Raw genomic sequence first — 47433 nt, 5'->3', positions numbered from 1 at the left:
GGGGTGGGGGCGGAGGACATCAGGGGATCAGATCCGGTATCCGGAGCCGGGCACGGTGACGATCACCGGGGGCTCGCCGAGCTTGCGGCGCAGGGTCATGACCGTGACCCGGACGACGTTGGTGAAGGGGTCGGTGTTCTCGTCCCAGGCCTTCTCCAGCAGCTGCTCGGCCGAGACGACCGCGCCCTCGCTGCGCATGAGGACCTCCAGGACGGCGAACTCCTTGGGCGCCAGCTGCACCTCGCGGCCGTCGCGGAAGACCTCGCGGCGGTTGGGGTCGAGCTTGATGCCGGCGCGCTCCAGGACGGGCGGCAGGGCCACGGTCGTGCGGCGGCCGAGGGCCCGCACGCGGGCGGTGAGCTCGGTGAAGGCGAAGGGCTTGGGGAGGTAGTCGTCGGCGCCGATCTCCAGGCCCTCCACGCGGTCGCTGACGTCGCCGGAGGCGGTGAGCATCAGGACGCGGGTGGGGATGCCGAGCTCGACGACCTTGCGGCAGACGTCGTCGCCGTGGACGAGCGGGAGGTCGCGGTCGAGGACGATCACGTCGTAGTCGTTGACGGCGATGCGCTCGAGGGCCGCGGCACCGTCGTACACGACGTCGACGGCCATGGCCTCCCGGCGCAGTCCGGTGGCGACGGCATCGGCGAGCAGCTGCTCGTCCTCGACGACGAGTACGCGCACGGCGTTGATCCTTCCCTTTGGGCCCGGGCGGGCAGGCTGGAGATACCCCTGTGGGTGTCTCCATCCTGCCTCGAACGTCGGTAAACCGGCTGTAAGGGGCGCCGGGGCCGACCGGCCGGCAGGCCGTTCCGCATCCGCCCCGGGGCCGGCCCCCGAGCGGTTTCCGGTCGGGTGGGGGGATTGGTTCCGGACGGGAGGTTTCCCCGCGGACGGCGTGGGGGAAGACGTCTGCACACCCGCGATCACGCCCAGTGGCGGCACGCCACCACGGCCGTCCGCCCGCGCCGGGGCAGGGGCGTGATCGATTCGCCGTCGGCACACCCCCGTGCCATCGACCCACGACGAGGGGGCGCAGCACCATGGACGCGTTCACCGCTGGCATTCTGCAGCGCATAGAGAGCACCCGCAGCGAACGGGACCAGGCCCGCAGGCTGGGCGACGAGTACACGGCCGAGGTGGAGCAGTCCGCCTTGGACGACCTGCACCGTCTCGCCGCCGAACACGGAGTCAAGGTCTCCGCGGCCTGAGCCGGAGGATCCGACGGCAGTGCCCCGGCGCCGAGCGGCGCCGGGGCACTGTCGTGTCCGGACGGGGGCCGGGGGGCGGGCTCAGCCCTGCCAGGCCCCCAGCTCCTCCAGGCGTCCCTGCAGCGTCTCGAAGAGCACCGGCGGGGCCGCCACGGTCAGCTCCGTGGAGGCGGGCTCGCCCGGCCGGCCTCCGGTCAGCGCGCCGGCCTCGCGGGCGATGAGCGCGCCGGCCGCGTAGTCCCAGGGGTTGAGTCCGCGCTCGTAGTAGCCGTTGAGCCGGCCGCAGGCCACGTCGCACAGGTCGATCGCCGCGGACCCACCGCGCCGGATGTCGCGCACCTGCGGCAGCAGGGAGCGCAGGACCTCCGCCTGGGCGGCGCGGCGCGAGGCGAGGTAGCCGAAGCCGGTGCCGATCAGGGCCTGGTCGAGGCCGGGCGCGGGCCGCACGGACAGCCGCCGCTCGCCCGCGTACGCGCCCTCGCCGAGCACGGCCCGGTAGGTCTCGCCGCGCATCGGCGCCGCCACGACGCCGACGACGGCCTCGCCGTCGAGCTCGGCCGCTATCGACACGCACCACGACGGCAGGCCGTAGAGGTAGTTCACGGTGCCGTCGATCGGGTCGATGACCCAGCGCACGCCGCTGCTGCCCTCGCTGCTCGCGCCTTCCTCGCCCAGGAGCCCGTCCTCGGGGCGGCGCTCGGCGAGGAAGCCGGTGATCAGCTTCTCGGCGGCGATGTCCATCTCGGTGACGACGTCGATCGAGCTGGTCTTGGTCGCGGCGACGCCGAGGTCGGCCGGGCGCCCGTCGCGGAGCAGTGCTCCGGCGCGCTCGGCGGCTTCGAGGGCCACGGCCAGGAGTTCTGCCTTCAGGGTGTCGCTCACGGTGCTGGTGCTCCTTACGCGTACGGGCTGTCGGCTCCGGCGGCGGCCGGGCGCGGGGCCCTGGCCGGGCAGCAGCCGACGGGACACAGGTCGTGCGAGGGTCCGAGGGCACCCAGGGCGCACCGCTCGGGGCGCTCGCCGCGCTCGCTCGCGGCCCGCTCCAGGACCAGCTCGCGGACGGCGGCGGCGAAGCGGGGGTCGGCGCCGACGGTCGCGGCGCGGGCGACCGGCAGACCGAGCTCCGCGGCCTTGGCGGCGGCCTCGGTGTCGAGGTCGTACTTGACCTCCATGTGGTCCGAGACGAAGCCGATGGGGACCATGACGACGGCCGGGACGCCGTCGGCGTGCGCGGCCTCCAGGTGGTCGCAGATGTCGGGCTCGAGCCAGGGGATGTGCGGGGCGCCGCTGCGCGACTGGTAGACGAGCCGCCAGGGGTGCTCCGTGCCGGTCTCCTCGCGGACGATCCCGGCGATGGTCCGGGCGACGTCGAGGTGCTGGGCGACGTAGGCGCCGCCGTCGCCGTGGCCGTCCGCGGGGCCGGAGGTGTCCGCGGCGGCGGTGGGGATGGAGTGGGTGGTGAAGGCCAGGTGCGCGCCCTCGCGGACGTCCTCGGGCAGCTCGGCGAGGGCCGCGAGGACGGCGTCGGCCATGGGGCGGACGAAGCCGGGGTGGTTGAAGTAGTGCCGCAGCTTGTCGACGCGGGGCGCCGCGACGCCCTCGGCCTCCAGGGCCGCGAGCGCGCCGGCCAGGTTCTCGCGGTACTGCCGGCAGCCGGAGTACGAGGCGTAGGCGCTGGTGGCGAGGGTGAGCACGCGGCGCCGGCCGTCGGCGGCGATCTCACGCAGGGTGTCGGTCAGGTACGGCGCCCAGTTGCGGTTACCCCAGTACACCGGGAGGTCGAGGCCGTGCTCGGCGAACTCCTTGCGCAGGGCGCCGAGCAGCGCACGGTTTTGGTCATTGATCGGGCTGACGCCGCCGAAGAGGAAGTAGTGCTGCCCGACCTCCTTGAGGCGCTCGCGGGGGATGCCCCGCCCGCGCGTGACGTTCTCCAGGAAGGGGACGACGTCGTCCGGGCCCTCGGGGCCGCCGAAGGAGAGCAACAGCAGGGCGTCGTAGGGGGCGTGCGCTGGCTGATCCGACATGCGTCCGATCCTGCCACCCTGCACGGACTGCCGGGAAACGGCGGTGTGCCGAACGCGTACCCACGTAAGCTGTATCGGCCAGCTACATCCCTTACGGCACCCTCGTCCCGTCCCCCTCACGACCCTCCCCGGGAGCCGTCTTGCCCAGTCCCTACCGCGAGATCTTCGCCGTTCCCGGCACCAAGGGGTTCTCGGCGGCCGGCCTCATCGGCCGGATGCCGCTGTCGATGCTGAGCATCGGCATCGTCACGATGATCTCCCAGATCACCGGCCGCTACGGGCTCGCGGGCGCCGTCTCCGCGGCCGGGGCCGTCTCCGCCGCCGTCCTCGGCCCGCAGATATCCCGGCTGGTCGACCAGTACGGGCAGCGCCGGGTGCTGCGCCCGGCGACGCTGGTGGCCCTGGCCGCCGTGGCGGGGCTGCTGGTGAGCGCGCAGCAGCGCTGGCCCGACTGGACGCTGTTCGTCTTCGCGGCGGTCGGCGGCTGCGTGCCGAGCGTGGGATCCATGGTGCGGGCCCGCTGGGCGGCGATCTACCGCGGCAGCGGGCAGCTGCACACGGCCTACGCCTTCGAGTCCGTCCTGGACGAGGTGTGCTTCATCGTCGGCCCGATCCTGTCGATCGGGCTGTCCACCAGCTGGTTCCCCGAAGCGGGCCCGCTGCTGGCCGCCGGCTTCCTCGCGATCGGCGTCCTGTGGCTGACCGCCCAGCGCGCCACCGAGCCGGAGCCGCACCCGCGCGGGGAGCACGGGGGCGGCCACGCGCTGCGCTCCCCCGGCCTGCAGGTGCTGGTGGCGACGTTCGTCGCCACGGGCATGATCTTCGGCACGTGCGATGTGGTGACCGTCGCCTACGCCGAGGCCGAGGGCCACAAGAGCATGGCGAGCCTCGTCCTCGCGGCCTACGCGCTGGGCTCCTGCCTGGCGGGCGTGGTTTTCGGACTGCTGCGCCTGAAGGGCGACATCGCCCGCCGCTGGCTCGTGGGCGTGTGTGCGATGGCCGTGAGTATGATCCCCCTCCAACTGGTCGGGAGCCTGCCGTTCCTGGCCGTGGCGCTCTTCGTCTCGGGGCTCTCGATCGCGCCGACCATGGTGACGACGATGGCCCTCGTCGAACAGCACGTACCGCGCGCGCAGCTGACCGAGGGCATGACCTGGACGAGCACGGGTCTCGCGGTCGGCGTGGCGCTGGGGTCGTCGGCCGCCGGCTGGGTGGTGGACGCCCGCGGCGCCGCCGCGGGGTACGCGGTGTCCGGGGTGGCGGGGGTGCTCGCGGCGGCGGTCGCGTTCCTGGGGTACCGCCGGCTCCGCAAGCCGGCGCCGCAGCGGCCGGGGGCACCTGTGCCGCAGGCAAGGGGAGGGTCTGACGCACATGACGGAGACGACCGGAACGACGACCTCAGCAAGGGCATCGTCGCCTAGGGCGGCCGGACCCGCCCGGTGGCGCAACTGGGCGGGGAACGTCACCGCGCACCCCGCGCGGACGGTGACCCCCGCGTCCGCCGGCGAGGTCGCGGAGGCGGTCGTACGGGCCGCGGCGGACGGCCTGCGGGTCAAGGCGGCCGGCACGGGCCACTCCTTCACCGCCGCTGCCGCCACCGACGGCCTGCTGATCCGCCCGGAGCACCTCGGGGGCCTCCACGCGATCGACCGTGCGGCGGGCACGGTGACCGTCGGGGCCGGCACCACCCTCCGGCACCTGAACGCGACGCTGTCCGCACACGGCCTGTCGCTGGCCAACATGGGCGACATCATGGAGCAGACCGTCTCGGGGGCGGTCAGCACCGGCACCCACGGCACGGGCCGCGACTCGGCGTCGCTCTCCGCCCAGGTCCGCGCCCTGGAGCTGGTCACCGCCGACGGCTCGGTGCTGACCTGTTCCGCCGACGAGAACCCGGAGGTCTTCGCCGCCGCCCGGCTGGGGCTGGGCGCGCTCGGCGTGATCACCTCCGTGACCTTCGCGGTGGAGCCCGAGTTCCTGCTCCGGGCGCGCGAGGAGCCGATGCCCCTCGACCGGGTCACCGGCGAGTTCGAGCAGCTCGTCGCCGAGAACGAGCACGTCGAGTTCTACTGGTTCCCGCACACGAGCCACTGCATAACCAAGCGCAACAACCGCAGCGCGGGCCCGCTGGACCCGCCCGGCCGGGTCGCCGCCTGGATCGACGACGAGCTCGTCTCGAACGGCCTCTTCGGCGCCCTGTGCGCCGTCGGCCGCGCCGTGCCCCCCGCCGTCCCCGGCATCGCCCGGCTCGCCGGCCGCGCCCTGTCGGCCCGCAGCTACACGGACGTGCCGTACCGCGTCTTCACCAGCCCCCGCCGCGTCCGCTTCCTGGAGATGGAGTACGCGCTGCCGCGGGAGGCCGCGATACCGGCGCTGCGCGAGCTGCGGGCCGCGATCGAGCGGTCGCGGCTGCGCGTGGCCTTCCCTGTCGAAGTCCGCACCGCCCCGGCGGACGGCATACCCCTGTCCACGGCCCAGGGCCGGGACACCGCCTACATCGCCGTGCACATGTACCGGGGCGCCCCCTACCGCGCCTATTTCCGGGCCGCCGAACAGATCATGACCGCCCACGGCGGCCGCCCGCACTGGGGCAAACTCCACAGCCGCGACGCGGGCCACCTGGCGGCGCTGTACCCCCGCTTCGCCGACTTCACCGCCCTGCGCGACCGCCTGGACCCGCAGCGCGTATTCGGCAACGACTACCTGCGGCGGGTACTGGGCGCATAAGACAGCGTTCCCCCGTGCCCCGGAAGGGGCACGGGGGAACCGCGCGACCGGCCACGACGGACCGGCACCCGGCCGACGACGGGGCGCGCCGCTACGAAACGGAGCCCGCCGCAGGCGCTCCGGCGGCGTTCTGCCCCTGGGCCGGCGGCTTGGGCGTCGTCTGTCCACCCGAGCCGCCCTGCCCGCTCGTGCCGCTCCCGCTACCGCCCTTGCCGTCCCCGCCCGTACCCCCACCCGGCGAGGTGGAAGGATCGGGCGTCGGGCCCGGCTTGGTGCTGGGCGTCGAGCCCCCGGACGACGGCGACGTCGACGGGTCCGGCGACTGCTTGCCCGCGTCACCGCCCCCGCGGGACGCGCCGGGATCGGGCGAGGAGCCGGAGCCGCCACCGGCGCCGCGCTCGGGCTCGTGCTCCGCGCCGCCGTCGTGCGAGCGCCCCGGATCCGCGGACCGCTCGGGCGCCGGGTCCTGCTGCTTCCGGCCCTTCCCGCCGTCGAAGATCTGGCTGACCGTGGTCCCCTTACCACCGTCCGCGCTGGACCCCTTGACCAGCTCGACCGCGGTGACCGTGCCCATCGCGAGGACGAAGACCGCGCCGGCGGCGATGAGGGGGCGCTTCCACCCGCGCGTCCGGGTCCCGTGGGTGGTGGCCGGGGAGTACGCGTCCGTGTACGCAAAGGAGTGTTCATCGGCGCGCGCACCGGAATGCGCGCCCGCGTACGCGCCGCCGCGCTCCGGCGACGGGGACGCCGCGTGCAACAGCCGTGTCGCGTCGTCCTGCGCGCCCCGGGTGGCCTGCGGGCTCTGCGCGTCCCGCGCCGCACGGCTGACCGCCCGCCCCGCGTCCCGCACCGGCACCTGCCGCAGTTTCGGCCGCGCCGCCTGCACGGTCGCCTCGCGAAGTTGTTCGCCGGTCCGTTTGAACACGTGCTGGAAGATCGTGCCGCCCGACGTGGCCACGACACTGACGACGCCGGCACCGATGACCGTGCCGTACACCCCGAGCTTGCCCGCGAGCAGTGCGGCGACGACCGCCGCGAGGGCGCTGCCGGCGACCTGCGCGAGGCTCAGCTCCAGGCGCTTGCCCTTCTGTTTTGCCTCGCTTTCACCTTTGTCATCCATCTCCTGCCTCTGTGTAGCTCTTGGGTCCGTCTTGCAGGGAGAAGAGACATTCGAGCGTAACGAACAGTTCCGATTCCGGCGATTGTGTGAACCTCGACACCCGTGCGACCGCCATCGCGCGCGATAGGTAGGATCAACTCCCTTCTCCCGCGTGAACTTCAATGGCGCGCCATTCCACCCCCAGTGGCCCGAATGGAGTACTGTGACGAGCCCTGGCCCCGGTGTCCCGTCCGGCTGCCTGGACCCAACGGGCGGGGCCCCACCGGCTCTCACCCCCGTCAACTCGGCAATGTTGTGGCAGGCTGCACCCGGGCAGGCCACACTCGACTAGCGGAAGCAGCGACGCACGTGACGTCGGCAGGCACCACCCGGGAGGTCCCCATGCCCGAACTGCGTGTCGTGGCCGTCTCCAACGACGGCACACGGCTGGTGCTCAAGGCTGCGGACAGCACGGAGTACACCCTCCCCATCGACGAGCGGCTGCGCGCCGCCGTGCGCAACGACCGTGCGCGTCTGGGGCAGATCGAGATCGAGGTGGAGAGCCATCTCCGCCCCCGCGACATCCAGGCCCGTATACGTGCGGGAGCCTCCGCCGAGGAGGTGGCGCAGCTCGCGGGCATCCCCGTGGAGCGGGTGCGCCGGTTCGAGGGTCCGGTCCTGGCCGAGCGCGCGTTCATGGCCGAGCGCGCCCGCAAGACGGCGGTGCGCCGCCCCGGTGAGAACACCGGTCCGCTCCTGGGCGAGGCGGTCGCCGAGCGGCTCATACTGCGCGGAGCCGAGAAGGACACCGCGCAGTGGGACTCCTGGCGCCGGGACGACGGCACCTGGGAGGTCCTGCTCGTCTACCGGGCGGCAGGTGAGCCCCGCGCGGCGAGCTGGTCGTACGACCCGCCGAGGCGGATCGTTCAAGCGATGGACGACGAGGCCCGCGCGCTCATCGGCGAGACCGACGACACGCCCGAGCCGAGCTTCCCCTTCGTGCCCCGCATCGCCCGGCTGCCGCGGGACAGGCCCCTCGACCGGTCGCTGGACCGGCAGGGCGCGTCCTCCGGTCCGTCGTCCCCTCCCGAGGCGGACGCCGAGTCCTCCGAGGAGCCGCCCGGCAAGGAGCGGGATTCGCTGACGAGCCTGCTCGAAGCGGTCCCCAGCTTCCGCGGCGACATGGTCGTCCCGGAAACGCCGTCCATGGCGCAGGCGGGTGACGAACCGTCCGACGAGCCCGAGGCGGTCGAGCCCCCGGCGCCGGCCGCGAGTGCGGGCGCCGCCTACGCGGACGTCCTGATGCCGCGGTCCGTGGCCGGCCACCGTGACCGTCTGGTCGGCACCACGGACCGTCAGGCCGAGGCCGACGGCGTCCGCCCCGGCCGCCGCGCGGCGGTCCCCAGCTGGGACGAGATCGTCTTCGGCACCCGCCGCAAGAAACAGGAGTAACCACCACGCCCGTGACTCCCCGTCAGGCCCCCGGCTCCGTCCGGGGGCGCCGACGGCAGCGCGCGCCGGCCACAGGCCGGCCACCGGACCCGACGCCGGGCCGCCCGCGAGCGGCCCGGCAAGCCCATGTGCCGGGCCACGCACGCGTGCCGGGGCAACGCCCCTGCGGCCGGCTCCGCGCCGGCGGTCCGTACGGCCCGGGCCACGCACGCGTGCCGGGGCAACGCCCCTGCGGCCGGTTCCGGGCCGCCGGTCCGTACGGCGGGGGTTCTTCTTCTCCGTGGCGGGAGGGGCCGATGGCGCCGGGCAACGCCTCTCCCCCGCACCGGCGCCCGGCCGCACGGGCCCTGTCCTGCGGTGGGGTGGCACTTCCGGCGCGGGATCGCGCGCCGGGCCGCCCGGCCGCGGGGTCAGCCCGGCTGGGGCCCCGTGGCGACGGGCCGCGAGGGGTCGGAGGACCACTCGCTCCACGAACCGACGTACAGGGCTGCCGGGACGCCCGCGACGGCCAGGGCGAGGAGCTGGTGCGCGGCGGAGACGCCGGAGCCGCAGTAGACGCCCACCTCCGTGCCGTCCACCGCGCCCAGGGCGCCGAAGCGGGCGGCCAGTTCGGCCGCGGGGCGCAGCCGCCCGTCCGCGGCCACGTTCTCCGTCGTCGGCGCCGAGACCGCGCCCGGGATGTGGCCGGCCACCGCGTCGATCGGCTCGATCTCGCCCCGGTAGCGCTCCCCCGCCCGGGCGTCCAGCAGCAGTCCGCGGCGGGCCAGCGCCGCCGCACCGTCCGCGTCGAGCAGCGGCAGCGCCCCCGGCGCCGGCACGAAGTCCCCCTCGCGCACGGGCGTCCGCTCGTCCGTGACCTCCCCGCCCTGCGCCCTCCAGGCCGCCAGGCCCCCGTCCAGGACGCGCACGGACGGATGCCCGGCCCAGCGCAGCATCCACCAGGCGCGCGCGGCCGCCCAGCCCTGTCCCCCGTCGTAGACGACGACGTCCCCGCGGGAGCCGACCCCCGCCCTGCGCATCGCCGCGCCGAACGCGTCGATGCCGGGCAGCGGATGCCTGCCCTGCTTGCCCGCGGGCCCGGCGAGTTCGCCCTCCAGGTCCACGTAGACCGCGCCGGGGATGTGCCCCGCTTCGTACTCCGGCCGGCCGGGCGGGCCGCCGAGCTGATAGCGGACGTCCAGCAGGACGGGCGGCTGTCCGCCGGCGGACGCGTCCATGAGTTCGACTGCGGAGATGATGGCATTCATGGGCCCCATCCTGACGTAGTCGGGCGGGCGGTCAACGGGCCTCTGGCGAGGTGGCGTACGGCTGATCGATACTGGGCGCCGCCGTTCACCGGGGCGCGCCCGGGCGCCGGAACGGTACCGCCCCCGCGAATCCGGGCATTCTCCTGCGGGAACCCGGGGATCCCGGCGCGGCCGGGGGGCGCGCGAGCGCAGGTGGTGCAACCATCTGGTCGTGCCCCGTCCCGTACCACCCCCGCGCGCCGCGGCCCGGCGCGGGTCGCGCGGCCACCACGATGGTCCGAGGAGAGAGTGACATGACCGAGGTTTGGGGCTCCCCCCGGCCAGGAGCGGGGGAGGCCCGGCAGGCGCCGGGCAGCCCGTGCTGGACGAGTCTCCTGGCGCACGACCTGGAGTCGATCCAGGACTTCTACGGCGGTCTGTTCGGCTGGGGCTTCTACAGCCCCGGGCCCCGCCAGCTGGGCCCCTACGTGCGCGCCACGGTCGACGGCCGCGACGTGGCGGGCCTCGGGGAGCTCGCGCCCGGCCGCCGGCTGCCGACCGCCTGGACCACCTACCTCGCGAGCGACGACGCCGACGAGGCCGCGGAGTGGATCCGCTGCTCCGGCGGCACGGTGGGGGTGGGCCCGCTGTCCGCGGAGGACGCGGGGCGGCTGGTGCTCGCCAGCGACCCGGCCGGGGCGCCCTTCGGGGTGTGGCAGGGCCAGAAGCTGACCGGCGCCCAGCTGACGGGCGTGCCCGGCACGCCCGCGTGGCACGAGCTGGTGACCCGCAGGACATCGGCGGTCGCCGGCTTCTACCGGGCCCTGTTCGGCTACGACGTCAAACCGGCCGACGCCGCGCGCTCGGCGCGCGCCACGGAGGATTCCCCGGCCGCTCCCCCGGCGGACCCGGACCCCGCCGACTACCTCACGCTGCAGCTCGACGGGCGTCCGGTCGCCGCGATCCGCGGCCTCGGCGCGGCGCTGCCGCGCGAGCGGGGCCCGCACTGGATGACGTACTTCGAGGTCGCGGACACCGATGCCGCCGCCCTGCGCGTGGCGGAGCTGGGCGGCCGGGTACTGCGGCCGCCGCACGAGGCGCCGGCCGGCCGGGTGGCGACCGTCACCGACCCCGAGGGTGCCCTCTTCACCCTTGTGCGGACGTCCCGTTGACGGGTGCGGGGTCGAGGGGCAGCACGTCGGGAGAGAGCGCCGCGGCGCGGGCCGCGGCGGCCGTCAGCCGGCGACGGTGGTGGCGCCGGCACAGCACCTCGTAACCGACCACGGTCTCCGGCTGGTTGACGTCGCCGACGACCACCTGGGCGCCCTCGACGACCATCTGCCCGCCCACCGTACGGGCGTTGTGCGTGGCCCGCGCCCCGCACCAGCACAGCGCTTCGACCTGCAGCACCTCTATGCGGTCGGCGAGTTCGACCAGGCGCTGCGAGCCGGGGAAGAGCCTGGTGCGGAAGTCGGTGGTGATGCCGAACGCGAAGACGTCGAGTTCGAGGTCGTCCACGATCCGGGCGAGCTGGTCGATCTGCTCGGCGGTCAGGAACTGCGCCTCGTCGGCGATCACGTAGTCGGCGCGGCCGCCCGCGGAGAGGTGGGCGACGATGTGCGCGTAGAAGTCGAACCCCTCGCCCGCCTCGACGGAGTCGGTGACCAGCCCGAGCCGGGAGGAGAGCTTGCCCTCGCCGGCGCGGTCGTTCCGGGTGTAGATCATCCCTTGCAGGCCGCGGGTCGAGCGGTTGTGCTCGATCTGCAGAGCGAGGGTGCTCTTTCCGCAGTCCATGGTTCCGGAGAAGAACACCAGCTCGGGCATGGGGAAGCCAATGCCTTTCATAGGTCGGGGCGTTGAGGGGCGCGGTCGTGCGGGGGCTGCGGGCTTACGGGTTCAGGCACGCACTTCGAGGAGCGGCACCAGCTGCTCCACGGGCGTCATGGAGCCGTGCAGCCCCACCATCGCGGATTCGTTCGGCTCGGTCTCGGTGGCGACGATCGCGATGTCGTCGCGGGCGGCGGCGACCACGTCGCCGATCCGGCCGTGGACGCGGTCGTCCACACCGTCGCCGGGGCGGCCGAACCAGCCCGCCTCGATCGCCTCGTCGCGGCTCGCGATCCACATCTGCTCGCCGAGCACCTCCCGCCACACCGCGAGGACGTCGGCGGCGGCGCCGGGCACCGCGTAGACGTGCCGGGCGCGGGCCTCCCCGCCGAGCAGGGCGACGCCCGCGCGCAGCTCCCAGTCCTCGTCGAAGTCGATGCGCGACTCGGGGTCGAAGGGGATGTCGATCATGCCGTGGTCGGCGGTGACGTACAGCGCCGAGCGGGGCGGCAGCTGCTCGGCGAGGCGCTGGGCGAGCCGGTCGACGTACATCAACTGGCCGCGCCACTCGTCGGAGTCGACGCCGAAGCGGTGCCCCTTGCCGTCGACGTCGCTGTAGTAGGTGTAGACGAGCGAGCGGTCCGCGGCGCCGAGCCGGTCGGCGGCGAGATCCATCCGGTCCTCGCCGGAGAGCCGGCCGTGGAAGGTGCCGCCGCTCAGCGCGATCTTCGTCAGCGGGGTGTGCTGGAAGTCCGGGGCGGAGACCTGGCAGGTGTGCACCCCGGCCGCGTCCGCGAGCTGGAAGACGGTCGGGTACGGCTGCCAGACGTGCGGTTCGGTCCAGGGCCGCCAGCGCAGCTGGTTCATCAGCTGCCCCGTGGCCGGGTCGGCGACGGTGTAGCCGGGCAGGCCGTGGGCGCCCGGCGGCAGGCCGGTGCCGACCGAGGCCAGCGACGTCGCCGTGGTCGAGGGGAAGCCGGCCGTCAGGGGCGAGCCGGTGCCGTTGTTCGAGCTCGCCATCAGCGAGTGCAGGAACGGCGCCTCGGCGGGGTGCGCGCGCAGCAGCTCCCAGCCGAGACCGTCGATCAGGAAGACGCACACGCGGTCGGCGGGAGCGAGCTCCAGGCCCGCGGAGAACCCGGGGACCCCCATGCCGGCGACGGCCGCGGGCAGCAGATCGGCCAGCGAGCCCGTGCCGTAGCGGGGCAGCGGGGCCGAGCGCGGGTCGAGCGGGGCGGGCTCGTGCCAGGCGGAGCCCGCCGTCAGGGGAGAGGACATCAGCGGGCGGTCGCCGTGCCGGCCGGGGTGGCTGCGGTGGCCTCGGAGAGGGCCTGGGCGAAGGCCAGCGTCTGGCGGACCGTGTCCGGGCCGTCGCCCGCCTCGGACACGCGCAGGCTCAGGTCGTCGGCCGTGGACGAGCCGGTGTAGCCGTGGTCCGCGTCGCAGTTGGGGTCGCCGCAGGCGGCGGGCTCCAGGTCGATCCGGGACACCGCGCCCCAGCCGATGTTCAGCACGACCTCGCGGGGCAGGGTGCCGGGCGTGTACGACTCCGGGTTGGCGACGACGCGGCTCAGCACGACCGAGGAGATCCGCTCCAGCTTCACGGATTCCGTGGAGGTGGTGGCGTACGGGGACGGCGAGGTGCCGTCGGCGGCCTGCTCGTCGGTGTGGCTGACGATGAACCGGGTGCCGGTGAGGACCAGGACCGTGACGTGGCGGCGCACCTCGTTGGAGTCGAACGTCGTCTCCTGGTGCACCAGGTACGACACGACCGGCTCCCCGCCCACTGCGGCCTCCACCGCCTCGGCCACGAGGGCCGGGTAGTAGCCGCTGCGCTCGATCGCCGCGCGCAGCCCTTGGGTCGTCGTACCGGTCTTCGCCATAAGCCCATCCTAAGGGGCCCACGGGCCCCAACCGCCCGATGCGCCCACGCCGGCCTCTCCGAGGCCGGCCCGGTGGGACGGGACTCACACCCCGGGCACCCGACGCCCCCGTCGGCCCGGGAGCTCCCCTCCCCACGAGGGCACCCGGCGGCGCCGAACCCACCGCAGCTCGTGGCGGGCTCGGGGGCGAGGGCACGGGGCGTGGTCGGGTGCAACCCCGTGGTCTGTTGCTGTCAGACCACCGGCAGGCTGCGCGGGCCCAGGTCCGTGCGGGCCGGGGCCGGGGCCAGGCGGATGGTGGCGCCCAGGACGTGGACCCCCTGGGGGGCGACGATCACCGGTTCCAGGTCGGCGCCGACGACCTCGGGGTGGTCGTCGACCAGCCGCGAGACGCGCAGCAGCAGCTCTTCCAGGGCCTTGGTGTCGACGGGCGTCGTGCCGCGCCAGCCGAAGAGCAGCGGGGCGGTGCGGATGGAGCGGATCTGCTCGGCGGCGTCGCGGTCGGTGACGGGAACGAGCCGGTGGGCCGTGTCGCCGAGCAGCAGGGAGGGCGCCCCGGCCAGCCCGAAGGACAGGACGGCCCCCGCCGCCGGGTCGATCGCGGCCCGTACGACGGTGTCGACCCCGCGCGGCGCCATGGACTGGACGACGAGCCGGGTCTCCTCGGGCTTGCCGAGGAGCTCGGTCAACTCGGCGTATGCCCGGCGCAGTTCCGCTTCGCCGCCCAGGTCGAGCCGGACGCCCCCGAGGTCGGCGCGGTGGCGCAGGTGCGGGGCGGTGGGCTTGAGAGCGACGGGGAAGCCGAGCCGCTGCGCGGCGCGCACCGCGCGGTCGGGGTCGGGCGCCGGGAGCGCGGGCAGCACGGCGATCCCGTACCGGGCGAGGAGCCGCTGGGTGTCGGGGGCGGAGAGGGTGACCGCCCGCGGCCCCTCGGGCGGCGGCGCCAGCCCGGCCCCGTGCGCCTCCAGCAGCACGCCGATGTCGGCCGCGGCCCCGGCCTCGTCGATGTCGTCGTACTCGGGCACGCGCCCCGGCTCGGCCGCGTGCCGCCGCCAGCGGGCGTACCGCGCGGCTTCGGCGAGCGCCCGGACGGCCCGCTCGGCGGCGGGGTAGGCGGGTATCCGTACGGCCGGCGCGGCGCCCTCCGCCGCCCCGGCGCCTTCGTCCGCCGGCTCGGCGAGGGCCTCGGCGAGCCCCGGGATCTCCAGGTGCACGACGGTCACCGGCTTGGCCGCGGGCGAGGCCGCGACGGCCTCGCGCAGTGCCCGCGCGAGGTCGGCCGCGGAGGCGTCCCCGACCCACGGGATGGCGGTGACGACGACGGCGTCGCACTCCTCGTCGGCCAGGACCCCGGCCAGCGCCCTGCGGAAGTCGGCGGGCCGGGCGCCGGTGGTGAGGTCGTACGGGGGCTGCGGGCGCAGGCCGTCCGTGAGGCAGGCGTCGTAGGTGAGCAGGGCGAGGGACTCGGAGTTGCCGAGGATGGCGACGCGCGGCCCGGCGGGCAGCGGCTGGGAGGCGAGGAGCAGCCCGGTGTCGGCGAGCTCGGTGACCGTGTCGACGCGGATGACGCCGGCCTGCCGGAGCAGGTCGGAGACGGTGGCGTCGGGGATCCGGGTGGTGGGCACGGCGTGCCCGGTGGGCGCGGCTCCGCCGTGGCGGGCGCCCTTGACGACGACGACCGGCTTGCGGGCGGCGGTGCGCCGGGCGAGGCGGGTGAACTTGCGGGGGTTGCCGATGGACTCCAGGTACATGAGCACGAGGTCGGTGTCGGGGTCGTCGTGCCAGTACTGCAGGAAGTCGTTGCCGGAGACGTCCGCGCGGTTGCCGGCGGAGACGAAGGTGGAGATACCGACGAGACCGGCGGCGCGCCGGTGGAGCCCGGAGAGCAGGGCGATGCCGATGGCCCCGGACTGACTGAAGAGGCCTATGCGCCCGGCGGCGGGCAGCTCGGGCGACAGGGAGGCGTTGAGGCGGACGCCGTCGGCGGTGTTGATGAGGCCGAAGGCGTTGGGCCCGATGATGCGCATCCCGTAGGAGCGGGCCTGGCGCACCAGCTCGCGCTGGCGCTCGCGCCCGTCGGCGCCGCTCTCGCCGTATCCGGCGGAGAGGACGACGAGGCCCTGGACGCCGTGCTCGCCGCATTCGGCGACGACGGAGGGCACCTGTGCGGCGGGCACGGCCACGACGGCGAGGTCGACGGGCCCGTCGATGCCGAGGACGGAGCGGTGGGCGGGCACGCCCTCGGGGTCGAGCCGGGTGAGGTCCTCGGGGAAGGCGTGGTTGACGGCGTGGACCTGCCCGGTGAAGCCGCCGGCCAGCAGGTCGCGCAGGACGGCCCGCCCCATGCCGCCGGGCGCGCGGCCGGTGCCGACGACGGCCACGGAGCCGGGGGCGAGGAGCCGCTGGACCGAGCGGGCCTCGGCGCGCTGCTCGCGGGCCCGCTGGACGGCGAGGGAGCGGTCGGTGGGCTCCAGGTCCAGTTCGAGGCGGACGACGCCGTCCTCGAAGCTGCGCTTCTGGGTGTAGCCCGCGTCCGTGAACACCTTGATCATCTTGGTGTTGGCGGGCAGCACCTCGGCGGCGAAGCGCCGGATCGCCCGCTCGCGGGCCACGGCCGCGATGTGCTCCAGGAGGGCGGAGGCGACCCCGCGGCCCTGGTGGGCGTCCTGCACGAGGAAGGCGACCTCGGCCTCGTCCGCGGGCTCGGAGGCGGGCATGCCGCGGCCGTCGATGCGGTCGTAGCGCACGGTGGCGATGAACTCGCCGCCGACGGTGGCGGCGAGGCCGACCCTGTCGACGTAGTCGTGATGGGTGAAGCGGTGCACGTCCCGGTCGGAGAGGCGGGGGTAGGGGGCGAAGAAGCGGTAGTACTTCGACTCGTCGGAGACCTGCTCGTAGAAGCTCACCAGGCGCTGGGCGTCGTCGGGGGTGATGGGGCGCAGGTGCGCGGTGCCGCCGTCGCGCAGCACGACGTCGGCTTCCCAGTGGGTGGGGTACGCGTACTCGGGCCCGGACCGCTCCGGCGTCGTCTGCATGGGGCCAGCGTAAGGCCGGGTACGGACATCCGGAGCGCTGCCCGGAGCACTCCGGGCACCGTGAGACACTGGTCTAGACAACCCCTACGACTTGAAGGGCAACACCATGGCTGAGCGCCGCGTCAACGTCGGCTGGGCCGAGGGCCTGCACGCCCGTCCCGCGTCGATCTTCGTCCGTGCGGCGACCGCCGCCGGCGTCCCCGTGACGATCGCCAAGGCCGACGGCAACCCCGTCAACGCCGGTTCCATGCTGGCCGTGCTGGGCCTGGGCGCCCAGGGTGGCGAGGAGATCGTCCTGTCCAGCGACGCCGAGGGCGCCGAGGCCGCTCTGGAGCGCCTGGCGAAGCTGGTCGCCGAGGGTCTCGAGGAGCTCCCGGAGACCGTCTGACTCGACGGAATCGCGCGCGGCGGGGCCGCGGCGGCCGATTGAGGGCCGCCGTGGCCCCGCTGTCGTTTCCCTCGCCGTTTCCCCCCGCCGCTTCCCCCGCCGTTTCCTCATTCGCACCCGGTGCGCTCCCATTCGCACCCCCGCGTGCGCCCGCGTGGAAATCCATGGCATTCCAGCGGTAACAGCCGGGCATTCCTTTGACGGAAGTCCGGCGGGAGATCATTTCCTGCGGTAACGCCGCACGTTAAATCAGGAGCCGGAGATCACCGTGCGCGCCCCCGGTCGCGCATTCCGCGCGCGGGGCGCCGGCACGGAGCGGCGCAGCCGGAATTCCCCGGGCGAGCGGTCCGCGCGGGCCGCCGCGAGGGCCCGGGCCCGCTCGGCGTCGCCGCGGGCGACGGCGTCCACGAGGGCGCCGAGGGCCTCCCAGGTGTCGACGGGGCGCACGGGCGGCTCCGCCGCGTACACCCACGCGATCTTCAGCCGGAGCTGGGTGAGCAGGGCCGCGAGGCTCGGGCTGCCGGACGCCTGGGCGAGGGTCTCGTCGAACCAGTCCCCGAGCGGCCGCAGCTCGCCCGTACGCCCGCCGCGGGCGCGCTCCTGGCCGAGCCGGACCAGACCGCGCAGCACCTTCAGATGCGCCTCCGTACGGCGCTGTGCGGCGCGCGCGGCACCCAGCGGCTCCAGCAGGGCGCGGACCTCCAGCAGATCGGCGGCCTCCTGCTCGGTGGGCTCCGCGACACAGGCGCCCGCGTGCCGCCGGGTGGTCACGAACCCCTCCGAGGCGAGGGTGCGCAACGCCTCGCGCACGGGCACGCGCGAAACGCCGTAGCGCCGCGCGAGGACTTCTTCGGTGAGCCTGCTGCCGGGTGGAAACGTGCCGGAAACAATGTCGTCACGGATCGCCGTGCACACGGCGTGCGCGGAAATGCGACGGCCGCTCTGATGCGCCGCGCCATCGCCGTGGTGCGCTGTGCCATCACCGTTCACGTACGGCCCCGCATGGGTGAACCTCCGCATAACCCCCGCGAAACGCGGCCGATTGACGCCTGTTCAGCGACTCTATTGCAGCCGCCCGCGATTTCCGACGGCGCACGTGAAGTCATCGATATGTTTTGGCCAACACGAGGGTACGACAAAGGCCCCGGCCGGTGGGCCGGGGCCTTCGTGAGGCTGAGGTGCCGCGCGCGGGGGCGCCGGCGGGTGCGTCAGAGGCTGACGCCGTGCTCGCTGAGGTAGGCGACCGGGTCGATGTCGGTGCCGTACGTGGCGCCGGTGCGGGCCTCGAAGTGCAGGTGCGGGCCGGTGACGTTGCCCGTGGCGCCGGAGAGGCCGATCTGCTGGCCGGCGGTGACCGACTGGCCGACGGAGACGTCGATGGACGACAGGTGGCCGTACTGCGTGTAGGTGCCGTCGTTGTGCTTGATGACGACGTTGTTGCCGTAGGCGCCGCCCCAGCCGGCCTCGACGATGGTGCCCGCGCCCACGGACTGCACCGAGGTGCCGGTCGCGGCGTGCATGTCGATGCCGGTGTGGCTGCCGGAGGACCACAGGCCGCTGGAGGCCTTGTAGGACGTGGAGACGTACGAGCCGGCGATCGGCGAGACGAAGGTGTTGAGACGCTTGCGCTCCTGCTCGCGGGCGACGCGCTCCTGCTCCTTGCGCTCGGCCTCGGCCTTGCGCTTGGCCTCGTCCGCGGCCTTCTTGACGTCGGCGGCCTGCTGCTTGGCGGCGGACTCGGCCTCGTGGACGGCGGTGTTCTCGGCTGCGGCGCTGGTCTGGACCTGGGCCTGCTCGCCGATGCGGCCCGCCGTGTCCTCGCCGATGACGACGGCCTGGGTCAGGCCGGTGTCCTCGGTGGGGCGGTGGGTCTCGTCGGGGGAGGCGGCCATCGCCGGGGCGGCGAGGCCCGCCACGACACCGGTGGCGGCGAGGGTGGCTATGCCCGCCGCGTTCGCGCTGACGCGAACGGCGCGGCTCGGCTTGCGGTGCTTCCCGGTGGCACGAGTGAACGCCATTGGTGAGGCTGGTCCTTTCCTTCCCTCTCGCCTACCGGGTTAGCTGACGGGTTCGGAGCAGGAAGGTCTCCTACGGATCCCTCCGGAAAGGGGCCCGATTCACCCCAGGGACACTTGGGTCCCCGGCTCCCCTGGCTCGCGCCGTACGGGGACTCGGCGATGTCTGCCCGGGCCGCGGATGCGACGCACATCTGACGGACAGACGCTTTGACGCTAGACGCCGCCACTTTCGATCGGCAAACAGAAGCCCCATTTTGTGGCCCACGCCACAACGCAGACATGCAACCACTCCGCTAAATCGGACATTTGGCAGGCACACGCGCCTCAGGGGCGCGCGTGCCTGCCGGTTGACGGGCCGCCCGGTGCGGGCGGCCCGCCGGGGGTCAGCCCGTGATCACCGTCACGTCGCCGATGCCGAGGGCCCGGACGGGCTCCTCGATCTGCGCGGCGTCGCCGACGAGCACCGTCACCAGACGGTCGACCGGGAAGGCGCTCACCGCGGCCGCGGTGGCCTCCACCGTGCCCGTGGCGGCGAGGCGCTCGTACAGCTGGGCCTGGAAGTCGTCCGGCAGGTGCTGCTCGACCTGGTCGGCCAGGGTGCCCGCGACGGCCGCCGCCGTCTCGAACTTCAGCGGGGCGACGCCCACCAGGTTCTGCACGGCGGAGTCGCGCTCCTCGTCCGTCAGGCCCTCGGCGGCGAGGGTGCGCAGGACGGTCCACAGGTCCGCGAGCGCCGGGCCGGTGGAGGCGGTGTCCACCGAGCCGCTGATGGCGAGCATGGCGGCGCCGGTGCCCTCCGGAGTGGACAGCAGCACCTGGCCGAAGGCCCGGACGCCGTAGGTGTAGCCCTTCTCCTCGCGCAGGACGCGGTCCAGGCGGGAGGTGAGGGTGCCGCCGAGGCAGTACGTGCCGACGCTCTGCGCGGGCCAGACCCGGTCGTGCCGGTCGGCACCGATGCGGCCGATGAGGAGCTGCGTCTGGACCGCGCCGGGGCGGTCCACGATGACGACGCGGCCGGTGTCGTCCGCGGTGACCGGCTTGAGGGGGTACGGCTCGGCCGGGGAGCCCGTCCAGGCGCCGAGGGAGTCGGCGAGGGCCGCTTCGAGGTCGACCCCGGTGAAGTCGCCGACGACCACGGCGGTCGTGGTGGCGGGGCGGACGTGGGCCTCGTAGAAGGCCCGCACGGAGGCGGCGTCGATGCGGGCGACGGTCTCCTCGGTGCCCTGGCGGGGGCGCGACATCCGCGAGCCGGCCGGGAAGAGCTCCTTGGAGAGCGCCATGGCGGCCCGGCGGGCGGGGTTGGCCAGCTCGTGCGGGATCTCGTCCAGGCGGTTGCCCACCAGGCGCTCGACCTCGTGGTCGGGGAAGGCGGGGGCGCGCAGCGCGTCGGCCACGAGGCCGAGGGCCTTGCCCAGCCGGGAGGCGGGGACCTCCAGGGACAGGCGCACGCCGGGGTGGTCCGCGTGGGCGTCGAGCGTGGCGCCGCAGCGCTCCAGCTCGGCGGTGAACTCCTCGGCGGTGTGCTTGTCGGTGCCCTCGGACAGGGCGCGCGCCATGATGGTGGCGACGCCGTCGAGGCCCTCCGGCTCCGCGGCGAGGGGGGCCACCACGTTGATGTCGACGGCGACGACCTGCTGGCCCGGGCGGTGGCAGCGCAGCACCGTCAGGCCGTTGGGGAGCGTGCCGCGCTCGGGGGCGGGGAAGGCCCAGGGGGCCGCGGGGCCGGCCTGGGGCTGCGGGTGGAACTGCATGGAGGGCTGGGTGGTGTCAGCGGCCACGGCGTCGCTCACTTGGCCGTCTCCTCTTCTTCTTCGGCGTTCTCGTCGGCGGCGGGGGCGACGGCCTCGGTGGGCTCGGTGGGCTCGTACACCAGCACGGCGCGGTTGTCGGGGCGCAGGCGGGCCTGGGCGACCTGCCGCACCTCCTCCGGCGTGATGTCCAGCACGCGCTGCACGGCGGTGAGGGCGAGCTGGGGGTCACCGAACAGCACCGCGAAGCGGCACAGTTCGTCGGCGCGGCCGCTGACGGTGGAGAGGCGGTCCAGCCACTCGCGCTCCAGCTGGGCCTGGGCGCGCTCCATCTCCGCCGGGGTCGGGCCCTCGGCGGCGAAGCGGGCGAGCTCCTCGTCGACGGCGGCCTCGATGGCGGCCACCTCCGCGCCGCCGGACGCCTTGACGTCCAGCCAGCCCAGCGAGGGGGCTCCGGCGAGCCGCAGCAGGCCGAAGCCGGCGGCGACGGCGGAGCGGTCGTGGCGCACCAGGCGGTTGTGCAGGCGGGAGGACTCGCCGCCGCCGAGGACGGTGACGGCCAGGTCGGCGGCGTCGGCCTCGCGGGAGCCGTCCTGCGGGAGGCGGTAGGCGGCCATCATGGCGCGGGCCGGGACCTCCTCCTCGACGACCTGGCGCAGCTCCTCGCCGATGATGTCGGGCAGGCTGCCGTCGCGCGGGGGCTGCTTGCCGTCGTGCGCGGGGATCGAGCCGAAGTACTTCTCGATCCAGGCGAGGGTCTGCTCGGGGTCGATGTCGCCGACGACGGACAGGACGGCGTTGCCCGGGGCGTAGTAGGTGCGGAAGAAGGCGCGGGCGTCCTCCAGGGAGGCCGCGTCGAGGTCGGCCATGGAGCCGATCGGGGTGTGGTGGTACGGGTGGCCGTCCGGGAAGACCATGGCGGTCAGCCGCTCGAAGGCCGTGCCGTAGGGGACGTTGTCGTAGCGCTGGCGGCGCTCGTTCTTGACGACGTCGCGCTGGTTCTCCATCGACTCGTCGTCGAGGGCGGTGAGCAGGGAGCCCATCCGGTCGGCCTCGAGCCACAGGGCCAGCTCCAGCTGGTGGGCCGGCATGGTCTCGAAGTAGTTGGTGCGCTCGAAGCTGGTGGTGCCGTTGAGGGAGCCGCCGGCGCCCTGAACCAGCTCGAAATGGCCGTTCCCCTTGACCTGTGCCGAGCCCTGGAACATAAGGTGCTCGAAGAGGTGGGCGAGGCCGGTGCGGCCCTTGACCTCATGGCGCGAGCCGACGTCGTACCAGAGGCAGACGGCGGCGACCGGGGTCAGATGGTCTTCGGAGAGCACCACCCGCAGGCCGTTGGCCAGGCGGTGCTCGGTCGCTGTGAGGCCGCCGGTACCGGCCTGTTGCGTGGCCGTGTGACCCATGGGCATGTACGTCCCTTCGATCGCTTGAAATCTCGCGCCGGTGCGCGATGACTCGCGTGATGAGCAGTGCTGTCACTGTATGCAAGCGCGCTGACATCCGGCGAAGTTCCCGGCGCGGTGCCCCCTTACGGACGGGTCGTGTCCGGTGTTGTCAGTGGCGCGGTCCACAATGGTCCGCGTCAGCACCCTGCCTCGGCAATCGATCGAAGGAGCCGCAGCCGCGATGGCCCGCCGCAGCACGAAGACCCCGCCGCCGGAGAACTTCGAGGAGCGCATCCTCGACATCGACGTCGTCGACGAGATGCAGGGTTCCTTCCTCGAGTACGCCTACTCCGTCATCTACTCCCGGGCCCTGCCCGACGCGCGCGACGGTCTCAAGCCGGTCCACCGCCGGATCCTCTTCCAGATGAACGAGATGGGCCTGCGCCCCGACCGCGGCTACGTGAAGTGCGCCCGCGTCGTGGGCGAGGTGATGGGCAAGCTCCACCCGCACGGTGACGCCTCCATCTACGACGCCCTGGTGCGCATGGCGCAGCCGTTCTCCATGCGCGTGCCGCTGGTCGACGGCCACGGCAACTTCGGCTCCCTCGGCAATGACGACCCGCCCGCGGCCATGCGCTACACCGAGGCCCGGATGGCGTCGGCGACGTCCCTGATGACGGAGTCGATCGACGAGGACACCGTCGATTTCACGCCGAACTACGACGGCAGCGAGCAGGAGCCCGTGGCCCTGCCGGCCGCCTATCCCAACCTCCTGGTCAACGGCTCGTCCGGCATCGCGGTCGGCATGGCGACGAACATGCCGCCGCACAACCTCGGCGAGGTCATCGCGGCCGCCCGGCACCTGATCAAGCACCCGGGCGCCGACCTCGACACGCTGATGAAGTTCATCCCCGGCCCGGACCTGCCGACGGGCGGCCGGATCGTCGGCCTCGGCGGCGTGCGCGACGCCTACGAGACGGGCCGCGGCACGTTCAAGATCCGGGCGACCGTCTCGGTGGAGACCGTGACGGCCCGCCGCAAGGGCCTGGTCGTCACCGAGCTGCCCTTCACCGTCGGCCCCGAGAAGGTCGTCTCCAAGATCAAGGACCTGGTCGGCTCGAAGAAGCTCCAGGGCATCGCCGACGTCAAGGACCTCACCGACCGCGCCCACGGCCTGCGCCTGGTCATCGAGATCAAGAACGGCTTCAACCCCGAGGCCGTCCTGGAGCAGCTCTACAAGCTCACGCCGATGGAGGAGTCCTTCGGCATCAACAACGTCGCCCTGGTCGACGGCCAGCCGCTGACCCTGGGCCTCAAGGAGCTCCTGGAGGTCTACGTCGACCACCGCTTCGAGGTGGTGCGGCGGCGCAGCGAGTTCCGGCGCGGCAAGCGGCGCGACCGGCTGCACCTGGCCGAAGGCCTCCTGGTGGCCCTGCTCGACATCGACGAGGTCATCAGGATCATTCGATCGAGTGAGAACGCGGCGGAGGCCAAGCAGGCCCTCATCGCCCGGTTCTCCCTCTCCGAGGTGCAGACGCAGTACATCCTGGACACGCCGCTGCGCCGCCTGACGAAGTTCGACCGCGTCGAGCTCGAGGCGGAGCGCGACAAGCTCACCGGGGAGATCGAGGAGCTGACGCGGATCCTGGAGTCCGACGCGGAGCTGCGCAAGCTGGTCTCGGGCGAACTGGCCGATGTCGCGAAGAAGTTCGGCACCGACCGCCGCACGGTCCTGCTGGAGTCGGCGGGTGCCCCGGCGTCCGCGGTCCCGCTGCAGGTCGCCGACGACCCGTGCCGCGTGCTGATGTCCTCCACCGGCCTGCTGGCCCGCACGGCCACCGGCGAGCCCTTCCCGCCCGCCGCGGGCGAGGCCAAACGCGTCAAGCACGACGTGATCGCCTCCGCCGTGCCGGCCACGGCCCTGGGCGAGGTGGGCGCGGTGACGTCGGCCGGGCGTCTGCTGCGGATGCGGGTGATCGACCTGCCGCAGCTTCCGGAGACGGCGGCGGCGCCCACCCTGTCGGGCGGCGCGCCGGTGTCGGAGTTCCTGACGCTGGAGGACGGCGAGACGGTCGTCTGCCTGACCACGCTGGACGAGTCCTCGCCGGGTCTCGCGATCGGTACGGAGCAGGGCGTCGTCAAGCGCGTGGTCCCCGACTATCCGGCCAACAAGGACGAGCTGGAGGTCATCGGCCTCAAGGACGGCGACCGCATCGTCGGCGCCGCCGAGCTGCGGACGGGCGAGGAGGACCTGGTCTTCGTCACCGACGACGCCCAGCTGCTGCGCTATCCGGCCTCGCAGGTGCGGCCGCAGGGGCGGCCCGCGGGCGGCATGGCGGGCATCAAGCTCTCCTCGGGCGCGAAGGTGATCTCCTTCACCGCCATCGACCCGGCGGCCGACGCGGTGGTGTTCACCCAGGCCGGTACGCGGGGCACCCTGCTGGGCGCCTCGGAAGGCACGGCGAAGCTGACCCCCTTCGACCAGTACCCGCGCAAGGGCCGGGCGACGGGCGGCGTGCGCTGCCAGCGCTTCCTGAAGGGCGAGGACTGCCTGGTCATGGCCTGGGCGGGGGCCGCCCCGGCGCGGGCGGCGGATGCGAAGGGCGCCCCGGCGGAGCTGCCGGAGGCCGACCCGCGGCGGGACGGCTCGGGCACTCCCCTGGCGAAGCCGGTGAAGGCGGTGGCGGGCCCGGTGTAAGCGGCACGAGGGCGGGGGCGCTGCGAGCGCCCCCGTCAGCCCTGCGCGTACCGCAGGACGCCCCACATGGCGTGTTCCTCCGCCGGGGACGCCCCCTCGGTGACGCGGCAGCGGTCCAGCCCGGCCCGCAGGGCCTCCGTGTCCACGCCCCGGCCGATCAGGACGAGCTGGGTGAGCCGTTCCTCGGCCCGTGCCCAGGAGGAGCGGTAGAAGCGCAGGAAGTCGCCCACGGCGTGGACGGTGAACTTGTGCTTGTGCCCGGCTATGCCGAAGTACACGAAGCCCTTGATCCGGTAGAGGCCCTCCGGGCGGCTGTCGAGGAACTCCATCAGCCGCCGCGGGTCCATGGGCTCTTCGGAGACGAACTCGACGCTCTCGTAGGCGGCGTGCAGGTGTCCGCCGTGGCCGCAGCCGTCAGGGCAGGCGTGGCCGTGGTCCTCGTGCCCGTGGGCGTCCTGCTCGTCGTCGGCGGACAGGTCCTCGAAGGACAGCTGCCGCGTCGTCGAGGGGTCGTCCTCGCGCGGCTTGCGGTCGAAGAGCAGCTCGGGGTCGATGCGCCCGTAGGAGGCGGGCACGACGGGCGTGCCGGGGCCGAGCCCGGCCAGCGTGCCGAGGATCTCCGCGCGGGCCTCGTCGCCGACCCTGTCGGCCTTGTTGAGGACGACGAGGTCGGCGATGGCCACGTGCCGGTCGAGCTCCGGGTGCCGGGCGCGGGTGGCGGCGAACTCGGCCGCGTCGACCACCTCGACGAGGCCGCCGTAGACGATGTCCTTGTTGTCGCTGGCGAGGATCATCCGGATGACCTCCTGCGGCTCCGCCAGGCCGCTGGCCTCGATGACGATGACGTCGATGCGGGCCGTGGGGCGGGAGAGCCGGTCGAGGAAGCCGTCGAGCTCGCTGGTGTCGACGGCGCAGCACAGGCATCCGTTGCCGAGCGAGACCATCGAGTCGACCTGGCCGGCGACGCTCATGGCGTCGATCTCGATGCTGCCGAAGTCGTTGACGATCGCCCCGATGCGGGTGCCCCCGCTTCTCCCCAGGAGGTGGTTGAGGAGCGTGGTCTTGCCCGACCCCAGGAATCCTGCGAGAACGATGACCGGGATCTGTCGCTTGGCCACGGGGGGCGCCTCCATCGTCAGTCGAGCACGGCGGGGACCGGCTGGGGCGGGGGCGGGCCCACGTACCGGGCCGCCGGGCGGATGATCTTGGAGTCGTCCGCCTGCTCCAGGATATTGGCGCTCCAGCCGACGACGCGGGCCGCGCAGAAGGTGGGGGTGAACATCTCGCGCGGCAACCCGCACAGCTCCATGACGACGCCCGCGTAGAACTCGACGTTGGTGTGGAGCTCCCGGCCGGGCTTGAGCTCGGCGAGGATCGCCTCGACCCGGCCCTCGACCTCGACGGCGAAGTCCACGAGGTCCCCGCCGAACTCCCGGGCGATCTCGCGGAGCATCCGGGAGCGGGGGTCCTCGGTGCGGTAGACGGGGTGCCCGAAGCCCATGATCCGTTCGCCCGCGAGGACGCGCTCGCGGATCCAGGAGTCGATGCGGTCGGGCGTGCCGATGGCGTCGAGGGTGTCGAGCGCCCGGCTGGGGGCTCCGCCGTGCAGCGGGCCGGAGAGCGCGCCGATCGCACCGCACAGGCAGGCGGCCAGGTCCGCGCCGGTGGAGGCGATGACGCGAGCGGTGAACGTCGAGGCGTTGAAGCCGTGGTCAATGGTGGAGACGAGGTACCGCTCCACGGCCCGGGCCTTTCGGGCGTCGGGCTCGGCTCCGGTGAGCATGTAGAGGTAGTTGGCGGCGTGCGGCAGGTCGTCGCGCGGCTCCACGGGCTCCAGGCCCTGCCCGAGCCGGTGGAGGGCCGTGAGCAGGGTGGGCACGGCGGCGCAGGCGGCGAGGGCGGCGGCCTCGCGCCCGTCGGCGTCGGTGTCGTACAGCGGGCGGAGCCCGGACGAGGCTCCGAGGAGGGACAGCGCGGTGCGCAGCCCCGCCAGCGGGCCGGAGGCCGCACCGGCGCGGGCGATGCCCGGCAGGGCGTCCCGCACGTCCTGCGGGAGCCGGCGCAGGGCCGCGGTCTCGGCGGCGAAGCGGGCGCGCTGCTGCGCGTCCGGCAGGGAGCCGCGGAACATCAGGTGCCAGACGTCCTCGAAGGACCGGCTCCCGGCGAGTTCGACGGCCGAGTACTGGCGGTAGTGGTAGAAGCCCTCCCGGCCGCGGACGTCGCCGAGGGCGGTGTCGGTGACGACGACGCCGGCGAGTCCACGGGGCACTTCGGTGATCGGCATGGCTGTCCCCTGATCCGTGTGCAGTGGTCGATGTCCAGTGATCGACTGATCGACGTTTTCGGTGATCGATCAAATCTTGATCCGACTGTCCATGCTTGACTCAATAGTTGTCAATGTTGATTCTCATCAACATACGGAGGTGGATAGCGTGTCCCCATGGCGGAGCAGAGAACGAAGGACGGGGCGGCCGGCGGCGCGGAGGGCGGCGCCCCCGGCGGCGAGCGGCTGACCACCCGCGAGGTCGCCGAGCGGCTCGGCGTGAAGCCCGAGACGGTCTACGCGTACGTGAGCCGCGGCCAGCTCACCAGCCGCCGCGGCCCCGGCGGGCGCGGCAGCACCTTCGACGCGCGCGAGGTCGACGCCCTCGTGCGGCGCGGACGGCGCGAGACGGCGTTCGGCGGCGAGACGGCGATCCGTACGGGCATCACGCTCATCGAGAAGGACCGGTACTTCTACCGCGGCGTGGACGCCGTCGCCCTCGCGGAGCGGTACGGCTACGAGGAGGTCGCGGAGTGGCTGTGGACCGGCAGGCTGCGGCCCGGCACCCGGTTCACCGCCCCCGAGGACGGCCTGATCGCGGCGCTCCGCGCGGTGAGCGCCATGCCCGCGCACAGCGGCCCGACCGACCGGCTGCGGGTGGCGGCGATCGCGGCGGCCGCCGCCGACCCGATGCGCTTCGACCTGTCCCCCGAGGCCGTACTGGGCACCGCGCGCGGCCTGATCCCGACGCTGGTCGACGCCCTGCCGGCCGCCGGGCGGCTGCCCCGGGCGGAGGACGGCGGCGTCCCGCTCACCCGCCGGCTGTGGTCCCGGCTGACCGCGCAGGCGCCCGACGAGGCGTCACTGGGCGCCCTGGAGGCGGCTCTCGTGCTGCTCATCGACCACGACCTGGCCGCGTCCACGCTCGCCGTACGGGTGGCCGCCTCGGCCCGCTCCCACCCCTACGCCGCGGTTTCGGCCGGACTCGGGGTGATGGAGGGCCCGCTGCACGGCGCGGCGAGCGGCCTGGCGCACCGGATGCTGACGGAGGTGCTGCAGCGGGGCAGCGCCGGGGCGGTCGTCGCCGACCACCTGCGCGGAGGGCGCCGCGTGCCGGGCCTCGGCCACCGGCTCTACCCGGGGCCCGACCCCCGTGCCGACGCCCTGTTCGCGCGGCTGGAATCCGTACCGGCGGCCGCGGACGCCCTGGAAGCGGCGCGCGAGGTCGAGGCCACGACGGCCCGGCACGTGGCCCTGCACGCCAACGTGGATCTCGCCCTGGCCGTTCTGTCGGTCTCCGCGGAGATGCCGCCCGAAGCCGGGGAGACGGTGTTCGCGGTGGCGCGTACGGCCGGCTGGATCGCGCACGCCCTGGAGGAGTACACGGAGCGTCCGCTCCGGATGCGCCCCACGGGCGCCTACTCGGGCCCCAGGCCGCCCCAGCCCATGCCGTGAGCTTCACCCCTCTCCGCAGTGCGCCGCACGATCAGCGGCAACTCAGGTTAGGCTTACCTTCGTGAGTACGTGTGCGACCGCCTCCCGCTACCTGTCCGAGCCGCTGGCCGGCACCGCCGCCACGGCGCGGACGTGGCTGCTCGTCGAGCAGCCGGGGCCCTGGGGGGCGGACGCGCTGACCGCGAGCCACCTCGACCCCGCCGTCGGGCGGGCGCTGGACGCGGCGGCAGAGGGCACGGGCGTGCGGATCGCCCTGATCCGCCGCCCCGGCCGGCACGCCGACTGCCACCAGCCCGGCGCCCACCGGGTGTTCGCCGCCCACACCGCCCCGGGCCGCTCCTGGATCCGCACCACCGCGGTCACCGACCCCGCGGAGCTGACCCGGCTGGACTTCGCCGCGCTCGGCGCGGGCGAGCACGACGGCCTGTGGGAGGCCTACGAGGGCGACCCGCTGGTGTTCGTGTGCACCAACGGCAAGCGCGACCGCTGCTGCGCACTGCTGGGCCGCCCCCTGGCCGCCGAACTGGCCGCCTCCGGAGCGGAGGCCTGGGAGGTCACCCACATCGGCGGCCACCGCTTCTCCCCCACCCTCTTCGTCCTCCCCTACGGCTACGCCTACGGCCGCGTCACCGCCCACGGCGTCAAGGAGGTGCTGGAGGCCGTCCGCGACCGCCGCATCGTCACCGGTGACTGCCGGGGACGCTCCGCGTGGGAACGCCCGGCCCAGGCCGCCGAGCTCGCGGTGCGCGAACTGACCGGCGAGGAGGGCGCGGACGCCCTCGACGTGACGCGCACCGAGGGGGCGGCGCCCCACTGGTCGGTGACCGTCACCCACACCGACGGCCGCTCCTGGCGGGTGGCCGTCGAGCAAGGGGCCGCGGAACCACCGCGCCCGGAGAGCTGCGGCCGGGCGCCGGGCATACCGGCGCGGATGGACGTGGGAGCCGTCGTCCCCCTCTCCTGAGGGCCGGGAAACCTCCCGCGGGCCGCGGAGGCTTCGGCAGGGGTTACCCCGCCTTCTTCACGAACTCCGTGGTGTAGGTCTTCTCCAGGTCCACCTTGGCGTCCTTGAGCGCCGGGTTGAAGGACTTCAGGACCTGGTGAACGGTCTTCGGCCCGTCCTCGGGCATCACACCGTCCTTGGTGAACATCGGCAGCGTGTTCTTGATCGCCTCGATGTAGAGGTCCTTGCCGCCCTTGGCGTAGTCCTCGGGCATCTTGGCCGCGATCTCCTCCGGCGTGTGCTCGGACATCCACCCGAGGGTCTTCACGAAGGCGTTGGCGAGCTTCTGCACCACGTCCTTGTGGTCGTTGACCCAACCGGTGTTCATGTACAGGCTGGAGGCCGGGTAGAGGCCGCCGAGCGCCTTCCGGGACCCTTCGGGCGTCCGCATGTCGACGAGCACCTTGCCCGCGTCCTTGGCGAGGATCTGCGCCACGGTCGGGTCGGTCGTCATGCCGCCGTCGATGGCGCCCTGCTGGAGCGCGGAGATGAAGGTCTGGCCGGCGCCGACGGCCACGGGCGTGAAGTCACTGACCTTCACCCCGTTCTTCACCGCCAGGTACTTCGTGAGGAAGTCGGTGGAGGAGCCGAGCCCGGTCACGCCGAGCTTCTTGCCCTTGAAGTCCTTGGGCGAGGTCAGGTCGCCCACGGCCTTCTTGGAGACGATCTCCACCTCCCCCGGCGTCTGCGCGAGCTGCACGACGGACTCCACCTGCTTGCCCTTCACCTGCAGGTCGAGCGTGTGGTCGTAGAAGCCCACGACGCCCTGGACGTCGCCGGAGACCAGGGACGTGGTGGCCTGCACGCCCGCGGGCTCGGTGAGCAGGTCGACGGTCACCCCCTCGTCCTGGAAGTAGCCGAGCCGCTGGGTGAGGACCGCCGGCATGTAGATGACCTTGTCCAGGCCGCCCACCATGATCCTGACGACGTCGCCCTTCGCCGCCTCCAGCGCGGAGCTCCGCTTGTTGGTCGAGGCATCGTCGGCACACCCGGCCAGGGTCAGGCACATCGCCGCCGCGAGGGCGCCCACGCGGGCACCGGCGGTCTTGCTGAACGTACGCATCGCTGTTCCTTACGGTCGGAAGTTCGTAGGAGACACAAGGGATGTGCAGGGGGTGGGGTGAGGGTGGGGGATGTGCGGGGCGCCGTGCGGCCGGGTCTCGGGCCGGGCGTCACTCTCCCGCGCCGGAGCCGCCCGGCTTCCAGCGGAAGAGCCTCTTCTCGGCGAAGGTCAGCAGCCCTTCGGCGAGCAGCGCGACGACGGCGAGGATGGCCATGGCCGCGTATACGCCCGCCGTGTTGAAGGTTCCCTGCGAGGCGGAGATCAGCAGTCCGATCCCCTTCGCCGCGCCGAGGTACTCGCCGACGATCGCGCCGATGAGCGCGAAACCGAAGCTGACGTGCAGGCTGGTGAAGATCCAGGAGGTCGCGGAGGGGATGACGACCTGCAGCGTCACCCGCCGGTTGCTCGCGCCCAGGATGCGGGCGTTGGCCACCAGATTGCGGTCGACCTCGCGGGCGCCCTGGAAGGCGTTGAAGAACACGGGGAAGAAGACCAGGACGACTGCCGAGGCGACCTTGGACGCCGGCCCCAGCCCGAAGAGGATCAGGAAGACCGGCACGAGGGCGATCCTCGGCAGCGCGTTGAGGACCTTGATGTACGGGCTGAGGACGTCGGCCAGGAAGCGCACCCGGCCCAGCACGATCCCGAGCACCACGCCACCGGTCACGCCGAACACCCAGCCCAGGAGGGCCTCGTAGAGCGTGTACCAGATCTGCTCGCCCAGCGACCCCTGCGGAGTGCCGTGGAGCGTCCACTGGACGATCTGGTCCCAGATCTTCGACGGCATGGAGAAGTTGAACGGATCGATGACGTTGTTGCGTGCCATCAACTCCCAGGCGCCCAGCACGACGACGAGGACCAGCGCCCGCGCCGCGTACACGGTCAGCTTGCGCCGGCGAACGGCCTTCGCGCGGGCCGCGGTCCGGCTGAGCTTCAGGGAGATGGGAGCACCGACGGACTCGGCGGACTCAAGCGACACGGGAGGCACCCCTCTCACGGGTGATGCGGACCTCTTCACCGAGGGATGACCAGATCTCGCGGTAGATCTCCACGAACTCCGCCACCAGGCGCACGGATTCGACCTTGCGCGGCCGGGGCAGCCGGACCGGGAAGACCTCCTTGACGGTGGCCGGGCCGGCGGTCATCACGACGACCTTGTCGGCGAGGGAGATCGCCTCCTCCAGGTCGTGGGTGACGAAGATGACGGAAGCGGCCCGTCCGCCGGGGCGGGAGCCGCCCCACAGCTCCAGGAGCTCGTCCGACATCAGGGCCCTGGTCTGTACGTCGAGCGCCGAGAAGGGCTCGTCCATCAGCAGGATCTCCGGGTCGCCCACGAAGGTCTGGGCGAGGGCGACGCGCTTGCGCTGGCCGCCGGAGAGCTGGTGCGGATAGCGGTCGGTGAAGGCCGCGAGCCCCACCCGGCCGAGCCATTCGCGCGCCCGGTCCCGCGCCTCGGCCTTGGGTACCCCGCGGAAGCGCGGTCCGGCCATGACATTGGACAGCACCGTGCGCCAGGGGAAGACGGCGTCCTGCTGGAAGACGAAGCCGACTTCCGGCCGGATGCCGGTCACGGGTTCGCCACCGATCAGCACCTCGCCCTCGGTCGGCTCCTCCAGGCCGCTGACCAGGGTGAGCGTGGTGGACTTCCCGCAGCCCGTGGGGCCGACGACGGCCACGAACTCGCCTTGCTCCACGGTCAGATCGAGATCCCGTACCGCCGTGTGCGAGGCGCCCGAGGGCGTACGGAACACCTTGCTCGCTCCGCGCAGCTCGATCGCCGGGGTGTGGCCCGGCGGGGTGCCGCTGATCATCCTTGCCGCCTCCTCTGTGCAGGTTTCCGGCCATGGGGGTGGCCGGTGGTGGAGGCTAGATGTGGCACATGGCGCGCAGACAGCCTTGTGAGCGCTGTGCGGCTTCAGCGCACGAACCCTGTTCTGCTCGTTTTGCTCGCGGTAGAACAACGAAAGCGCCACGGAACCGGCACAGGGGGTCAGGACCGGCTACGTTCGGTCCACAGCGCGGAAACGGAACGGCGCTGAAGCGGAGCCGAACACTCCGGTAAGCGGCCGACCGGTCACCCGGCCGGAGGACGACATCAGGACGAGAAGGAGAGGGGGACACGCATGCGCCCCCGCTGGCCCCGCCGCGTCTTCGCCCAGGTCCTGCTGGTCCAGCTGCTGATCATCACCGGAGTGGCCGGGCTCGCCGCCGGTCTCTTCCTCGCCCCCCTCGCGACGCAGCTCGACGACCAGGCCGAGCGCCGCGCACTGGCCATCGCCCAGGCCACGGCCGCCCAGCCCGGCATCGCGCACAGCCTGCTGGCCGGGCCGCCCTCCCCCGACGGCCAAGTACAGGCCGACGCCGAGCGCATCCGGCTCGCCACCGGGGCGAGTTACGTCGTGGTCGTCGACACCCGCGGCATCCGCTACTCCCACACCGTCCCCGCACGGATCGGGCAGCGCGTCAGCACCGACCCCGGCCGGGCCCTCGACGGGCAGGAGTGGACGGGCATCGGAAGCGGCACCCTCGGCCGCTCCGCGCGCGGCAAAGTGCCCCTGCGCGACGGAGAGGGCGCCATCGTGGGCGCCGTCTCCGTCGGCATCGCCTACGACAACGTGCACGCACTGCTGCTGCGCGCCGTACCGGGCATCCTCATGTACGCGGGTGCGGCCCTCGGTGTCGGGGCGCTCGCCGCGCTCGCCGTCTCCCGCAGGCTCCGCAAGCGGACCCACGGCATCGAACTCACCGAGATCTCCGCCCTCCTGGGCGAGCGCGAAGCCATGCTGCACGGCATCCGCGAGGGCGTCGTCGCCCTCGACCGGCACGGGCGCGTCCGCCTGCTCAACGACGCGGCCGCGCGCCTGCTGGGCATCGGCCAGGACGCCATCGGCCACCCCCTCGACCGCGTCCTGCCACCGGGCCGCACCACGGACGTGCTGGCCGGCCGCGTCACGGGCACCGACCTGCTGACCGTCCGGGACGGGCGGGTGCTCGTCGTCAACCGCAGGGACACCGCCGCCGGCGGCACCGTGGCGACGCTGCGCGACCGCACCGAGCTCGAACAGCTCCGCCGCGAGCTCGACGGCACCCGCGGCCTGACCGACGCGCTGCGCGCCCAGGACCACGAGCACGCCAACCGCCTGCACACCATCGTCGGGCTGCTGGAACTGGGCCTGTACGAGGAGGCGGCGGACTTCGTCGCGGAGGTGACCGGGGCCCACCGGGCGACGGCCGAGCAGGTCACCGAGCGCGTCCGCGACCCGCTGGTGAGCGCCCTGCTGGTGGGCAAGAGCGCGGTCGCGGCGGAGCGCGGCGTCGCGCTGCGGGTGAGCCCGGCGACCCGGCTGCCCGACCGGGTCGTCGACCCGCGCGACCTCGTCACCGTGCTCGGCAACCTCGTGGACAACGCCTTGGACGCAACGGCGGGCGCGACGACCGGAGCGACGACCGGCCCGGGAGACGCAGAGGGCGCGGCGGGCGCGGGGGACGTGGCCGGCACGGAGGGCGCGCGGGGCCCGTCCCACGACGCGCCGTTCGTGGAAGTGGAGCTGCGGGCCGTGGGGGACACGCTCGTCGTCCGGGTGGCGGACAACGGCCCCGGCGTACCGGCCGCGGTCCGCGAACTGGTCTTCACCGACGGCTGGTCCACCAAGGAGGCCGTCCCGCACCGCCGCCGGGGCCTCGGCCTCTCGCTCGTCCGGCGGCTGGCCGAGCGCTACGGCGGCTCGGTACGGGCCGGCGAACGGGACGGCGGCGGCGCCGTGTTCACCGTGGAACTGCCCGAAGCGCTGCGTTTACCTGCCCACCCGGCCCTTCCGGCCCACTCAGCCCACTCGAAGGGGTGACCGATGATCGAGGTCCTGGTCGTGGACGACGACTTCCGCGTCGCCGAGATCAACGCCGCGTACGTGGCGCGGGTTCCCGGCTTCCGCGTCGGCGCCAAGGCGCACAACGCCGCGCAGGCCATGGCCGTTCTGGAGAAGGGCGGCATCGACCTGGTGCTGCTGGACCACTTCCTCCCGGACGAGACCGGCCTGGGGCTGGTCCGCCGGCTGCGGCAGCTCGGCGACCTCACCGACGTGATCATGGTGACGGCGTCGCGCGACGTGGCGACCGTCCAGGCCGCCATGCGCTACGGGGCCCTGCAGTACCTGGTCAAGCCGTTCACCTTCCCCGGCCTACGGGTGAAGCTGGAGGCGTACGCCCAGCTGCGCCGGACCCTCGACGACGCGCAGGAAGCGGGGCAGGACCAGGTCGACCGGATCTTCGGCACCCTGCGCACGGCGGCCACCAGCACGCCGCTGCCCAAGGGGCACTCGGCGCCCACGGCCGAACTGATACGGCAGGTCCTCTCCGACGCCGCGGCCCCGCTGTCCGCGCACGAGGTCGCGGCCCGGTCGGGGCTGAGCCGCTCGACGGCGCAGCGCTACCTGAAGCGGCTGGAGGAGTCGGGGCGGCTGAGCCTGACCCTCAAGTACGGCGAGACGGGGCGCCCGGAGCACCGCTACGCATGGACGGGGCGGTAGCTGCGCCGCTCCGCAGCCCGCTGGGGCGCACGCTGCCCGTCCGCTCACCGCCCGGCCGCTTACCGCCCTGTCGCTCACCGCGTGGCGTCGGTGCGGCTCCGCCGGAGGCATCACGCGGCGCCCGCTCCGGTCAGCGAGCGCACTTCCGTCTCGGCGTGGCCGCCGGCGTCGGCCGGTTCGGCCGAGGTCACCGTGCCGAGCCAGCCGGCGAGGAAGCCCAGGGGGACGGAGACGAGGCCGGGGTTCTCCAGCGGGAAGAAGGCGAAGTCCGCGCCGGGGAAGACCGCGCCCGGCCCGCCGGAGACGACCGGCGAGAGGACGACGAGCACGACCGCCGGGACCAGGCCTCCGTAGACGGACCAGACGGCGCCGCGGGTGGTGAACCGCCGCCAGAAGAGCGTGTAGAGGAGCACGGGCAGGTTCGCGGAGGCCGCGACGGCGAAGGCGAGCCCCACCAGGAAGGCGACGTTGAGGTCCTGGGCCAGCAGCCCCAGCCCGATGGCCACCGCGCCGGTGCCGGCGGCCGCGACGCGCGCGACCGCCACCTCGCTGCGGGGCGTACGGGCACGGCGGCTCAGCGTCCGGTACAGGTCGTGGGCGACCGAGGCCGAGGAGGCCAGCGTGATCCCGGCGACGACCGCCAGGATCGTGGCGAACGCGACGGCGGCGACCACGGCGAAGAGGACCGTGCCGCCGGTGGACCCGGCACCGCCGCCCAGGTCGAGGGCGAGCAGCGGCACGGCGTTGTTCCCGGCGGGGCCCGCGGCCCGTACGGCGTCCGAGCCGAGGATCGCGGCGGCGCCGAACCCGAGCACGATGGTCATCAGGTAGAAGCCGCCGATGAGCCCGATGGACCAGACGACCGAGCGGCGGGCGGCGCGGGCGGTGGGCACCGTGTAGAAGCGCGAGAGGATGTGCGGCAGCCCGGCGGTGCCGAGGACGAGCGCGAGGCCGAGGCTCACGAAGTCCAGCCGGGAGATCCAGCCGCCGCCGTACTTCAGCCCGGGGGCGAGGAAGGCCTGACCGTGGCCGCTGCGGCCGGCCGCCGTGGTGAGCAGGGCGGAGAGGTCGCCGTGGAAGCGCACGAGGACGAGAACGGTGAGGGTGACCGTGCCGCCCAGCAGCAGGACCGCCTTGACGATCTGGATCCAGGTGGCGGCCCGCATGCCGCCGAGGGTGATGTAGACGACCATCAGCACGCCGACGCCGACGACGGTCCAGGCGCGGGCGCCCGCGCCGGTGCCGCCCAGCAGCAGCGTCATCAGGCTGCCCGCGCCGACCATCTGGGCGACGAGGTAGAGCACGGAGACGGTGACGGAGGAGGTTCCGGTCGCGATCCGGACCGGGCGCTCGCGCAGCCGGGTGACCAGGACGTCCGCCAGGGTGAACCGTCCGCAGTTGCGGACGAGTTCGGCGACGAGGAACAGCACGACGAGCCAGGCGACGAGGAAGCCGACGGTGTAGAGCATGCCGTCGTAGCCGTAGAGGGCGATGAGGCCGGTGACGCCGAGGAAGGAGGCGGCGGACATGTAGTCGCCCGCGATGGCGAAACCGTTCTCCAGGGGGCTGAAGAGCCGGCCGCCCGCGTAGAACTCCTCCGGCGAGCCACGGCGCTCACGGCCCACCCAGGTGGTGATGGCCAGCGTGACGAGGACGAAGGCGCAGAACAGCGCGAGGGCAAGAAAGTGGTGAGTACCCGTCATACCCGCTCGCTCCGGGTACGGACCGGTCGGGCGCCGCAGCGCGGCTCCCCCGGGTGCGTCTGCTCCTGGCCGGCCTGCTTCTGGCGGGTCCGTTCCCGGCAGATCTGCTCCTGGCGGGTCTCCAGGGTGACCGCCCAGCGCAGCTCCAGCGCCGCCTGGTCCCGGTACAGCCGCGCGTGGCGGGCATAGGCCCAGGTCAGCAGGAACGTCGTGACGAACTGGGCGAGCCCGGCGAGCATGGCGACATTGAGCGCGCCCGCCACCGGCCGGGCCATCAGCCCGGGGGCTGCCGTGGCCGTCACCACGTACGCCAGGTACCACAGCAGGAAGCCGGCGACTGCCGGGAAGGCGAACCGGCGGTAGCGGCTGCGCACTTCCCGGAAGTCCGCACTGCGCTGGACCTCGCTGTAGACCTCCGGCGCGGAGAGCACCCGGACCGGCTGAATCGTTCCGGCACCGGGGCTTCCGGTACTGCCTCTGTCGTGTTTCTCCACCGCACTCTCCTTGGGTCGCCGAGCCCGGCCGACCGCTGCCCGGTTGACCGCCGTCACCCGCCGCCGAGGACCCAAGGATGGACAGAACGCCGGGATGCGAGCCCGGCCGTCGCCCTGACGTTCACCCCATCAGGTGATGGATGACTCCGGGGGCCGTGCGATGCCGTGCTGGAAGGCGTAGCGCATGGCCTGGGCCCGGTCCCGCGCCCCCGTCTTGGCGAAGAGGTTGTTGATGTGTGTCTTGACCGTCGCCGTACTCACGTGCAGCCTCCGGGCGATCTCGGCATTGGACAGGCCGTCGGCGACCAGCGCCAGCACCTCCGCCTCGCGCGCCGTGAGCCCATCCGGGAGCTCCCGGCGGAGCGGGACCGAGCGGGGGGATGCGAAGGGGGCAGCAGCAGCGGGGTGCGTACCGCCCGCTCCTCCCGCGGCGGCGACCGCGGGATCCGAGAGCCGCTCCAGGAGGCGCCGCTGGATGTTCGGCGACAGCCCCGCCTCTCCCGACATCACGTGCCGGACGGCCCGGACGATCTCCTCACCGCCCGCGTCCTTGGTGAGGTAGCCGCGCGCCCCGGCCCGGAGCGCCGGGAAGAGCGAGTCGTCGTCGGCGTAGGTGGTGAGGACGACGACGTGAGTGGCCGGGTGGCGGGCCCGGATGCGCCGGGTCGCCTCCACTCCGTCGCAGCGCGGCATGCGCAGGTCCATCAGTACGACGTCCGGGGCGTGCTCGGCGACGAGCCGTACGGCCTCCTCCCCGTCGGCCGCCGCCCCGACGACCTCGATGCCGGGCAGCAGACCCAGCAGCATCACGATCCCCTCGCGCACCACTGTCTGGTCGTCCGCGACCACGACGCGCGCGACCCTGTCCGCCGCTCCCCCGGCTCCGCCCTCGCCACCAGCACCGCCACCGGTGCTCACGGCGCCGTCTCCGCCCACCGTCATGCGGGCACCCGCAGACGCACCACGAACCCCTCCTCCCCGGACCCGGCCGGTCCGGCCTCCAGCGAACCGCCCAGCAGCTCGGCACGCTCCCTCATCCCGAGCAGACCGTACCCGGCACCGGTGGCTCCCAGCTCCGCGGACGCTCCGCGCGCCCCGCGGTCACGGACCCAGAGCTCCACCCACCCCTCCAGATAGGTGAACTGCATCTCCACCGGCGCTCCCGGCGCGTGCTTGCGCACATTGGTGAGCGCCTCCTGGGCGACCCTGCGCACCGCCAGCCCGGCCTCCGCGGACAGGCCGCGCGGTTCCCCCGTCACCTCCAGCCGCGCCCCCTCCCCCGCCGCGGACTCCCGGAGGAACTCCTCGACCGGCGTCAGCTCGCCGCGCAGGGCCGACAGCGCCTGCCGGGTCTCGGCCAGGCCCTCGCGGGCCATGCGCCGCGCCGCCACCACCCGGTCCAGGACCTGCTGCCGGCTCTCGTCGCGCTCGATCAGCAGCCGGGCGGCCTCCAGGTGCACCAGCTGCGCGGACAGGCTGTGCGCGAGCACGTCGTGGATCTCCCGGGCGATCCGGGCCCGCTCCGCCAGCGCCGCCGACTCGGCCTCCGCCCGCCGCGCGGCCCGCTCCTGGGCCAGCAGCCGGAACCCCGCCCCCCGCGCCTCGTCGTCCAGCCGGAGCCCGTAGCCGATGAAGGGCAGGGCCAGCACCGTGCCGGCGATCACCACCGCCTGCTCGTCGCTCGCCAGGGCGTACGCCCCCATGGCGACGGCCGAGACGGCCAGCCCGTGGCCTATCGGCAGCCGCTCCATGCCGAGCAGCGCGCACAGGCACCACAGGACCGCCGCCGGCGCGTGCGCCCCCGCCGCCTGCGACACCGCCCCCAGCGCCAGCAGCACCCCCACCAGCGCGAGGGACGGCCCCAGCCGCTGGGCCAACGTGGTGAGGTAGTACGCCCGCACCGCGGCGACGCTGACCCCCAGCCCGGCGGCCAGGACGGCGTACCACCAGCCGTGGAAGGCGCCCTCCCGCAGCACCCCCCAGAGGACCAGGGCGGCCACGGCGGCCCGGACCCCCCACGTCATCACCTGTCTGCGCCGCGGCACCCCCATCCGCAAGAGCGCCTCGCGGGCGGGCCAGGCCGTCCAGTTCTCCATCGGCACGCGCGATCCTTCCACCCTGCCGCCGGGGCGGCCGCCGGCCGTGCGCCGACGAGCGATGCATCCGAACCTACGGCCCGGGCCCCCGGCTCGGATCGGAGCACGGGTGGATGCCGGGTGGAGATGCACGACGGCGCTTTCTCCACCCTGGGGTGGAGAAAGCGCCGGTAAGCCGGGGTCCGCCCCGGGCGGCCCCGATGCGGGAACGCGGTCAGGCGTCGATGCGGGAGCGGTCCAGGGTGGCCGCGGAGTTGGTGATGAACTCCTTGCGGGGCGCCACCTCGTTGCCCATCAGCAGGTCGAAAGCGCGCTCCGCCGCCTCCAGGTCGCTGATGTTGATGCGGCGCAGGGTGCGGTGGCGCGGGTCCATCGTGGTCTCCGCGAGCTGGTCGGCGTCCATCTCGCCCAGGCCCTTGTAGCGCTGGATCGAGTCCTTGTAGCGCACGTTCTTGCGCTCCAGCTCCAGCAGCGTCTGCCGCAGCTCGGCGTCCGAGTACGTGTAGATGTACTTGTCCTGCCCCTTCTTGGGGTGGGTGAGCTCCACGCGGTGCAGCGGGGGCACCGCGGAGAAGACCCGCCCCTCCTCGACCATCGGGCGCATGTAGCGCTGGAAGAGGGTGAGCAGCAGGCAGCGGATGTGCGCGCCGTCGACGTCGGCGTCGGCAAGGAAGATGACCTTGCCGTAGCGGGCCGCGTCGATGTCGAAGGTCCGGCCGGAACCCGCTCCTATGACCTGGATGATCGCGCCGCACTCGGCGTTCTTGAGCATGTCCGAGACCGACGACTTCTGCACGTTGAGGATCTTGCCGCGGATCGGCAGCAGCGCCTGGAACTCGGAGTTCCGGGCGAGCTTGGCCGTACCGAGCGCCGAGTCGCCCTCGACGATGAACAGCTCGCTGCGCTCGACGTCGTCACTGCGGCAGTCGGCAAGCTTGGCCGGCAGCGACGAGGACTCCAGGGCGGTCTTCCGCCGCTGGGCCTCCTTGTGCTGGCGCGCCGCGATGCGGGTGCGGGCCGCGGCGACGACCTTCTCCAGGACGGCCCGCGCCTGCTGCTTGGCGTCGCGCTTGGTGGAGGTCAGGAACGCCTTGAGCTCCTTCGCGACCACGTTCGCCACGATCCGGGAGGCGGCCGAGGTGCCCAGGACCTCCTTGGTCTGTCCCTCGAACTGCGGCTCTGCCAGGCGCACGGTGACGACCGCCGTGAGCCCCTCCATGGCGTCGTCCTTGACGACGTCGTCCTCGGCGACGCGCAGCAGCTTCGACGAGCGCAGCACTTCGTTGACGGTCTTGGTGATCGAACGCTCGAAGCCCGTCACGTGGGTGCCGCCCTTGGGGGTGGCGATGATGTTGACGAACGACTTGACCGTGGCGTCGTAGCCCGTGCCCCAGCGCAGGGCGATGTCCACGCCGAGCTCGCGGGTGACCTCGGTGGGGGTCATGTGGCCGCGGTCGTCCAGGACCGGCACGGTCTCCTTGAAGGTGCCCTGCCCGCTGAGCCGCAGCACGTCGCAGACGGCCTTGTCCTGCGCCAGGTACTCGCAGAACTCGCTGATGCCGCCGTCGTAGCGGAAGACCTCCTCGGTGACCTGCTCGCTGTCGATGCCGCGCTCGTCGCGGACGACGATCGTCAGCCCCGGTACCAGGAAGGCGGTCTGGCGGGCCCGCCCGTAGAGGGTCTCCAGGGAGAGCTTCGCGTCCTTGAGGAAGATCTGCCGGTCCGCCCAGTAGCGGATGCGGGTGCCGACGCGCGCCTTGGGGATCTTCTTTCCCTTGAGCAGGCCGTTGGCCGGGTCGAAGGGGGCGTCCGGGCCGGACTCGGTGAAGATGCCGGGGACGCCGCGGCGGAAGCTGATCGAGTGGGTCCTGCTGTTGCGGTCGACCTCGACGTCCAGGCGCGCGGAGAGCGCGTTGACCACCGACGCGCCGACACCGTGCAGACCGCCGGAGGCCGCGTAGGAGCCGCCGCCGAACTTGCCGCCGGCGTGCAGCTTGGTCATGACGACCTCGACGCCCGACAGCCCGGTCTTGGGCTCGACGTCGACGGGGATGCCGCGGCCGTTGTCGCGCACCTCCACGGAGCCGTCGTCGTGAAGGATCACGTCGATGCGGTCGCAGAAGCCGCCCAGCGCCTCGTCGACGGAATTGTCGATGATCTCCCAGAGGCAGTGCATGAGGCCGCGGCTGTCCGTCGAGCCGATATACATGCCGGGCCGCTTGCGGACGGCTTCCAGGCCTTCGAGGACGAGCAGGTGCCGCGCGGTGTAGTTGGACCCGTCCCGGTCTGCCCCGGTCAGCAGCGCAGTGGACGGCACGGACGTTTCGGCGGTCACGCGGGTTCGCTCCTCGCTGAATTTCTTTTAGGCCCCGGTCGGGCGGGCCGGCGGCCCGGTTGCCGTTCAGAGGGTACCGATGCCTGGTAGAGCCTTTGTGCAGCCACCCGTGGGAACGCCCATGCTAGTCCAGGACTCGATCACACGTTCGATGACACGATGGAGTGACGTGCACATCACGTTCCCTTGGAGGCATGAACCATTTAGGCTCCGGGCACGTCCTCAAGAACACCGGCAAGCCGGCCGGGAGGACGAAAGCCCCCAGCGATGTGAAACCGTAGGCCCACGCAATACGGCTCATTCGCCGCCAACCGTCAAGATCTGGCCGACTCGGAAGCGACTCGGAGGGAACTTTCGAGGAAAAGCCGCGAGCGGGAACGTTTTCGGCCTGGTTGGATGTTGACCCTGGTACGACAGCTCGTCGAGCTAGAGAAGAGGCGACGTGACTACTGTTCTGACCCCCGCGAGCCCGCTGACGGCCGCTGACCGCTGCGACCGGTGCGGCGCTCAGGCCTACCTGCGCGTCGTTCTCATGAGCGGCGGTGAACTGCTCTTCTGCGCCCACCACGGGCGTAAGTTCGAGCCAGAACTCAAGAAGATCGCCGCGGAAATACAGGACGAGACGGAGCGGCTCACCGCCTCCCCGGCGTCTGCGCCCGACGAGGACCGCTGAGTCCGTAGCGGAACGCTGACACATCGCATCCGACGACGAGCGAGGTCCGGCTCCCGGCCGGACAGCCGCGGGCGGCTGCCCCCATCGCGGGGGAAGCCGCCCGCTCTCGTACGCTCCGGCGCACCTTTGCGGTGTGGTTCTTGTGCTTCTGCGGCTGCGCCGCGACGGCGCCCTGCTGAGCGCCGGGAGCGGCCGGAGTCTGCCCCTGCGCCGCCGGAGCCTGCGGCTGAGCGCTCTCGCCGCTGTGCGCCGCCACCAGCGCCGTGTAGGCCGACATCCGCGTGTACACCCCGGGGTACTGCGGCTGCCCGCACCCCGCGCCCCAGGACACCAGGCCCACCAGCTTGCCCTGCGCCACGAGCGGGCCCCCGCTGTCGCCCTGGCACGCGTCGCGCCCGCCCAGAGGCGGCATTCCCGCACACAGCATGGAGGCCCGGCGGAAGACGCCGTCGGCGCTCCCCGGATAGGCGCGCTCGCACGCCGCGTCCTGCAGGATCCGCACCTTCGCCGCGCGCAGGACCTCCGAGTACGTGCCGTTGCCGATCACGTCGCCCCAGCCGTAGACGGTGGCCTTCGCGCCCACCCGGTAGGCGGCGTCGCCCTGCGGTGCCACCGGGATCACGTAGCTCTCCGGCACCTGGGTGCGCAAGGTGAGGACGGCCAGGTCGCCCGCGTTGGTGCCCGGGTCGAACCCGGGGTTCACCCAGGCGTCCCGCGGCTCCATCTCGGCGCCGACGGCGCCTCTCAGGTCATCGCGGCCGACGATGACCCGCAGGTCCCTCGCTTCCCCCACGTCGACGCCGAGCACCTCGCGGCTCAGGCAGTGCGCCGCCGTGACCACCGTCCTGCGGCCCACCAGGACCCCGCCGCAGAACTGCCCGGCCCGGGCTGCCCCGAACCGCTGCCGGCTGCCCAGAGCCACCACCCAGGGCGCCTCCGAGGCCCTGACGGCCTGCCCTCCTACGACCGCACGGTCCGCCACTGCCGGGGCCGGGACCGCGAAGACCAGGGCGATCGATCCGGCCAGCAGACAGCTCAGCGAACGCATACGATCTCCTGACTCTGCGGGTTTCCTTGCACACCCAGAGTCAACCCGCAGGGCGATCGGCGCATCCGGAACCTGGACGGCATGCCTCCGGATCAGCCGTACTGTCACCCGTACGGCCCGCAGGGCCCGGCTCCTCGGGAGAGGTGCCGGGCCCTGCGGGGTCGTCGTCGTCCGACCGGTCCTAGTCGAGGTAGTCGCGCAGGACCTGGGAGCGGGACGGGTGGCGCAGCTTGGACATCGTCTTCGACTCGATCTGGCGGATGCGCTCACGCGTCACGCCGTAGACCTTGCCGATCTCGTCGAGCGTCTTCGGCTGGCCGTCGGTGAGGCCGAAGCGCATGGAGACCACGCCCGCCTCGCGCTCGCTGAGCGTGTCCAGGACGGAGTGCAGCTGCTCCTGGAGCAGGGTGAAGCTGACGGCATCGGCCGGCACGACCGCCTCGGAGTCCTCGATGAGGTCACCGAACTCGCTGTCGCCGTCCTCACCCAGGGGGGTGTGGAGGGAGATCGGCTCACGGCCGTACTTCTGGACCTCGATGACCTTCTCAGGGGTCATGTCGAGCTCCTTGGCCAGCTCCTCCGGGGTGGGCTCGCGGCCCAGGTCCTGGAGCATCTGGCGCTGGACACGCGCGAGCTTGTTGATGACCTCGACCATGTGCACCGGGATACGGATGGTGCGGGCCTGGTCGGCCATCGCGCGCGTGATGGCCTGGCGGATCCACCAGGTGGCATAGGTGGAGAACTTGTAGCCCTTGGTGTAGTCGAACTTCTCGACCGCACGGATCAGACCGAGGTTGCCCTCCTGGATCAGGTCCAGGAAGAGCATGCCGCGGCCGGTGTAGCGCTTGGCCAGCGAGACCACCAGACGGAGGTTGGCCTCCAGGAGGTGGTTCTTGGCGCGGCGCCCGTCCTCGGCGATGATCTCCAGCTCGCGCTTGAGCTTGGGGGCGAGCTTGTCGGAGTTCGCCAGCTTGTCCTCGGCGAACAGGCCCGCCTCGATGCGCTTGGCGAGCTCCACCTCCTGCTCGGCGTTGAGGAGGGGGACCTTGCCGATCTGCTTCAGGTAGTCCTTGACCGGGTCGGCGGTGGCGCCGGCGACGGCGACCTGCTGCGCGGGAGCGTCGTCCTCGTCGTCGTCGGAGAGGACGAAGCCCTTGTTCTCGCCGGTCTCGTCCTCCTCCTCGCCCTTGCCCGGGGTCGGGGTCTCCTCGACGAGGTCCTCGTCGAGGAGCTCGTCGGCGTCCTTCTTCGCGGCGGTCTTCTTGGCCGCCGTCTTCTTGACGGCGGCCTTCTTCGCCACCGTCTTCTTCGCGGCCGCCTTCTTGGTGGCGGCCTTCTTGGCGGGCGCCTCCGCGCTCTCGTCGTCGCCGTACGCCGCCGAGGCGGACGTGGCGGACGCCGAGGACGCGGTCTGCCTGGCCGTGACCGTCTTGGAGGCGACGGTCTTGGTGGCGGTGCGCTTCGCCGGGCTCTTCGCTGCGACGCTCTTGCGGGTGCGCTTGGGCGCCTCGGCGGCACTGACCATCAGCGTCACACCCTCCTCGTCGAGGACCTGGTTGAGGCTGCGCAGAACGTTCTTCCACTGGGTTGGCGGAATCTGGTCAGCCTCGAAGGCCCGACGCACGTCGTCGCCGGCGATCTGCCCCTCGGCCTTTCCCTGCTCGATGAGCGCCATCAGAGACTCGGATTCGGCGATCTCCGGCGGGAGCGTACGGGATGTGCTGGCCGACACGAACAACCTCTCGGAACGATGGAAACGGCTTCCGGCCCCGGCCCGCCCTGCTGGGGGGAACCGGTTCCGACGACCGCCGGCATGGATGAACCGACGGCGCGCGGGTGATGAGATGCAGACGGACACAGCGCCCCGGACGAGGCCCGTATTCCCTCCGCGTCCACCACCTCTTTAGTCATCGCACTGCCTCAAGGAGCGTTACGCCCAATCCCCGTGGCCCGAGTCACACCCCAAAACGGAGCGAATCCCTGCCCAACTGGACAGAACACTCCACTTCCTGGCGTCCCGGTCCGAGTTCCGGGAGGGGCGCCGGCGCCACCGGACGGCTCACGGGTGCGGTCGCGCATCCGGCCGCACGCGTGAGCCCTGGCCCGGCCCGGCGCGTGCGGCCCTTCTGTACGAACCCACTCGTACCGTCCCGCTCCTCTCCGCGGTCAGTGCTCGCGCGGCGCCGGCACCACGCGCTCGACGTCCGGGTGGGCGATGAGCAGCTGCCTCATCGCGGCCTCCGCCCCGGACCCGTCGCCCGCCCCGACGGCGTCGACGATGCGGAGGTGGTGTCCGACACCGGCCTCGGTGGGGCGGTCGCAGCCGCCGGAGGGTGCGCCCGAGACGTGCAGGGCGGAGGAGACGATGCCCGCGAGGTGCTCGAGCATGCGGTTGCCGGCGACCTGCAGGAGCAGGGAGTGGAACTCGGCGTCGGCGCGCGTGAAGGTGAGGGAGTCGCCTTGGGCCAGCGCGTGGCCCATGATCTCGGCCATGTCGGCCAGGCGCTGCTGGACGTCCTCGCGGCCGTGGCCGGCGGCGAGGCGGGCGGCGAGGGGCTCGATCGTCCAGCGCAGCTCGCACAGCTCGCGGCGCTGGTCCTCCCGCTGGGGGCCGAAGGCCCGCCACTCGATGATGTCGGGGTCGAGGAGGTTCCAGTCGCTGACGGGACGGACGCGGGTGCCCACGTTGGGGCGCGCGCTGACGAGGCCCTTGGCCTCGAGGACGCGCAGGGATTCGCGGACGACGGTCCTGGAGACCTCGAAGCGCTGCCCGATCTCCTCGGGGACGAGCGGGCGGTCGGCGCCCAGGTCCCCGGAGACGATCATCTGGCCGAGCTGCTGGACGAGCTGGCCGTGCAGGCCACGGCCCCGGCTGCCGGCGGCCCGGCGGCCGGCACGGCTGAGCTCGGCCTCGCCGTCCCAGGCCGGCGGGGCCCCGCGGTCGTGCCCGGAGGCCTCCGCGTAGGAGTAACGGTCAAGCTCGCCCGGGCCTGCGAGGCCGGAGTCGGCGGGGCGAGCCGCGGTCATCATGGTGTGCGCAAGGGTACTCACGCCTCCTTTGTCGGCGACACCTCGAAGTCCCTTGAGGTCTTTGGTGAAAAGCACACGAAAGGGTGATCGCCCATTACCTCACAATTGACGGCCAAACGGACAGAATCGGGCACTCTCCGAGATGGTCCGTATGCGGAGCGTGATGGCCGCGACCTGCCAACTCCGCACGTGGGAAGGGGCGTCGGGGCTCCCGGAGCGCGCTGCGGCGGGCCTCATCGCGGCCTGCCGCGGAAGACGGCGAGGACATAGGCCCCGAGAAGTGCCGTGAGTGACAACGCGAGCGCCCAGCCGACCGGTTGGGACACCAGCCGCAGGGCGGCCGAGACCCCCCGGTCCATGCCCGAGGGCCATTGCACGACCGCGGCGGCGCGCAGCCTCTCCGGCAGCCCCACGAGCGAGCGGGCCGCGGGCTCGGCGAGCACGCTGCCCAGGACCGGCACCACGAGCGTCGGCACGGCGAGCACCGCGACCATCCCGAGCGCCGCCGACCGGAAGAGCCCGGCGGCGAGCAGCCCCGCCCACGCGCAGCCCAGGGTGAGCGCCGCCCAGCCCGCGAGCATGACGGCCCAGTCACGCGGGAGGGAGACGACGTCGTCGCCGAAGAGGAGCCCGAGGGCGCCGGCGTCGAGGAAGAGGGAGGTGAGGGCGAGGAGGACGGCGGACACGGCGGTGACGGCGAGCTTGGCGGCGAGCAGGCCGAGGCGGCGCGGGACAGTGCCCTGGTCCGGGGCGAGGGCGGGATAGCGGAACTCGTGACCGAAGGCCAGCGCGCCGAGGAGACCGGCCCCGAAGACGGCGGGCGGCAGCGGCAGCAGGGCGGGCCAGCCGGTGAGCACGCGGGGCGCCGGAGCGGACCCCGTCCGGGCGAGGAGGACGGACACGAGCAGCGAGGCCGCGAGCGCGGCGGCCGCGACGATCCAGCCGGTCCGCACGCCGGTGGCGCGGCGCAGCTCGTAGCGCAGCGGCCAGGCGGGGTCGGGGGCCGGGAGCCGAGGGTGGACGCGGGGG

At 73.2% G+C, this 47433-nt stretch carries 38 protein-coding genes, 1 pseudogene and 1 riboswitch; of the genes and pseudogenes, 12 read left to right on the top strand and 27 right to left on the bottom strand.

Going from position 1 to position 47433, the window contains the following annotated elements:
- Window positions 1–27 precede the first annotated feature (27 nt).
- Window positions 28–681: a response regulator transcription factor gene (locus ACSNOG_RS11065; RefSeq protein ID WP_436752409.1), complete on the bottom strand. Its 654-nt coding sequence runs from the start codon at window positions 679–681 to the stop codon at window positions 28–30.
- 359 nt (window positions 682–1040) lie between these two features.
- Here ACSNOG_RS11065 and ACSNOG_RS11060 point away from each other — a divergent pair, with 359 nt between their 5' ends.
- A complete protein-coding gene (locus ACSNOG_RS11060; RefSeq protein WP_436752408.1) occupies window positions 1041–1208 on the top strand; it encodes a hypothetical protein in 168 nt (55 codons plus the stop codon).
- Window positions 1209–1289: 81 nt separating this feature from the next.
- On the opposite strand, the gene ACSNOG_RS11055 is transcribed toward ACSNOG_RS11060, so the two are convergent.
- Complete coding sequence (locus ACSNOG_RS11055) at window positions 1290–2090, bottom strand: inositol monophosphatase family protein (protein ID WP_436752407.1); 801 nt, start codon at window positions 2088–2090, stop codon at window positions 1290–1292.
- A gap of 14 nt (window positions 2091–2104) precedes the next feature.
- The gene (locus tag ACSNOG_RS11050) at window positions 2105–3232 is read right to left on the bottom strand and encodes a ferrochelatase (protein WP_436752406.1); all 1128 of its coding nucleotides are present in this window, start codon (window positions 3230–3232) and stop codon (window positions 2105–2107) included.
- A gap of 140 nt (window positions 3233–3372) precedes the next feature.
- On the opposite strand from ACSNOG_RS11050, the gene ACSNOG_RS11045 reads away from it, so the two are divergent.
- On the top strand, window positions 3373–4653 hold the full coding sequence (locus ACSNOG_RS11045; protein ID WP_436752405.1) for an MFS transporter: 1281 nt from the start codon (window positions 3373–3375) through the stop codon (window positions 4651–4653).
- A complete protein-coding gene (locus ACSNOG_RS11040; protein ID WP_436752404.1) occupies window positions 4604–5959 on the top strand; it encodes a D-arabinono-1,4-lactone oxidase in 1356 nt (451 codons plus the stop codon). The genes ACSNOG_RS11045 and ACSNOG_RS11040 overlap by 50 nt, the downstream gene beginning before the upstream one ends.
- 91 nt (window positions 5960–6050) lie before the next feature.
- On the opposite strand, the gene ACSNOG_RS11035 is transcribed toward ACSNOG_RS11040, so the two are convergent.
- Window positions 6051–7079 carry a hypothetical protein gene (locus tag ACSNOG_RS11035; protein WP_436752403.1) on the bottom strand — a complete coding sequence of 343 codons (1029 nt, stop codon included), beginning with the start codon at window positions 7077–7079 and terminating at the stop codon, window positions 6051–6053.
- Window positions 7080–7427: 348 nt separating this feature from the next.
- On the opposite strand from ACSNOG_RS11035, the gene sepH reads away from it, so the two are divergent.
- A complete protein-coding gene (gene sepH, locus ACSNOG_RS11030) occupies window positions 7428–8510 on the top strand; it encodes a septation protein SepH (protein ID WP_436752402.1) in 1083 nt (360 codons plus the stop codon).
- A gap of 410 nt (window positions 8511–8920) precedes the next feature.
- Here the strand turns inward: sepH and ACSNOG_RS11025 are convergent, their stop codons facing one another.
- Window positions 8921–9757 (bottom strand): sulfurtransferase, encoded by an 837-nt coding sequence (locus tag ACSNOG_RS11025; protein WP_436752401.1) that lies wholly within the window; start codon window positions 9755–9757, stop codon window positions 8921–8923.
- Window positions 9758–10050: 293 nt separating this feature from the next.
- Here ACSNOG_RS11025 and ACSNOG_RS11020 point away from each other — a divergent pair, with 293 nt between their 5' ends.
- Entirely contained in the window at window positions 10051–10908 is an 858-nt protein-coding gene (locus ACSNOG_RS11020) for a VOC family protein (RefSeq protein ID WP_436752400.1), read from the top strand.
- Here ACSNOG_RS11020 and ACSNOG_RS11015 read toward each other — a convergent pair.
- The 4 genes from ACSNOG_RS11015 to ACSNOG_RS11000 all read right to left on the bottom strand — a co-directional run bounded on the left by ACSNOG_RS11015 (window position 10883) and on the right by ACSNOG_RS11000 (window position 16481).
- Complete coding sequence (locus tag ACSNOG_RS11015) at window positions 10883–11560, bottom strand: thymidine kinase (protein ID WP_436752399.1); 678 nt, start codon at window positions 11558–11560, stop codon at window positions 10883–10885. The genes ACSNOG_RS11020 and ACSNOG_RS11015 overlap by 26 nt on opposite strands.
- 72 nt (window positions 11561–11632) lie before the next feature.
- Window positions 11633–12841 carry an alkaline phosphatase family protein gene (locus ACSNOG_RS11010; protein WP_436752398.1) on the bottom strand — a complete coding sequence of 403 codons (1209 nt, stop codon included), beginning with the start codon at window positions 12839–12841 and terminating at the stop codon, window positions 11633–11635.
- Entirely contained in the window at window positions 12841–13446 is a 606-nt protein-coding gene (locus ACSNOG_RS11005) for a DUF5998 family protein (protein WP_436752397.1), read from the bottom strand. The genes ACSNOG_RS11010 and ACSNOG_RS11005 overlap by 1 nt, the downstream gene beginning before the upstream one ends.
- Before the next feature lie 233 nt (window positions 13447–13679).
- On the bottom strand, window positions 13680–16481 hold the full coding sequence (locus ACSNOG_RS11000; protein WP_436752396.1) for a bifunctional acetate--CoA ligase family protein/GNAT family N-acetyltransferase: 2802 nt from the start codon (window positions 16479–16481) through the stop codon (window positions 13680–13682).
- 106 nt (window positions 16482–16587) lie between these two features.
- On the opposite strand from ACSNOG_RS11000, the gene ACSNOG_RS10995 reads away from it, so the two are divergent.
- Window positions 16588–16869: an HPr family phosphocarrier protein gene (locus ACSNOG_RS10995; RefSeq protein WP_436752395.1), complete on the top strand. Its 282-nt coding sequence runs from the start codon at window positions 16588–16590 to the stop codon at window positions 16867–16869.
- A 249-nt stretch (window positions 16870–17118) separates the two neighbouring features.
- Here ACSNOG_RS10995 and ACSNOG_RS10990 read toward each other — a convergent pair whose 3' ends face one another.
- The 4 genes from ACSNOG_RS10990 to ACSNOG_RS10975 all read right to left on the bottom strand — a co-directional run bounded on the left by ACSNOG_RS10990 (window position 17119) and on the right by ACSNOG_RS10975 (window position 22035).
- Window positions 17119–17784, bottom strand: a complete 666-nt coding sequence (locus tag ACSNOG_RS10990) for a GntR family transcriptional regulator (RefSeq protein WP_436752394.1) — start codon at window positions 17782–17784, stop codon at window positions 17119–17121.
- 293 nt (window positions 17785–18077) lie between these two features.
- Window positions 18078–18887 (bottom strand): M23 family metallopeptidase, encoded by an 810-nt coding sequence (locus tag ACSNOG_RS10985; protein WP_436752393.1) that lies wholly within the window; start codon window positions 18885–18887, stop codon window positions 18078–18080.
- A 13-nt stretch (window positions 18888–18900) separates the two neighbouring features.
- A riboswitch (cyclic di-AMP (ydaO/yuaA leader) is annotated at window positions 18901–19056 on the bottom strand.
- A gap of 214 nt (window positions 19057–19270) precedes the next feature.
- A complete protein-coding gene (locus tag ACSNOG_RS10980; protein ID WP_436752413.1) occupies window positions 19271–20638 on the bottom strand; it encodes a M16 family metallopeptidase in 1368 nt (455 codons plus the stop codon).
- 35 nt (window positions 20639–20673) lie between these two features.
- The gene (locus tag ACSNOG_RS10975; protein WP_436752412.1) at window positions 20674–22035 is read right to left on the bottom strand and encodes a M16 family metallopeptidase; all 1362 of its coding nucleotides are present in this window, start codon (window positions 22033–22035) and stop codon (window positions 20674–20676) included.
- Window positions 22036–22258: 223 nt separating this feature from the next.
- Here ACSNOG_RS10975 and ACSNOG_RS10970 point away from each other — a divergent pair, with 223 nt between their 5' ends.
- Window positions 22259–24715 (top strand): DNA gyrase/topoisomerase IV subunit A, encoded by a 2457-nt coding sequence (locus tag ACSNOG_RS10970; RefSeq protein WP_436752392.1) that lies wholly within the window; start codon window positions 22259–22261, stop codon window positions 24713–24715.
- A gap of 35 nt (window positions 24716–24750) precedes the next feature.
- Here ACSNOG_RS10970 and ACSNOG_RS10965 read toward each other — a convergent pair whose 3' ends face one another.
- Both ACSNOG_RS10965 and ACSNOG_RS10960 read right to left on the bottom strand, forming a co-directional pair.
- A complete protein-coding gene (locus ACSNOG_RS10965; RefSeq protein ID WP_436752391.1) occupies window positions 24751–25833 on the bottom strand; it encodes a CobW family GTP-binding protein in 1083 nt (360 codons plus the stop codon).
- 17 nt (window positions 25834–25850) lie between these two features.
- The gene (locus ACSNOG_RS10960) at window positions 25851–26999 is read right to left on the bottom strand and encodes a citrate synthase/methylcitrate synthase (RefSeq protein ID WP_436752390.1); all 1149 of its coding nucleotides are present in this window, start codon (window positions 26997–26999) and stop codon (window positions 25851–25853) included.
- Between the two features lie 156 nt (window positions 27000–27155).
- On the opposite strand from ACSNOG_RS10960, the gene ACSNOG_RS10955 reads away from it, so the two are divergent.
- On the top strand, window positions 27156–28433 hold the full coding sequence (locus tag ACSNOG_RS10955; protein ID WP_436752389.1) for a citrate/2-methylcitrate synthase: 1278 nt from the start codon (window positions 27156–27158) through the stop codon (window positions 28431–28433).
- A 61-nt stretch (window positions 28434–28494) separates the two neighbouring features.
- Window positions 28495–29397 carry a sucrase ferredoxin gene (locus tag ACSNOG_RS10950; protein WP_436752388.1) on the top strand — a complete coding sequence of 301 codons (903 nt, stop codon included), beginning with the start codon at window positions 28495–28497 and terminating at the stop codon, window positions 29395–29397.
- 43 nt (window positions 29398–29440) lie between these two features.
- Here ACSNOG_RS10950 and ACSNOG_RS10945 read toward each other — a convergent pair whose 3' ends face one another.
- From ACSNOG_RS10945 to ACSNOG_RS10935, 3 genes are all read right to left on the bottom strand, one after another.
- Window positions 29441–30499, bottom strand: a complete 1059-nt coding sequence (locus ACSNOG_RS10945) for an ABC transporter substrate-binding protein (protein WP_436752387.1) — start codon at window positions 30497–30499, stop codon at window positions 29441–29443.
- Between the two features lie 109 nt (window positions 30500–30608).
- A complete protein-coding gene (locus ACSNOG_RS10940) occupies window positions 30609–31478 on the bottom strand; it encodes an ABC transporter permease (protein WP_436752386.1) in 870 nt (289 codons plus the stop codon).
- Window positions 31468–32310: an ABC transporter ATP-binding protein gene (locus ACSNOG_RS10935; protein WP_436752385.1), complete on the bottom strand. Its 843-nt coding sequence runs from the start codon at window positions 32308–32310 to the stop codon at window positions 31468–31470. The genes ACSNOG_RS10940 and ACSNOG_RS10935 overlap by 11 nt, the downstream gene beginning before the upstream one ends.
- Before the next feature lie 312 nt (window positions 32311–32622).
- On the opposite strand from ACSNOG_RS10935, the gene ACSNOG_RS10930 reads away from it, so the two are divergent.
- Both ACSNOG_RS10930 and ACSNOG_RS10925 read left to right on the top strand, forming a co-directional pair.
- Window positions 32623–34344, top strand: a complete 1722-nt coding sequence (locus ACSNOG_RS10930; RefSeq protein WP_436752384.1) for an ATP-binding protein — start codon at window positions 32623–32625, stop codon at window positions 34342–34344.
- 3 nt (window positions 34345–34347) lie between these two features.
- Entirely contained in the window at window positions 34348–35025 is a 678-nt protein-coding gene (locus ACSNOG_RS10925; protein WP_436752383.1) for a response regulator, read from the top strand.
- Window positions 35026–35135: 110 nt separating this feature from the next.
- Here the strand turns inward: ACSNOG_RS10925 and ACSNOG_RS10920 are convergent, their stop codons facing one another.
- The 5 genes from ACSNOG_RS10920 to ACSNOG_RS10900 form a co-directional block, all read right to left on the bottom strand.
- Window positions 35136–36728 carry a solute symporter family protein gene (locus ACSNOG_RS10920; RefSeq protein WP_436752382.1) on the bottom strand — a complete coding sequence of 531 codons (1593 nt, stop codon included), beginning with the start codon at window positions 36726–36728 and terminating at the stop codon, window positions 35136–35138.
- Entirely contained in the window at window positions 36725–37222 is a 498-nt protein-coding gene (locus tag ACSNOG_RS10915) for a DUF485 domain-containing protein (RefSeq protein WP_436752381.1), read from the bottom strand. Before ACSNOG_RS10915 ends, ACSNOG_RS10920 begins: the two co-directional genes overlap by 4 nt.
- A gap of 129 nt (window positions 37223–37351) precedes the next feature.
- Window positions 37352–38029, bottom strand: coding sequence for a response regulator (locus tag ACSNOG_RS10910; protein ID WP_436752411.1), 678 nt, complete (start codon window positions 38027–38029; stop codon window positions 37352–37354).
- A 131-nt stretch (window positions 38030–38160) separates the two neighbouring features.
- A complete protein-coding gene (locus ACSNOG_RS10905; RefSeq protein ID WP_436752410.1) occupies window positions 38161–39318 on the bottom strand; it encodes a sensor histidine kinase in 1158 nt (385 codons plus the stop codon).
- Between the two features lie 214 nt (window positions 39319–39532).
- Window positions 39533–41653 (bottom strand): DNA gyrase/topoisomerase IV subunit B, encoded by a 2121-nt coding sequence (locus ACSNOG_RS10900; RefSeq protein WP_436752380.1) that lies wholly within the window; start codon window positions 41651–41653, stop codon window positions 39533–39535.
- Window positions 41654–42095: 442 nt separating this feature from the next.
- Here ACSNOG_RS10900 and ACSNOG_RS10895 point away from each other — a divergent pair, with 442 nt between their 5' ends.
- A complete protein-coding gene (locus ACSNOG_RS10895) occupies window positions 42096–42326 on the top strand; it encodes a DUF7455 domain-containing protein (RefSeq protein WP_106674942.1) in 231 nt (76 codons plus the stop codon).
- Here the strand turns inward: ACSNOG_RS10895 and ACSNOG_RS10890 are convergent.
- The 4 genes and pseudogenes from ACSNOG_RS10890 to ACSNOG_RS10875 all read right to left on the bottom strand — a co-directional run.
- A complete protein-coding gene (locus ACSNOG_RS10890; protein ID WP_436752379.1) occupies window positions 42286–43374 on the bottom strand; it encodes a S1 family peptidase in 1089 nt (362 codons plus the stop codon). The genes ACSNOG_RS10895 and ACSNOG_RS10890 overlap by 41 nt on opposite strands.
- Before the next feature lie 181 nt (window positions 43375–43555).
- The gene (locus ACSNOG_RS10885; RefSeq protein ID WP_436752378.1) at window positions 43556–45106 is read right to left on the bottom strand and encodes an RNA polymerase sigma factor; all 1551 of its coding nucleotides are present in this window, start codon (window positions 45104–45106) and stop codon (window positions 43556–43558) included.
- A gap of 434 nt (window positions 45107–45540) precedes the next feature.
- On the bottom strand, window positions 45541–46479 hold the full coding sequence (locus ACSNOG_RS10880; RefSeq protein WP_168094766.1) for a FadR/GntR family transcriptional regulator: 939 nt from the start codon (window positions 46477–46479) through the stop codon (window positions 45541–45543).
- Window positions 46480–46637: 158 nt separating this feature from the next.
- Window positions 46638–47433 (bottom strand): annotated as a pseudogene (locus ACSNOG_RS10875) (ABC transporter ATP-binding protein); the annotation flags it as partial.

This window comes from Streptomyces sp. URMC 124 (assembly GCF_051386455.1).
Lineage (GTDB): Bacteria > Actinomycetota > Actinomycetes > Streptomycetales > Streptomycetaceae > Streptomyces.
Note: the sequence above shows the minus strand (reverse complement) of the source record. Positions and strands in the feature narration are given on the sequence as shown.

Bases quoted from the DNA above. Each gene is read 5' to 3' on its own strand.
- ACSNOG_RS10935 (WP_436752385.1), bottom strand. From the start codon at position 32,310: ATGATCAGCGGCACCCCGCCGGGCCACACCCCGGCGATCGAGCTGCGC.
- ACSNOG_RS10930 (WP_436752384.1), top strand. From the start codon at position 32,623: ATGCGCCCCCGCTGGCCCCGCCGCGTCTTCGCCCAGGTCCTGCTGGTC.
- ACSNOG_RS11060 (WP_436752408.1), top strand. From the start codon at position 1,041: ATGGACGCGTTCACCGCTGGCATTCTGCAGCGCATAGAGAGCACCCGC.
- ACSNOG_RS11015 (WP_436752399.1), bottom strand. From the start codon at position 11,560: ATGCCCGAGCTGGTGTTCTTCTCCGGAACCATGGACTGCGGAAAGAGC.
- ACSNOG_RS10910 (WP_436752411.1), bottom strand. From the start codon at position 38,029: ATGCTGCTGGGTCTGCTGCCCGGCATCGAGGTCGTCGGGGCGGCGGCC.
- ACSNOG_RS10920 (WP_436752382.1), bottom strand. From the start codon at position 36,728: ATGACGGGTACTCACCACTTTCTTGCCCTCGCGCTGTTCTGCGCCTTC.
- ACSNOG_RS10905 (WP_436752410.1), bottom strand. From the start codon at position 39,318: ATGGAGAACTGGACGGCCTGGCCCGCCCGCGAGGCGCTCTTGCGGATG.
- ACSNOG_RS10955 (WP_436752389.1), top strand. From the start codon at position 27,156: ATGGCGGAGCAGAGAACGAAGGACGGGGCGGCCGGCGGCGCGGAGGGC.
- ACSNOG_RS10890 (WP_436752379.1), bottom strand. From the start codon at position 43,374: ATGCGTTCGCTGAGCTGTCTGCTGGCCGGATCGATCGCCCTGGTCTTC.
- ACSNOG_RS11050 (WP_436752406.1), bottom strand. From the start codon at position 3,232: ATGTCGGATCAGCCAGCGCACGCCCCCTACGACGCCCTGCTGTTGCTC.
- ACSNOG_RS11010 (WP_436752398.1), bottom strand. From the start codon at position 12,841: ATGTCCTCTCCCCTGACGGCGGGCTCCGCCTGGCACGAGCCCGCCCCG.
- ACSNOG_RS10995 (WP_436752395.1), top strand. From the start codon at position 16,588: ATGGCTGAGCGCCGCGTCAACGTCGGCTGGGCCGAGGGCCTGCACGCC.
- ACSNOG_RS11020 (WP_436752400.1), top strand. From the start codon at position 10,051: ATGACCGAGGTTTGGGGCTCCCCCCGGCCAGGAGCGGGGGAGGCCCGG.
- ACSNOG_RS10925 (WP_436752383.1), top strand. From the start codon at position 34,348: ATGATCGAGGTCCTGGTCGTGGACGACGACTTCCGCGTCGCCGAGATC.
- ACSNOG_RS10975 (WP_436752412.1), bottom strand. From the start codon at position 22,035: ATGGGTCACACGGCCACGCAACAGGCCGGTACCGGCGGCCTCACAGCG.
- ACSNOG_RS11000 (WP_436752396.1), bottom strand. From the start codon at position 16,481: ATGCAGACGACGCCGGAGCGGTCCGGGCCCGAGTACGCGTACCCCACC.
- ACSNOG_RS10945 (WP_436752387.1), bottom strand. From the start codon at position 30,499: ATGCGTACGTTCAGCAAGACCGCCGGTGCCCGCGTGGGCGCCCTCGCG.
- ACSNOG_RS10970 (WP_436752392.1), top strand. From the start codon at position 22,259: ATGGCCCGCCGCAGCACGAAGACCCCGCCGCCGGAGAACTTCGAGGAG.
- ACSNOG_RS10980 (WP_436752413.1), bottom strand. From the start codon at position 20,638: ATGCAGTTCCACCCGCAGCCCCAGGCCGGCCCCGCGGCCCCCTGGGCC.
- ACSNOG_RS11035 (WP_436752403.1), bottom strand. From the start codon at position 7,079: ATGGATGACAAAGGTGAAAGCGAGGCAAAACAGAAGGGCAAGCGCCTG.
- ACSNOG_RS10985 (WP_436752393.1), bottom strand. From the start codon at position 18,887: ATGGCGTTCACTCGTGCCACCGGGAAGCACCGCAAGCCGAGCCGCGCC.
- ACSNOG_RS11025 (WP_436752401.1), bottom strand. From the start codon at position 9,757: ATGAATGCCATCATCTCCGCAGTCGAACTCATGGACGCGTCCGCCGGC.
- ACSNOG_RS10960 (WP_436752390.1), bottom strand. From the start codon at position 26,999: ATGCCGATCACCGAAGTGCCCCGTGGACTCGCCGGCGTCGTCGTCACC.
- ACSNOG_RS11005 (WP_436752397.1), bottom strand. From the start codon at position 13,446: ATGGCGAAGACCGGTACGACGACCCAAGGGCTGCGCGCGGCGATCGAG.
- ACSNOG_RS11040 (WP_436752404.1), top strand. From the start codon at position 4,604: ATGACGGAGACGACCGGAACGACGACCTCAGCAAGGGCATCGTCGCCT.